A 42,352-nucleotide genomic window follows, 5' to 3' on the forward strand; every position below is an offset into this window, starting at 1 on the left:
TTTGGTCGGCATACATGCACCTCTAGCTACATGTTATGCCCGAACACAAAATTTCTGACAGTCTCAGACGATGTGTCATGCGACACAACCCCAGCGAATGTACGACCACCCTTGCAAACAAATGCCTGCTACCAAGGGAACGCCCCAGCCAAAGACACACGAATCATCAACACCCATACACGACGCATGGCCCGCTATCTGCATGACTGCCAGCAGATACCCTCGCAGGGTCCCTTGCCACACGCCCACTCTCGGCAGGTGTGGAAGGTCCCTCGCACGACTGGTCCTGACACTGCCGTCACGCCAGCCCCAGGCACAACCGCCTGAGAGCCACCGTTGAATCCACGGTTATTCGCTCAGTCTTCTTTCAGGCTCCCGGCCAGGTTCGGGCGTCTCACCTCACGTTGAACAAGGTTCATAGACATGGTTGACCCGTCGATCCGCATAGGAGGTCTGTTTTCCAATACCGGCGTTACTGCTGCCGGTGAGTGTTCAACAATGCGCGGCGCACAGTTTGCAATCCATCAGATCAACGCGGCAGGAGGCGTGAATGGCCGTCCTCTGGAACTGATTACCCGTAACCCGGATTCAACGCCTACGTTGTTTGCCATGCACGTTGAATCGCTGATTCGTGAAGAGAACCTGCGGTTTTTCTTCGGTTGCTACACCTCGGCGGCGCGCAAGGCAGTATTGCCCGTCGTCGAACGCTACAACGCGTTGCTGCTCTATCCGGTTTACTACGAGGGCTTCGAGTATTCGCGCAACATCATTTACACCGGTGCCACGCCGAACCATAACGCCGTGCCACTGGGCAGCTATATGTTCGATCACTTCGGCAGTCGCGTGCTGATGATCGGCTCCGAGTACGTCTACCCGTACGAAACCAATCGGCTGATGAGCGACCTGCTCTACGAGCGCGGTGGCAGCAAGCTGGGCGAGTACTACTTGCCATTGAAAAACGCCAGGCCAGAGGACTTCGCCAGGCTCATGGTCAAGGCCCGGGAGCTGAAACCGTCGTTCATCTTTTCCACGGTGGTCGGTGACACCATGGCGCACCTGTACCAAGCGTACGCCGATGCCGGTTTCGACCCTGCGGTCATGCCGATTGCCAGTGTGACCACCAGTGAAACCGATATTCAGCAGATGGGCGTTCATCTGGGCACAGGGCACATTTCTGCAGCCACTTACTTCCAATCGATCGATACGCCGCTCAATCGCCAGTGCATCGCGCAATACCGGGATATGTTTGGCCAGCATCAAGTGACCGATCGCTGCTGGGAAGCCGCTTATTTTCAGGTCCATCTGCTGGCCAAGGCGATAGCCCGGGCGGGCAGCACGGAGGTGGAGGACGTCTTGCAGACCATGCGCGGTCTGGAATACGACGCGCCTCAGGGACGGGTCCGCATCGATGAGCACAATCACCATACCTACCTGTACTCGCGGATCGGCCGGGCCAATGGCGACGGGCAGTTCGACATCCTTTACGAAAGTCAGAAAGCGCTTAAGCCTGATCCTTATGCCGTTGCGCCTGACTTCAACGGCTGGTCCAGCCTGACCGGGAGGCGTCCATGACCCTGCGTGCCGCCAAGAAACGTTTGCGTAACGACAGCGCAGGCGGCATCAAGGACCTGCGCGACATCAGCGTGCTGGTGATGCACCCCGATGATGAAGACGGTCGCAACCTGATCGCCCAGTTGCAGCGTATTGGTTGCCAGGTACGCGTGCAGTGGCCGATCCCCGAACGGTTGCAGAGTGAGGCTGACGTGATCGTGCTGGCGGTGTCGCCGGAAAGCCTGTCGACCAATACGCCCTGGCTGCTGCACAGCTCGACGCCGCCGATCATTCCGGTGATCGCCTATGAAAACCCGATCATTGTCGAGGCGCTGGTGCAGCTCAATGCCTGTTCGGTTATTCCCTCGCCGGTCAGGTCTTTCGGCCTGTTGACGGCGCTGGCCATCACTCTTAGCCAGGCACGCAAAACACGGGAACGGGAAAAACACGTCAAGCGCCTGGAAGGGCGCATGGCGGTGATGCGTACCGTGCAGCAGGCAAAAATCATCCTGATGGAAACCAAGGGTATGTCTGAAATAGACGCTTACAACGCGCTGCGGGATCAGGCGATGGCCAAGCGTGAGCCCGTGGAGAAAATCGCCGAGGCGCTGGTCAAGGCCCACGAACTGTTTCAACAAGCCTGTTCCTGACAGGCTGCAGACTCGCTTCGAGTGTCGGGCCTCATCGGTCTGATCCTCTTCTGCGCGGACGCTTGCCATACGCCCTGAACCGGCAGGTATGGAACACCGCGTGGCGACCGGCATGGACAACGGCGTCCTCCGGATCGAGCCCATGCCTGCGCATCCTGCGCAGGCGGCTCCAGTCAGTGCCTGCCCGATCCCGGGCGGCCCTTACCGTTATCTGGAGAACACCATGTCCGTAAAACGCCCCGACAAAGCCGACTTTCTGATTGCCGCCCAGGATCACGGGTACGACCTGTCAGACAGCCAGATGGCATCGTTCCTGAGCCTTGCTGACGAAACCCTGGGCTCCTACGAAGCCATTGATGAGCTGTACGCCGCTCACGTTGCGCAGCCCACGCCGCTGCGCGAGCACAGCAAACCGACAGAGGCCGAAAACCTGCATGGCGCCTGGTACGTGAAGACGCACATAGCCGGTGCGGCGAGCGGCCCGTTGGCGGGTAGAACGGTGGTCATCAAGGACAACGTATCAGTGGCCGGCGTACCGATGGCCAACGGCTCGCTGAGCCTTGATGGTTACGTGCCGTCCGAAGATGCCACGGTGGTCAAACGCTTGTTGGCCGCAGGCGCGACGGTGGTCGGCAAATCAGTCTGTGAAGACTTGTGTTTCTCCGGAGCCAGTTTTACCTCGGCTACCGGTGCGGTAAAAAACCCGTGGGACCTGACTCGCAACGCAGGCGGCTCCTCCAGCGGCAGCGCCGTGCTGGTCGCCTTGCAGGAAGTGGACATGGCCATCGGCGGCGACCAGGGCGGGTCGATCCGCATGCCGTCGGCCTGGAGCGGCATCGTCGGGCACAAGCCGACCTACAGCCTTGTGCCTTATACCGGGGCTTTTCCGATCGAGCGGACCATCGACCATGTCGGTCCGATGGCCAATAACGTGCGCGACTGCGCGGTGATGCTCGACGTAATCGCCGGGGCCGACGGGCTTGATTCAAGGCAGAAAAAACCGCCGGCGGTCAGTTGTGTCGCGACCCTCGATCAGGGCGTTGCCGGCTTGAAAATCGGCCTGCTGCGCGAAGGTTTTGCGATTCCCGGCATGTCCGAACCGCAGGTAGACGCCCTGGTTCGCGCCGCAGTGGCACAGCTGGAAAGCCTTGGTGAGACGGTCGGAGAGGCAAGCGCTCCGTGGCACCGCGGTGTGGCGCTGGACATGTGGAATGTCATCGCCACCGATGGTGCGGCGTATCAGATGCTGCAAGGCAACGGCTATGGCATGAATGTCGACGGCTATTACGACCCCGACATCATGAGCTACTTCGGTGCCAGGCGTCGTGAGCATGCCAACGCATTGTCCAGCAGCGTGCGTGCCGTGGCACTTACCGGGCATTACAGCCTGAAAAACCTGCACGGTGCCTACTACGCCAAGGCGCGGATGCTGGTGCCGGAACTCACCCGTCAATACGACGAAGCATTCAAGAATTTTGATGTGCTGGTGTTGCCGACCATGCCCTTTGTAGCTACCACGCTGACCGCCGCCGATGCGCCGATTGAAGAGTACGTGCACAGCGCCCTGAACATGCTCGCCAATACCGCGCCGTTCGACCTGACCGGCCACCCGGCCACGTCAATCCCGGCAGGCCTGGCCGAGGGCCTGCCGGTCGCCATGATGATTGTCGCGCCGCGCTTCAAGGATGCCTTGGCGTTGCGTGTCGCGCAGGCTTATGAAACCGCCCGCGGAGCGTTTCCCAGGCCGCCTGGTGTTTGAGTTCAGAGACTGATCGAGTGGCATACTCGCTCCATGCGAGCGGGTGTGCCCCTTCATTCCTCAAGGCTTCCATACCTCCACATCCTGCGTATCCCCCGCCTTGGGCAGCAGGCCCGCTGCCAAGAAGGCATCGGCGATATGCTGTTGTTCGTCCAGTTGATCGTGCGTGACTGGCTGGATCTCATAAGTCCGATGGCTGTTGGCGATTTCGACCGTTTCGATATCCAGATTGCCCCATAAAGGGCTCAGCACCTGGGCGGCTTCGCGCGGGTTGGCTTTGAGCCAGATGCCAGCGCTGTGCAACTGCTCGTAAACCACGCTGAGCACTTGCGGATGAGCCTTGGCGTAACCAGTGCCGGTCAGGTAATAGCGTTTGTAGCTGGACAGCCCCTTGCCGTCAGCCAGGGTGCGCGTTGGCAGTTGCCGTTGTGCGCTGGTCAGGAAGGGTTCCCAGGTGACCCAGGCGTCCACCTTGTTGTTTTCGAAGGCCGCCCGGCCGTCGGCGGGCGACAGGTAGGCGGGCTGAATATCCGAAAATGCCAGACCGGCCTTTTTCAACGCAGCAATCAGCAGGTAGTGAGAGCCCGCTGCCTTGGTGATAGCGACTTTTTTGCCTTTCAGATCCGATAACTGCTGCACGGGCGAGTTTTTGTGGACGATGATTGCCTGCGCGGAAGGCGAGGCCGCTTCCTGGGCAAAGTAGGTCAGCCTGGCCTGCGCTGCCTGGGCAAAGATTGGTACGGTGTCTGCCACATCCGCGCTGATATCGACGTTGCCGACGTTCAGCGCCTCCAGCAGCGGCAGACCACTCGGAAACTCATGCCAGGTGACGGTGACGTCCTGTGGCGCAAGGGCTTTTTCCAGCGTGCCGCGTGTTTTCAGCAGGGTGATCAGCGTGGAAGACTTCTGGTAACCGATCCGCAACGTTTGCTGTGCTTCGACGGGGAGGGCGATGCATAACACCAACGCCCCGAGCAGACCTGCCAGCAGCGGAGGGCGGTATCCAGGTTGTGTGTTTTTTATCGGTTTGGGCATGGCACGCTCGGTATTTGAGGGTGACGCTGAGTTTCAGGAGTTGTATTTCCACGCAGCGTAATGGGTGTGATCTGTGTCAGTAGCCGCGCTGGCGATCAGCCTGATTCTGCAAGGCCTGCCCATTGAGAAAACGCTCAAGGTTGGCCAGAAAGCTGTCGGCTATTTCGTTACGGCTGTTGCTGGAGATCGCCGAGGTGTGCGGTGACAGGCGCACGCGAGGGTGTGAGTACAGTGGATGCCCGTCCGGCAGGGGCTCGGGTTCGGTGACGTCCAGCGAGGCCAGGCCGATGTTTCCATTATCCAGCGCATTGAGCAGCGCTTCATGGTCAAGCAAGCCGCCACGGGCGATGTTGATCAAGTGCAGGCCGGGTTTGGCACTGTTCAGCACCTCGGCGTTGACGATGTGCCGCGTGGCCGGTGTCAACGGCGCGGCCAGTACCAGATTGTCTGCGCGCGCGAACAGGTCGTGAATGTCGCGTGCAGCCTCGACACCGTCAACCTCGAACGGAGCCGGACTTTGCCGCAATGCGATCACGTTGATACCCAGCGCCTGGGTCTTGCTTGCCAGGCTGCGACCGATGGCACCAAAGCCGAGAATCCCGAGCGTGGTGCCCTTGAGCGGCGTCAGGGCGGTGAAGTTCCATTGCGAGTCATGCACCCAGATATCCGGCAGATGCTTGGCTGCGGCAAAAATGGCGGCCAGCGAGAACTCGGCGATGTTTTCTGCCGCGCTGCCCCGCGAGGTGCTCACCGGCGGCCCGTTGAACAGCCAGCCTGGGTAGAAGTCGATACCCGAAGACACCACCTAAATCCACTTCAGGCCATAGGGCCAGCCCGGAGGCGGCGAGGCCGGGGCTTCATAACCACGCACGTTGATAGGGCGCGCCAGCAGAATGCTGACCTCGCCGGGCAAGTCGCTCGGCACTCCGGCAGGTACGCCGATGAGCCTGGCTTCAGGGTGGGTCACTGCAAGCCGCTCGCGAATCACCTGATTGAAATCATCATCCAGCTGGCTGGCAATCACGAGTCGAGTCATGCCACCGCCTCGTCAGATTGATGGGCGACAGCCTTCGCATGACGATTGACAGGCACCTCAAGGCCGAGGTTTTCACGTAGCGTATTGCCGCTGTATTCGGTGCGAAACAGTCCGCGTTGTTGCAGCACCGGCACCACCCATTCTGTGAAGTACTGCAGGCCGTCCGGCAGGACGCTATTGATGATGAAACCGTCGGCTGCGCCTGCTTCGAACCACGTTTGTATCGCGTCGGCGACGTGTTGCGGTGTGCCGACAAAGTCACGGCGGGGCAGGGAGAAGCGCAGGGCGACTTCACGCAGGCTCAGGCCTTCGTCTTTGGCCAGTTGCTTGACCCGGTCCGAACCGCCTTTCTGGCTGTTGGAGCCCAGATCGCCCAGTTCCGGGAAGGGTTCGTCCAGTGGATACTGGCTGAAATCGTGATCATTGAAGGGGCGGCCAAGGGCGACAATGGCGTCTTCGATCGTCACCAACTCCACGGCCTGGCGATAGCGGCTCTCCACCTCAGCCTCATCGCGCCCGACAATCGGGCGAATGCCCGGCAGAATCGACAGTGCGTGAGGGGCGCGACCAAAGCCGCCAGCCCTTTGTTTCAGGTCCTGATAATAGACGCGCGCTTCATCGAAACTCTCGGCGTGGACGAAGATCGCGTCGGAGTTTTGAGCGGCGAAGTTACGCCCGGCCTCGGAGGTGCCTGCCTGAAAAATCACCGGCTGACCCTGCTTCGACCGGGCGATGTTGAGCGGGCCTTTCACCGAGAAGAATTCGCCCTTGTGGTTCAGCGCGTGCAGTTTGCCAGGCGTGAAAAATTCGCCTTTCTGCTTGTCGTAGGCGAAGGCGTCGTTCCCAGGAATCCCACAGACCCTTGACCACCTCGATGTGCTCTTTGGCGATGCGGTAGCGTACGGCGTGCGGTGGGTGTTCGCCCTTGCTGAAGTTGTCAGCGGTGCCACTGAGCCAGGAAGTCACCACATTCCAGCCAGCCCGACCGCCACTGATGTGGTCCAGCGAAGCAAACTGGCGAGCTACCTGAAAGGGTTCGGTGTAGCTGACCGTCACCGTTGCCACCAGACCGATATGCCGGGTGGTGGCTGCGAGTGCGGAGAGAATGGTCAACGGTTCGAAACGATTCAGGTAATGCGGACTGGATTTTTCGTGAATGTGCAGGCTGTCGGCGATGAACACAAAATCGAAGCGCGCCGCTTCGGCCAACTGGGTCTGCTGCTGATAAAAGCCGAAATTCACACTGGCGTTGGCCAGTGCGTGCGGATGGCGCCATTCGCCCCAGCCATGGCCGACCCCGTGGACCATTGCGCCAAGTTTAAGGTGTCGTTGTCTGCTCATGGTTTTGCTCCGGACGGTTCAGAAAGGTGGATGCACCTCCGCCTGGAGAAAGGGGTCGGTATAGGATGACGATATGCCTATAAAAACCCGCAGTGAAATTCTATTTTGTTATATGTTAATTATTAAATTAAATAATTATTCAGTATTTAAATATGCATAAATTGAATTTTGCTCGCTGTTTCAGGAGTCAGCCTCGAGGGTTGGCAGCCAATCGCCAAGCAACGGCAGTTTCGTCAGCATGTTCTGCAGCGCCAGAGCATCCCACGGCAGGTGCTCGGCAATGCCAAGGCCGACCACGTCCACGGCGCTGGCTACGTCTGTCAGCAAGCTCCGATCGTCACCTTAGGGGTAACTGCATGCATAAGGTTGTGCGCTATCGTAAAGGACGATATCGCCAGCGCCTTGCCGAGACTCCCTGTCTTGCTGCAATCGCCGGTGATGTAGAGGAAGACTGGATGCGGGTGAAGGTAACGCTACTCTGATCCCTGACATTCAGTCTGCCGTCAAACGGCGCTTCGTTCAAAGACTTGCTGGTGACCAGACCATACGTCGGTTATCAGACGTTGATCCAGAGCAAGACCCCTGTTCCGGCAGTGTTTCAAGGTGGTGAAAATAGTTTATATACCTGTGATCCAGCCGTTATATCCCTACGTATGCAGCGCTCTGCTTACCCAAGCCTTCTAGAACAGGAGTTCCATGGACCCGCGCCTTGCTGGGCTTTCTTTCTTACTCACCTTGGGATGGACGGGGGCCGTGATTCTCGTCATCTGGTTTTATGCTTGATGACGCAACGGTTTTCAGCAGGGGAAGGACGTTGTGTACGAAGCGGTCCTTGCCGGTGATCGGTAGGGCCAAGAAGTGTGTGCGTTGATAGTGGCTAAATAGTGGTCTGGCAGCGCTAAAGCTAATCTGACTGAAGCCGATGTTTATGTAACGGCTCATTGCCGAGTGACTTCGATAGTTCCACCTGGCTCTGACGGCCTTGAAGTTTGTGCTATGGAAGGCATTGAGAAAGACGATTAACCGGCTTTATCGGCAGGCACCATAGTCAGTCCGCTCCTCATGTTTGAAGCGTTTGACCGGGCCCGCACAGACCGGCGCTTTATAACAATACTTCCATAGATGCTGACTCGCAGAGTATTTTACATGTCGACCACAATTGAAAGCACTCCCAGGGACCGGGCCGAGCTAGAGATGGACCTGCACTCGCTGATGGCGGCCATTGACCGTTCGCAGGCGATGATCGAGTTTGATCTTGAAGGCAATATTCTGCGGGCCAATACCAATTTTCTGGATTGCGTCGGGTATCGCCTGGACGAAGTCCAGGGTCGGCATCACCGCATGTTCTGCACCCCGGAACACGCTTCCAGCGTTGAGTATGCGACGTTTTGGGAAAAACTGGGCAAAGGTGCCTTTGACGAAGGGCAGTACAAGCGCCTGGGCAAGAACGGTCGCGAGATCTGGTTGCAGGCAACCTACAACCCGGTTTTCGACGAACAGGGCAACCCGTTCAAGGTCGTAAAATTCGCCACCGACGTCACGCAGCAACGCAAGACCAACGCCGAGTACGAAGGTAAGGTCGCAGCGATCGATCGTTCGCAGAGCATCATCGAGTTCGACCTGAACGGCCGCGTGCTCAACGCCAACGAAAACTTCCTCAAGGTACTGGGCTATCGTCTGGATGAGATACAGGGCCAGCATCACCGCATGTTCTGTGAAGACGACTACCTGAACAGCCCGGCCTATCGCGCCTTCTGGGCCAAGCTGGAGCGTGGCGAGTACGACTCCGGCGAGTACAAGCGCATCGGCAAGAACGGTCGCGAACTATGGATCAGCGCCACTTACAACCCGATTTTTGACCCTGATGGTCGTCCTTACAAAGTAGTGAAGTTCGCCAACGACGTCACCGAGAGCCGCGTCCGTCAGGCCGAGTCCGCCGGCAAGGTGACGGCGATCGAGCGTTCTCAGGCGGTTATCGAATTCGATCTGACCGGCAAGGTGCTGCATGCCAACCGCAACTTCCTTGCGGTATTCGGCTACGACCTTGAGGAAATTGTCGGCGAACACCACCGGATGTTCTGCTCTGAGGAGTTTGTCAGCAGTCTGGAGTATCGCGAGCTCTGGGAAAAACTGGGGCGTGGCGAATACGACGCCAATGAGTACAAACGCAAGCGTAAGGATGGCAAGGAAATCTGGATTCAGGCGACCTACAACCCGATCTTCGACGCGCAGGGCAAACCTTACAAGATCGTCAAGTTCGCGCTCGACGTGACAGTTGCCAAGGAAACCAGCGTCGAGCACCACGGCAAGGTGAATGCAATCGACCGCGCCCAGGCCGTCATCGAGTTTGACATGGCTGGCAACATTATTACGGCCAACGCCAACTTCCTCAAAGCGCTGGGCTATGGCCTGCAGGAGATCAAGGGCCAGCATCACCGTATTTTCTGTGATGAGGAATATGTGCGTGGCACTGAATACCGGGAGTTCTGGCACGGGCTGGGGCAGGGCGAGTTCTATTCCGGACGCTTCATGCGCGTCAGCAAGTACGGGCAGAAAATCTGGATTCAGGCGACGTACAGCCCGATTTTAGACCATGACGGGCTGCCGTTCAAAGTGGTGAAATTCGCCACTGACATTACCCGTCAGGTCGAGATGGAGCAGGCGATAGAAGCCAAGACCCGCGCCATGGGCGAGTCGGTTAAAGCATTGATGAACGCCATTCCCTACGTGGCACAAAGCACCGAGACGGCCACCGATCTGGCCAGAATGACGCGTGAGCAGGCCAGTACCGGTTCGCAGACTCTGGTCAAGGCGTCCGATGCGATGGGCATGATCGCCAAGTCGGCCGAGGGCATTCAGGACATCATCCAGGTGATCAGCGAGATCGCCAGTCAGACCAACATGCTGGCCTTCAACGCCGCTATCGAGGCGGCCAGGGCTGGCGAGCACGGCCTGGGCTTCTCGGTGGTGGCCGATGAAGTGCGCAAGCTGGCCGAGAAGTCCTCGCGTGCGACCAAGGAAATCAACAAGCTGATCCTCGAAACAGTCAGCCGGATCGAGTCGGGCAACGAGATTTCGCGCAGTGCCGGCGAAGCCTTCGAACACATCGTGGAAGGCGTGATGCAGACCACTCAGGCAATCGACGGGATCAACACGGCGACAGAGAAGCAACGTCTGTCGGCGCAGGAAGTCGAGACACTGATCGTGGAGCTGCATAAAGCCAACCTGACCGGCTACACCGAAACTCTGAACAAGGTATCCATCGGACAACCTGCATGAGCGGCCTGAATGCCTACGGCGTCGTGCAGATCAATGGCGTTTATCTGGCGGTGGTTGCCGAAGCGCTGATGGAGGCCGTGCACTGGCCTGCCGACCTGTACCCCCATCCGCTGACTCGCGGTGCGTTGCGCGGGGTGTTTACCTTGCGCGGCAAACCGGTGCCTTTGGTGGACCTGCGGGGCCAGTGGCGGAGGGCGGCGATACATCGTTGCCCACGCCGCTGGTCGCTATTCTCAAGTACGGCGGTGGCTACCTGGGGCTGGCGATTGATGCGGTATGCGACATTCTCAAGGCCCGCGACTCTCAATTCAGCCCGCTGGGCCCTGGCGGCACCAGCGTCGGGTTGCTGCCATCACTGCTGATGGGCGCAGAAGAATCGCGGATGATCTACAAGCTCGACCTGGGTTTTCTGAGTAGCTTGCCAGGCGTACTGTTTGCTGCTGATCCGAGCGCGCAGGTGCTCAAGGAAGAAGCGCTCGCGGCCAAGAATCGTTTGCTGCATTACCTGGTGTTCGAGTGTGACGGTCGCAACTTCTGTATCGATGCGAGCGTCGTGACCGAACTGGTGGATAATCCTGAAATTTCGGCGTCGGACTTTGCCAGTGACTGCTGCTTTGGCGTTACGTCGGTGCGTGGCACCAAGGTCCCGGCGCTCAATCTGTCCGAAGTCCTTGGTCTGGACCATAAACGCCAGACCTCCAAGCCGCAGTTGTTGCTATTGACGGCTCCGGACGGTCGGGTATGCGGGTTTGGTTACGACCGCATGGTCGCCATCCAGCGTCAGGACCCGGGCAGCCTTCTGGCGGCACCGGGTTACGGCCTGCCGCATCCTGAACTGCTGGCCGGGGTCATGAACCTGGAGGAGGGGCAACAGGCATTGTTGCTGGATCATCCAATGCTGTTGCAGCGCCCGGAAGTCAAAAGCTACACCCAGGTTTACCAGCACGACGTCAAACCTGCACAAGCCTCGCACGATGTGACCAAGGCGATGTTGCGCCATGCCTGTCTGCTGTTTGACGCACCGACCCGCTTCGTCGCGCCGTTGAGTCAGATCGTCGAGATCATGAGCGTGCCGCAACAGCTGATCGGTTTGTCGCAACCGGCGACGCACCTGCTAGGGCAATTCAATCTGCGTGGCGAGCAAGTGCCGCTGATCTGCCTGAGCAGCCTGCTGGGCGAGGGGGCGCAAACCCCGTGTGAAGCGTCCCGTGTCCTGATCGTGCGTGGCGAGCGCCTGTGCTTCGGTTTTGCCGTGAGCCGGGTCGATGCGATCGACGCGTTCAATCAGTTCGACCCGGCCATGCTCGAGCAGGGCTGGCAGGCCAATACCGGCAAGGGGATCTCGGTCAATGACCGAGTGCGCTCGCTGGTCAGCGTCGGCAGTCAGGAACGCAGTTGGCGCGCAACCCTGCTCGATTTGCAGGGGCTGGCCAGGCAACTGGAGTGCAATGTCGCCGAACGAGTGGCAGCGCGCTAATCAATCGGAACCGAATGCTTCGCGCGTGGCCTTATTTTGAGTGTCCACGAGCGGAGAGAATGACCATGACTGACCAGAAAGACGAGAAAAAGCCGGAACCGGCAAACGATGTGCCTGCGCACTCGACGCCAGAAGAAAAGGAACGCCTGAAGGACTTCAACAAGGGTGGTATTCCGCCGGGGGCCTGTTGATCAGTCTACAGGACAATGCACATGACGCCCGGTCTGTTTTAGATCGGGCGTTATGGTTTCAAAGGCCTGTTCGGGCTCTGTATTGACTCACGCGTCGCGCAGCAGGTCGTTGGCGTTGAGTAGTTCATAGGCGATCTGCGGGCGTGCCTCAAGTGCACTGCGGATTGCGCTTGCAACCGACTTGCGCGTCTTGCGGCACAGGCCGGTCTTTTTCTGCACGACAATGCTGATGCCGCGCATGGTGCGTACTTCGTTGAAGCCCGGTGCGATTTCGACGCGCACACCCAGTTGCTCGAAAATCCTGCGCTGCATGTGCTCCAGATCCTTCAGGCTTTCGACACGGCTCAGGCGCTCAAGCAGCGTGTTTTCCGCATCACGGGTCAGCTTGAGGATGCGCAGTCGGCGTCTTCCGCATCCAGCCGTTCGCGCTCGCAGTCGCAAGCGCCGGGCGGGCAGGGGTTACGGATTTTGACAGGAGCATTCATGGGTGCAGCATAGCGATTGACGGGGGCGTCTGACCATCCCCCGGAACTGCTGCGCGCAATTGCGGCGATGCGGCAACAGTTCCCTGGTTTCAGATCAGTTCGGCCACTTCATCTCGCCCTTGATGACCTTGGCACTCAGTTCCAGCGAACTCGGTTCGGCCAGTTGTGGCCAGGCATTCTGCATGGCATCGATCAGGCCCTTGGAATCCTTGGCTTTGGCCGCTTGTTGTTCAAAGGACTTCAGATAGTCGGCGGTGAACGTCACAGCCTTGGTGCCCGCTGGAATCTCGCCCAGATAATGGCCCGGAATTACCGTGACCGGTTTCAGCGCCTCAATGCCCTTGAGGGTCGCGAGCCAGTCCTGACGCGATTTCGGGCTTTGGGTATCAGCAATCCAGACATGAATGCCGCTGGACACCACGACGCCGCCGACCACCGCCTTGAGCGATGGAATCCATACGTAGCTGCGCTCGGGGGCCGGGCCGTTCAGGCCTTTGATCTGTAATGGCTGACCCTCAAGGGTAAGATGGTCACCCTTGAGCACCTCTGGCAGGACCAGTCTGGCCGGAGCATTGTCCTTGAGAATCGGTCCCCAGTAGGCAAGCTTGCCCTGCATCGACGCCTTGATCGCTTTCACGGTAGGAGCGCTGGCAACGATCTTCGCATCGGGGAAAGCAGCTTTGATGACGTCCAGCCCGAAGTAGTAATCCGGGTCGCTGTGGCTGATGTACACGGTAGTGAGTTTCTTGCCGCTGGCCTTGATCTTCTCTACCAGCGCCTGAGCATCGTTACGCTGAAACTGCGCATCGATCAGCACCGCATCATGCTTGCCGGTGATCAGTTCGGATGACACCGGGAAGATGGCTTTTTCGGCCGGATTGTAGACCTCGATCGCCAGTGGATCAGCGGCCTGTGCTGCAAGCGGGAATAGCACCGCGAACGATAGAGCAAGCAGGGAATTGCGTAGCATGGGGTACGACCTTTTTATAGAGCAGGACTGAGGTCGTTATCTTATGTTGCTTAAAATGAAACAAAAGCCCCAATATTGGCAACTATTGATTGCTTATATCGGATGAATCATGGATCGGATCATGGCGGCGCGGGTGTTCATGGCCATCAACGAACGCGGCAGCCTCATTGCTGCCGCTGAGGCGCTGGACATGTCACGGGCGATGGTGACCCGTTATCTGGCGCAGATGGAAACCTGGGCGGGAGCGCGCTTGCTGCACCGCACCACGCGCAAGCTGGGGCTCACTGCGCCCGGACAGGTGACGTTGCTGCGTTGCAAGCGGCTTGTCGAGCTGGCTGACGCAGTGCCGCTGGCAGCCGATACGCAAGTCGATGAGCCGCGTGGCATGCTGCGTATTGCCTGTTCGCAGTCACTGGCACTGGCGGTTCTGGCCCCAGCGGTGACGGCTTACCTGCAACGCTACCCCGGCACCTCGGTGGATCTGCTGATTGGCAACGAGGCCGTGGACCTGATCAGCGAGCGCATCGATCTGGCAATCCGCATCACCAATCAGCTGGACCCCAATGTGATTGCCCGTCCATTGGGGCATTGCGATTCGGTTGTCTGTGCCTCTCCAGCCTACCTCGCCATGCACGGCACTCCCTCCAGTCCGCAAGAACTGGCTGCACACAACTGCCTGACCTATTCGTACTTCGGCAAGAGCCTGTGGGAGTTCACCCGGCAGCAGTTGCCGCTCAGCGTTCCGGTGGGCGGCAACCTCAGCGCCAACGATTCAGTGGTGTTGCTGGAGGCCGCAGTGGCTGGCGCGGGGATCACCTTGCAACCGGTGCATTCGGCAGCGCCGCTGATTGCAAGTGGCAAGCTGATCGCGGTGCTGCCCGACCACCAGCCAAGGGCGCTGGGCATCCACGCGATCTACACCTCGCGGCATCACAAGTCGGCCACCTTGCGCACCATGCTGGATTTTCTGACTGAATGGTTTGAGAGGAGCGGCGCAGAGCCTTGAGGTTGGATCACCTGCTGCGCAAAGGACGCAGAGCGTCCAGAACGGCATGCCCACGCGGAGCATGGGCACGATAGGGGACACACAGACACCTATCGTTTCTCACGCTCCGAGTGTGCAGTATCAGGTCTTGAACTTGCGCACCAGGCCGTCGAGTTCGCTGGACAGTAGTTCCAGACTTCTGGAATCCGCACGGGCGGAGTCCGAGAGGTCGGCGATCAACTGGGCGTCGCCATGGATCTGGCTGATGTGACGGTTGATGTCTTCGGCCACCTGATGCTGCTCTTCGGCGGCGGTTGCAATCTGGGTGTTCATGTCGCGAATCACATCAACTGACTCACGGATCTGCCCGAAGCGGCTGCGTGCCTGCCCGATCTTGGTCACCGATTGCTGCGACACGTCGAGGCTGGCGTGCATCTGTTGCGCCACCGAAGCGGTGCGTTTGGCCAGATTGCCCAGCAGGTTGTCGATTTCGGCGGTCGAGTCCGAGGTACGTTTGGCCAGCGCGCGGACTTCGTCGGCTACCACGGCAAAGCCGCGACCCTGCTCGCCTGCGCGAGCTGCTTCGATGGCCGCGTTGAGGGCCAGCAGGTTGGTCTGCTCGGCAATCGAACGGATGGTATTGAGGATCGACTGAATGCCTGCGCTGTCCTTTTCCAGTTGCGTCATGTCTTTGGCCGAGCGGGTGAGTTCCTCGCTGAGCTGGTCGACACTGCGCACCGCATCGTCGATCTGTCGCTGACCTTCACGCGCCTGCTGCTGACCGCTGTCGGCCGAATCGGCGGCCTGGCTGCAGGAGCGAGCGACTTCGTTGGAGGTGGCGACCATTTCATGGAAGGCCGTGGAGACCATGTCCACCGCCTCGCGCTGACGTCCAGCGGCTTCGGCCATGTCGTTGGAGACACGGGTGGAGCTGTGTGAGGCTTCAAGAATCTTCCCGGCAGCCTGGCCGATGTGCTGGATCAGGTTGCGAATCGCGGTAAGGAACTTGTTGAACCAGCCTGCCAGTTGCGAAGTTTCATCCTTGCCGCGCACGGCGAGGTTCTGGGTCAGGTCGCCTTCGCCGCCAGCAATGCCTTCCAGGCCGCTCGACACGCTGTGGATCGGACGCACGATGACGCTGGCAAAACTGGCCCCGACAATCGCAAAGACCACCGCCAGCACCACCGCGATGATGCCGATCAACCAGGTCAGGCGGGTGGCCGAGGCCATCACTTCGTCCTGTTTGATCAGGCCGATGAAGTTCCAGCCCAGTTGCTCGGACGAGTACACATTGGCCATGTAACGCTCGCCGTTGAGTGTCACCTCGACCAGACCACTGGCGGTTTTCGCCAAATCGCTGAAGCCGTCGCCCAGTTCTCCCAGTTTCTTGAAGTTATGCTCGGGCTGTTTGGGATCGACCAGCACGGTGCCGTTCTTTTCCATCAGCATCAGGTAGCCGCTTTCGCCGAGCTTGATCTGCTTGACGATGTTGGTCAGTTGCTTGAGCGATACGTCGATATTGACCACGCCACCAGGGTTGCCCAGTTTATTGGGAATCGCCCGGATGGTACTGACCAGTACCGCGTCGTCGTTGGCCCAGTAATAGGCATCGCTGCGCACGGTTTTGCCAGCATTGGCCATTGCGGTCTTGTACCACGGGCGAACACGTGGGTCGTAGTTGCTCATTTTCGGGTCTTCCGGCGTCATGATGTAGCTGCCGTTGATCAACCCGTAAGAGACGTAGGAGTAGGCCGGGTGAGCCTTGGCGATATTGGCGAACAGCTCGGTCGCCTGCCTGTCATTCTCGGACTGCGGGGGAGGCGTTGCGCCCATGTAGTTGCGGAAATCATCGCTCGCCCCGGCGATCAGCGGGTGCGCCGCGATGTAATTGACGTTCTGCGTAATGCCGTCGAAAAACAGTTGCATGGCATTGTCGACCTGGCGAATCTCGCGTGCGCTGCTGTCCACGAAATCACTGGTCGCCTTGTCGCGCAGGTTCACGACCACGATGGCGGCGACGACTAATATGGGCAAGCACGCAATGACTGCGAACGCCCACGTCAATTTCTGTTTGATATTCATTTGAGCTCCGGGGGGCGTGTTACTGCCGCAAGTGTCGGGTGCTGCATGGATGCAGTCTGCGACCCGAGGCATTGAGCTGAGGGTCGCTCTTATGGTCTACCAAGAGGTCAACGACTTTTTGCCAGCATTCTTTAGGCGGCTTGGCGGTAACAGACACTTGTTGTCGTTCATGAGCACGAAACGGCCTTTATTCACTGAAGCAGTAACCCGTTGTTCATGAGAGGCGCCCTCCAAACTCGGTCATGGCATCCAGCATCGCTTCCTTGAAGTAAGCCAGTGAAGCCCGATCGAAGAGAATCTGAAAACAGGGTTCGCTCTGCGCGCCAACATTGATCACGATCACATTGATTCGCGCTGCCGAGGTCTGCGCCACCGAGCCGACTGCGAATGCTGACGGACGCAGGTCCACGCCGCACAATTTAGCCATCACCTCGGGGATGCACGGGCCGCTCAGTTGCAGCCACGCATGGCTGTCTTCGCGAGGCAGCAGGTAGTTGGCGTTATGGTCCAGTTCCCAACGGGCTTCCTCATCGGCTATGCGCTGGCCTTTATCAAGCGGGCTGCCGAGCAGCAGGTATTCGGTCTGCGAAAGACGTGCAACATGGCTGCCGTCGGCCTGAGTAACCGCGCGGTTCGGCGTGTCGGGCAGACTGAAACCACGTGCTGTCAGGTATTCGGCGCTTTGCGTACCGCGAAACCCCACGCGCGGCAGATCGGTCAGGTCTTGCAGTGTGCACAGTGAGGGCGCGCCAGCTCTGACCGGGCGGTCCTGGATAAGGCTATTCATGGTTCAGAGCTCCTGGCGCTGGTTTTCAGGATCGAAGAAGGGCATTTTCACGACGGTCGCCTGAACCACAACACCGTCTTCGACGCGAATCGGGATCTGCTGGCCGGGTGTGCTTTGGTCGAACGCGGCATAAGCCATGCCGATAATCATGCCGAGGGTTGACGAGTATTCGCAGGAGGTCACGTTGCCACTGATGTCCGGACCTTTGAGCACCAGATGACCTTCAAGCGGCAGCGGACTGGCCTTGGGCAGGGTGAAGCCCACCAGCTTGCGTTTCTGTGGCTGGGCTTCGAGGATATCCACTGAGCGGCGGCCGACGAAGAACGGCTTGCTCCGGCTGACCGCCCAGCCCATGTCGATTTCGGCTGGATGGGTCATGCCATCGGTGTCCTGGCTGATGATGACGTGGCCTTTTTCCAGACGTAACAAACGTTGCGTTTCGATGCCGAACGGACGCATATCAAACGCCTTGCCAGCCTCGGTCAGCGCGTCCCACAGTGTCAGGGCATGCCGGGCCGGAACGTGGATTTCGTAGCCCAGTTCGCCGACGAAACCGACTCGCAACAGCCGCGCCTTGATGCCGGCAACAGTGCCCAGGCGCACGCCCAGATAGGGGAAACCTGCGGCGGACAGATCAAGGTCGGTACACACTTGCTCCAGTACCTTGCGTGAATCCGGGCCCGCCACGTTGACCGCAGCAATGGCCGCTGTGACGTTGGTGATGTCCACATTCAGACGCCACTGGGCATTCCACTTGAGCATCTGTTGGTAGATGCGATCCACACCGCTGGTGGTGGCGGTGACGTAGAAGTGCTGGTCGGCAAAGCGTGCACAAACGCCGTCGTCAATGACCACGCCTTGCTCGTTGGTCATCAGCGCATAGCGTGAACGCCCGACCGGCTGCTTGAGGAACGCAAAGGTGTACATGCGGTTGAGCAGCTCGGCGGCATCGGGTCCGCGCACGTCCAGGCCACCGAGTGTCGACACATCGATAATCCCGACCTTGTTGCGCACATGCAGTGCTTCTTGCTGCATGCAGGTATCGCGTTGCGATGGCTTGCCATAGAACGCTGGACGCTGCCAGATCCCGGCCGGCATCATCTTCGCGCCTGCCTGCACATGCCGTTGGTGCATGGGCGTCTGGCGGTAGGGGTCGAAGGCCCGTCCCGCGACGTGCGCCAGTTTCTCTGCCTCGAAGGGCGGCCGGGCAGTGGTCACACCGGTTTCGCTGATGCTGCGCTGGGTAGACGCGGCCACCAGTCGTGCGGTTGGCAACGCTGAGTGACGACCCTGCGACGGCCCCATCCCGACAGTGGAATAACGCTTTACCAACTGAATGTCGCGATAGCCAATGCGGGTGGCATTGACGATATCGCGCACCTGCAAGTCTTCGTCGAAATCGACAAAATCCTTGCCTTCGGGATGCGGAAAAATCGGCCAGGCAAAGTTGACCTGCGCTTCGCTGCGCAGTGCGGCCGGTTTGTCGGTCGATTCCAGGCCTAGCGCCGAGAGCACCCCGGCGGCGGCATTCGCCGCATCGGTCAGAACGTTATCCAGCGCGTGATAACCGTTGACCGAACCGGCGATGCCCAGGTTCTGCGGCAGGCTGCTGATCGCGAACTCGGCCTGCCGATCGTCATAGGCCAGCTTGCCGCCCGCCTGACACAGCAACTGGTAGGCCGGCATGTAGCCGCCGGACATGCACAGCAGGTCGCACTCGACACTCAAACCCTTGTTGGCCACCTGACCCTGGCCGGTGATCTTGCGCAGCTCGGCCCCGCTTACGTGACGCATGCCTTTCTCGTGCAGCGCTTCATACACGGTGGTGCTCATGTGGCAGACGATGCCGCGTTGCTCCAGCGCAACCTGCAATCCCCGATCCGACGGATTGGCGCGCATGTCGGCGACCGCGACCACTTCGACACCCTGATCGTGCAAATCCAGTGCAGCGAGGTAACCGTCATCATTGCCGGTCAGCACCACCGCGCGCTTGCCGGGCTTGACTGCGTACAGCCTGATCAGACGCTGCGCGGCGCTGGTCAGCATCACACCGGGCAAATCATTGTTGCGAAAAATAACCGGCTGGTCGAACGAGCCACTGCACACCAGGCATTGCGTAGCGCGCACCTTGTACAGACGCTTGCCCTGAATCACTGGCAGATAGTTGTCGGTAAACCAGGCATTGCAAGTGGCCTGTGTGAGGACCTGAATATTGGCGTGCGCCTGCACGGCGTCGACCAGTTCGCGCCGCAGTTGCCCGGCACGCTGACCGTCGATATCGAAGCGCGCGTAAGTCAGCGAACCTCCGAGTATCGGCTGCTGTTCGATCAACAGCACCCTGGCTCCGGCGTTTGCTGCGGTCAGAGCCGCCTGTAACCCGGCAGGTCCTGCACCGATTACCGCCAGATCTGCGAACAGGTACGCCTTGTCGTAGTATTCAGGCTGAAAGTCCAGATCCAGCACGCCGAGGCCCGCTTTCTTGCGAATGATCGGCTCCCAGACTTTCCACATGCCTTTGGGCTTGTAGAACGAGCGGTAGTAGAAACCCACCGGCATGAACTTCGAGAACTTGCCCAGCCAGGCGTCCCTGTCGTGGTCCAGCGAGCCGCTGAAATTCTGTCCGGTTGCCTGCAAGCCATCCTGCAAGACAAAAGTGTCGGCCAGCACGTTAGGCTCGTGTGGCAACTGGATCAGGCTGTTGGCGTCCTGTCCGGCCATGCTCAGCGGTCCGCGCGGGCGATGGTATTTGAACGAGCGCGAGAGCAGAAAGCGACCATTGGCCAGCAGTGCGCTGGCAATGCTGTCGCCTTGCAGGCCCTGATACGTTTTGCCATCGAAGCTGAAGGTGAGCGGCTGGTTGCGATCGATCAGCAGGCCCATGGGCTCGGGCAAGCGGGCTGGGGTGGTCATCCTGCGATCTCCTTGGATGGGAGGGAAGCGAAGTCGATACGTGCGGTAAATATTTCCCGCGGGTCGAAGGTGCGAATGATCTCGTCGCTGCCGGTATGACGTTCGGCCAGAAACCAGTAGCTGGACGGGTTATGCATCCACCACTCGCGCACCACGCCCAGGGTGTCCTCACTGTTGAACACGTAATCGGCCCATTGCGCATCGCTGCAGGTTTGCGGGTCAGGCATGTGCTTGAATTCGCCGCCGTAGGTGAATTCGCTGATGTTGCGCGGCCCGTTGAGCGGGCAGGTCATGATTTTCATGTGTCGCTCTCCGTCAGTGGCTGGCCGCTGTCGCGCCCATTTCGTTGACTTGCTGGAAGGTCGAGAAGCGTTCCATCGCGAATGGCCTGATCAACTCAGGCACCTTGCCGCCACTGGCCACCAGTTCGGCCATGGTCTTGCCGCAGATCGGCGTCGCCTTGAAGCCCCAGGTGCCCCAGCCTGCGTCCAGGTAATAATTCTTGACCGGCGAAAGCCCCATGATCGGGCTGTAATCCGGGGTCATGTCGGTGATTCCGGCCCACTGGCGCATCAGTTTGGCGTTGGCCAGAAACGGAAACATCTCGATGGCGTGGGCCAGCAGGCTTTCCTTGAGGTCCAGCGTCGAGCGCGTGTTGAACAGTGGATACGGGTCCGAGCCGCCGCCAAACACCACCTCGCCACGGCTGGTCTGCTGGACATAGCAGTGCAGGGCGGACGAACTCACCAACGGGTCGAGGAACGGCTTGAAGGGTTGAGTAACCATCGCTTGCAGCGGGAAGGTCTGGATCGGTGAGCGAATTCCGGCCTTTTTCATCATCTGCGAACTCATGCCCGCGACTGCCTGCACGGCGCAACCGCACTGGATGGTGCCGCGATTGGTTTTCACTGCGGTGATGGCGCCGTTCTCGATCACCAGTTCCTGCACCTCGGTCAGTTGATGGATCTCGACGCCGCGCTTGGCCGCCTGTTTGGCATAGCCCCAGGCCACCGCGTCATGACGTGCGGTGCCGCCGTCGATATGCCACAGGCCCGCGAGCACGGGCAGATGGCCGGGGTCCAGATTGAGGCTCGGCACCAGTTCGCGGATCTGCTGGCGGTCGATCATTTCGGTGCGGCCACCGAAATGCTTGTTGACCTCGGCGCGCTGACGGAACGAGCGCACGGTGGCGTCGGTATGCGCGAGGGTCAGCTGGCCGCGCTCGGAATACATGATGTTGAAGTCGAATTCGTTGGACAGGCCCTGAAACATTTTTACCGACTCGGCATAGAACTTCACGCCTTCACTGGTCAGGTAGTTGGAGCGGATAACCGCCGTGTTGCGCGCGGTGTTGCCGCCGCCCAGATAGCCTTTTTCCAGCACGGCTATATTGGTGATGCCGTGGTATTTCGACAGGTAGTAAGCGGTCGCCAGCCCATGACCACCGCCGCCGATGATCACCACGTCGTAGGAAGGCTTGAGTTCCTTGGGCGCAGGCAGATCCACCTCGACCGGATACTCCGGGCTGAGCCCGTATTTCAATAGGTTGAAAGGCATACGGCCTCCGATTGGCTGCGCTGTGCGAGGGCTTGCTGCCTGGCAGCAGTCACTGTGTTTTTCATCAGAAAAGCGATGGTCATCGGCCCGACGCCACCGGGTACCGGCGTGATGGCAGAAGCCACGCTCAGGGCGCTGTCGAAATCGACATCGCCCACCAGGCGGCTGCGGCCTTGATCCTCGATGCGGTTGATGCCGACATCGATCACCATTGCGCCGGGCTTGAGCCAACTGGCGTCGATCATGCGCGGGCGACCCACTGCTGCGACGACGATGTCTGCCAGCTGGCACAAGGCCTTGGCGTCGGTACTGCGCGAATGCACCACTGTCACCGAGCAATGCGCTTGCAACAGCAGGGCGGCCATCGGTTTGCCGACGATATTGGAGCGACCGATAACCACCGCATGTTTGCCGCTCAGATCGCCGCAGGTCTCTTCAAGCAAGTGCATGCAGCCGCTGGGCGTGCAGGGCGTCAGTACGCTGCGTCCCTGGCTGAGGCCGCCCACGTTTTCACTGTGAAAGCCATCGACGTCCTTGCCCGGATCAATGGCCTGCAAGGCGCGGGCTTCTTCCATGTGCGACGGCAGTGGCAGTTGCAGCAGGATGCCGTTTACCGAGTCGTCGGCGTTCAGTTCGGCAATCAGCGCCAGCACCTGTGCCTGGCTGCTCTTGGCAGGCAGGCGGTGCTCCAGCGAACGAATGCCTGCTTCCTCGGCGCGCAGGATCTTGTTGCGCACATACACCTCACTGGCCGGGTCGTTACCGACCAGAATGACCGCCAGTGCCGGTTCGATGCCGTCGGCCTTCAAGATTTTCACTTCGGTGCTGACCTGTTCCAGAACACGAGCGGCGGCTGCCTTGCCATCGATGATGCGCGCGCTCATCGGAAGATCACCGTTCGGTCAGTGTTGAGAAACACCCGATGCTCAAGGTGGTATTTGACTGCCCGAGACAGCGCGATGGTTTCGTTGTTACGGCCTGCTGCGACCAGGTCTTCAGGCAGGTAGACGTGATCGACACGCTGCACTTCCTGCTCGATGATCGGGCCTTCGTCCAGGTCGCTGGTGACGTAATGCGCAGTGGCACCGATCAATTTCACGCCGCGCTCATAAGCCTGGTGATACGGCTTGGCGCCCTTGAAACCTGGCAGAAACGAGTGATGAATGTTGATTGCCCGCCCCGCCAGTTGCTTGCACAGGTCGTCGGAGAGAATCTGCATGTAGCGCGCCAGCACCACCAGTTCGGTATCGGTTTCGTCGACCACCTTCATCAGCGCAGCTTCCTGCGCAGCCTTGGTTTCTTTACTCACAGGCAGGTAAATGAAACGAATGCCTTCCCGCTCGGCCATCGGCCGCAAGTCCAAGTGGTTGGACACAATGGCGGTGATGGTCATGTCCATTTCCCCCTTGTGGTAGCGGTACAGCAGGTCTGTCAGGCAGTGATCGAACTTGCTGACCATCAACAAAACGCGCATCGGACGACGCGTGTCATGCAGTTCCCACTGCATGGCGAAGTCTTTGGCCACCACATCGAAACCGGTTTTCAACTGCTGGATGTCGCCGTCGTGACCGTCGTTGAAGCGAAACACTGCGCGCATGAAAAAGGTGCCGCTGTACTCGTCGTCGAACTGGGCCATTTCACCGATGTAGCAGCCGTTGCCAGCCAGGCAGGAAGCCACTGCCGCGACAATGCCGGAGGTCGCCGGGCAGCTGATCTTCAGGATGAAATGGTTCTTCTCGTGTTGCATGGCTTGTCCTCTGGAATAGGGCGGCAGCTCGGCAAAGGGGGCAAAAGTCAGATACAGAGGTTTTTGAGTGGCGAATAAAATTCTCTACAGGAATTTAATATTCTTGAAGGCTGTTTTATAGGCGAAAGGAAAAGCAGCGTCCAGGGGTTTCTGGAAACTTTGTTTATTAAAGGGAATATGGGGGGCTGGCGTGGTGGGGAGCGGGTGCCTTTTTTTCAGTTACCCTGAGGCAGAAAACGCCCAAGGCAGGCGTTTTCAGGAAGCAGTAAGGGTCAGTCGTGATGCGCCTCACCGACAAACGTTAATGAGGTAAACAAGCCACGCTCGGCGATATCGACATTATCCTTGACCGGCTGCGTGACCTCGGCAGCGATGATATTCAGCCCTTCGTTGCGCACGATCACGCTGGCCAGGCCCTGGGCGTCGGTTTCGGCGCTGACGACATCCGGTGCGCTGCGGTAATCGCCGATCAGCTTGATACCGGCGGCGGGTTTGCCGTCGATCAGTACGCGTACCGGTAAGGGTTTGCCAACCCCGACCTTCAATGGATCAGCCTGTGGCACGATCACAAAATTCAGTTTGCTGAACGAGGGCAGGTGCGCGTCTTCTGCGTAGATTGCCACGCTGTATTTGAAGGTATGAATCGAGTCGGTGCCATTGGGCACTTTGCTACGGCCTTCGTTGATCCACTTTTTCTCGGCGTTGCGTGTCCACATGCCGTTGTCCAGCGCCACCGTCATCACGGCGGGCGGCTTGAGCGGCACCAGTCGCGCGTGATCCTCAAGGCGTTGTACCGTCACCGGGATCATTTTGCCCTGCTGGTCATACGCCCATGCGCCGCTGACTTTTTGCGCTTTGAACGCGTTGTCTTCCGCGCCATGACCGTAGACCACCTCGATATTGCCGCGCCGCTGTTCGGTCCACAGGCCGTGTGCGTTCACTTGACTGGCGAACAATGCGCCGAGCAGGCCCAGGGCCACGAAAGGTTTTGTTGACAGCATGGTGCATCCTTATTGTTGTGAGGCGAGGGTTACAGGAGTCAAAGGCCGAGTGTCAGGCTGACCGTAAAGTTACGCGGTTCGCCGGGCGCGACCCAGTAATTGCTGTAGGAGCGCTCGTAGTATTTTTCATCGAAAATGTTGTTGAGGTTCAAGCCCACTGTCACGTTCTCGCTGGCTTTATAGTGAGCCAGCAGGTCGACGGTCTGGTAGGCCGGCAGCTCGAAGTCGGTGCCGGACTGGCCGGAACGATCGCCGACGTAGGTATATGCCGCGCCCACGTCCGAACCGCGCAATACGCCTTCCTGAAATTCATAGACGCTCAACAGGCTGCCACTGTGTTTGGCGACCCCGAGGATGCGACTGCCTGCCGGGATGGTCCGGTCGCCCTTGGTGACTTCGGCATCAATGTAGGCGAATGCTCCGATGATCCGCACCGTGTCAGTGATTTGTCCGGTGAATTGCATGTCGAAACCCTGGCTGCGGGCCTTGCCCACGGCGCGATTTGTGTCGGTGCCCGGGTCCAGGGCCAGAACGTTTTCCTTTTCTATGTGGAAGGCGGCGAGGGTGGTACTCAGGCGGTTGTCGAACAGTTCGCTCTTGATCCCGGCCTCATAACCGATGCCTTCTTCCGGGTCGAAGGTTTTGCCGGCGGCGTCCAGGCCATTGTTCGGCTTGAACGAGGTGGACGCGTTGGCGAACAGCCCAACCTGCGGTGTGAGCTGATAAAGCAGCCCGGCGCGCTGGGTGAAAGCGTCGTGACGCTGACCGGAGGTGGCATTGGTGGTGAAGTCATCGACCTGCTGATCGAAGTGCTCGTAGCGCGCGCCGATCATCCCGCGCAGCTTGTCGGTAAAGACAATCTGGTCCTGCAGGTTCAGCGCACGGCTTTCAATGTGCTCGTAGAAATCAGTGCCGGAACGCGCGCCATTGGGTTTCGGCTGGCCGTACACCGGGTTATAGATGTCGATGGCGTATGGGCTGCCTGCAATGGTAGTCACCCGCTCGTTCTTACGGTAATTCTCGTATTCGGTGCCGATCAGCACTTCGTGCTCCAGACCGACCGCGTCGAAATGGCCGCGCAATTCCAGTTGGGTGATGCTGTCGTGCCAGTTGTTGTCGCGTTCGCGGTAACGACGGTTGACGGTACGACCGTCGGCATTCAGGGGGCGTGCCTCGCTGGCAAAACCTGACATTTCGCCTTGCTTGTAGTGGCTGGCCAGACGCAGCGACCACACATCACTGAGTTGATGGTAGAGGGCAAACTGAACCATGTTGTTGTCGTTATCGATGTCGTCGTCCGGTTCGCCGAGGAAGGTCGAGCGGGACACGCCACTCCATTTATTGTTGGGGGCGACCACACCCCGGTCGAAAGTCGATGTCTGCCGCACGAATTCGGTTTCCACCAACAGACTGGTGTCGGGGTTCAACTGCCAACTGAATGAGGGGGCGACGAAGACCCGCTTGCTTTCGACATGGTCACGAAAGCTGTTGTTGTCTTCGACGGCCAGATTGACGCGAGACAGCAGCCTGCCTTCCTCATCCAGCGGTGTGTTGACATCCAGTGCGGTGCGATAGCGATCCCAGCTACCCGCACTGGTTTGCAGGGTGGTGAATGCTTCAAGCTGGGGTTTTTTAGTGACAATGTTGACCGTCCCGCCAGGGTCGCCACGGCCATACAGACTGGCAGCGGGGCCTTTGAGCACTTCGATACGCTCGATGTTGGCGGCATCCGGCGTGGCAGGGTAGCCGCGGTTGGCGCTGAAGCCGTCCTTGTAGAATTCGGAGGTGGTGAAGCCGCGGATGCTGTATTCGTAGAGCGTCAGGCCTCCGAAGTTGTTTTGCTTCGACACGCCCCCGGCAAACTCAAGCGCGCGCTCGACACTGTTACTGCCCAGGTCCTTGAGCACCGAAGCGGGCACTACGCTGATCGACTGCGGAATGTCCTGGATGGCGGTATCGGTTTTGGTGGCGGTGGCCGAACGGGTAGCGCGATAGCCCTGAACCGGGCTGGTGGCTGTCTCGTACTGATAGTCGGAGGTTAGGTTGACGCTTTCCAGTTCAATGGTTTGCGGATGTTCCTCCGCATAGCCGGTATTGCCAAAAACCCCGATTGCCAAGCCTGCCAGAGACGCGATTCTACGAGACGACATGTGAGACTTCCTGATGATAATGGATACAATATAACATCTCCGTTGAGAATTATTTCTGTTTGTTTTTGGCGGGATGTGACAGTTGTACCCATCAGCAGGAGCCTGACGCGTGAAGGTAGGGTTTGAGATATGGGGAAGATTCGGTCATTGAAACCGAGTCCATTTCCATGGACGGAAATGGACTCGAGGAAAGTTTATTCAGCGCACATGTAGCGTTCTATCTGCTCAGGCGAGCAACTCTGTCCCCAGTTGAAACGCCACCCACAAGGCCAGTCCGGTCGCAAAGGTCAGCGCAATGTTCTCGAACCAGTTGTTGCGATATTCCTTGCTCAGCAGCGACTTCTGATTGGACATGATCAGCAGCCCCAGCGAGATGACCGGTAGCCCCACGATGTTCAGTGCGTTGACGCCCAGCGTCAGGGTCACGAAGTCCGGCATGCCGGGCAGCGACCAGATCAGCGGGGTGACCAGAATGAACAGCATGAACCATTTGTGCATCGGGTCGTTGTGGAACACTTTGCCGTAGCGTTCGCGACGCTTCGGGCGAATGTGCTGGAAGGCATCGGTGATCAGCATTGGGAAGGCGGTGGTTTTGCCGGAAATACTGGCAAACAGCGTGGCGAACACACCGATGAAGAATATGTACCAGCCCAGCGGGCCGAAGAATATCTCCAGCGCCTTGCCCAGATCAGCCAGAGTGTTCACCTGAATACCGTTGGGTCGCAAAATTTCGACGCCCACCACCCAGATGGCCAGGTTGATGATAATGCCGACGATCACGGCGAACAGCAGATCGTTGCGCTGAATACGTTTGTGCTCGGGGCCGGTCCAGCCTTTTTCACGCATCACGTAAGGGTGGACGAAGTTGGCGATGGAGCCGGCTACGGCACCGATCACCGAGACCGCCACCAGCAGCGCCCCATGCACGCCTTCATCGGGTGGAATGCTGAAACCGATAGTGCCCTTGATGATGCCGCTGACATCCGGATCGGACATGATCGCCAGGGTAAGAAACGCCAGTGTCATGATTGCCAGCAATACCTTCATGACGCCTTCGATCATCGTGTAGATATTGCGTCCCACCAGCAGCCATACGGCGATCACCACCGCAACCGAGCAGAGCAACGGCTGATTGATGTGCAGCAGCATGGCAAGCGCTTCACCGGCACCCTTGATCATGTAGGCGTTGATCAGATGGCCCATCAACAACGCGTAGCCCAGCATGAACCAGGCAAACAGCGGATGCAGTTGCGCATAGCCCTGCAGAATGGTCATGCCCTGGTTATTGCAGAGCTGGAAGCGGGCAATGATGTTGACGATCAGGAACCTGAGCAACAGCGAAATCGCCAGCACCCACATCATGGCGTAGCCATAACTGGCACCTGCCACCGACGATGTGATCAGATCACCCGCGCCCAGCCAGGACAGCACCGCGATGATGCCGGGGCCCAGCAGTTTGGCGAGTTTTTTGAGACGAGGTTCGCTGGCGGGTGTAGCTGTTTCTTTGAGAGACGGGGTATGAGGCATGCGTTGAATCTCCGTTTTTATTGTAATGAGATGTCATTCACTGCCAGCTAAGATAGGACGTCGTACAACATTGGTCGTGGTTGAAAATGTAACCAGGTGTGAACCGGGCAGCGCGTGTTAGATAATGTCCGACTTGTCACCACTGTGTTCTCAGGAGAGTCCATGAAGTTTCCGATACTCGCTGTTGCTCAGTTCTGCTCTGCAAGGGGAGATATCGAACAGAACCTCGCCGGACACCTCGCGTTCATGCAGCGCGCCGCTGATCTTGGGGCCAGTTACCTGCTGTTTCCCGAGCTCTCATTGACAGGCTACGAACCCGATCTGGCCCGAGCGCTGGCGTTGCATGCGGACGACGCCCGTCTTGAGCCGATTAAGGCGTTGGCCATGAAGCTGCGCCTGGTTACCACCATTGGCGTACCGCTCAAAGGAGCAAATGACAGCATCCTGATTGGTGCGCTGACCTTCACCGCTGACGGCGACGTCACTACCTATGCCAAGCAATACCTGCATCCCGGTGAGGACAAGGTGTTCAGTGCTGGAGACAAAGACTGCTATCTGCCCATTGATCAGCATCGGATCGGCCTGTGCGTGTGTGCCGACTTCACGCAGCCTGCGCATGTGCAGCGTATGGCAGCGTATGGCAGCGTATGGCAGCAGGTGGCGCCTGGGTGTATGCAGCGCGTGCTGATTTCGCCGGGTGGCTATGCGCAGGATGCAGAGCTGCTCGCGGGGCATGCCCGACGTCATAACCTACCGGTGCTGGTGGCCAATCACGGTGCACCGACTGGCGGCTGGGAGTCGGCAGGCCGCAGCGGCCTATGGGACGGGGCAGGGCGCTGGATAGGCGGGATGCAGGGCGCAGGAAGCGGGCTGGTCATTGTGACCTGCCAGCGCGAAGGCTGGCAGGTTCGGGTGGCGTAAACAGATTTAAGTGCTCACCGCGTGGTCTGGTTTGAGGTCAGGTTCATTATTCGAACGTGAAAGTGTCTCCGGTACGGCCACCAGCAACAGACAAAACGCCGCCGCCGCAACACCCGCGAGGGTCAGGAACGCAGCGCTGTAGCCCGCTGCATGTACCACGAAACCTGCCAGGCCGTTGCTCAGCGCCGCGCCCAGTCCGAACAGAGTGGACAGCGCCCCGAGGCTTACATTGAAACGTCCGCTGCCTTGAGTGAGGTCCTTGACCATCAATGGAAACAGCGCGCCGAACAGGCCGGCACCAATACCGTCGAGCATCTGCACCGCCACCAGCCAGTAGGGGTCGTCTGACAGGGTATAAAGCACACCACGAATCGGCAGAATCAGAAAGCCTGCCAGCAGCAGCGGCTTGCGACCCCAGTCATCCGCTTTCATACCCACCAGCAGCGCCGCAGGTACCATGACCAGTTGGGCTGCAACGATGCACGCCGAGGTCAGCGGCGTCGCCATCTGCATATTGATTTGCGAAAGCTTCTGAGTGACCAGTGGCAACATGGCTGCGTTGGCCAGATGGAACAGTGCGCAACAGATACCGAAAAGCAGCAGCGGCTTGTTGCTCAGTAACGTAGCAAGTCCGGAAGGCTGAGCTCCATGAGCGTTGTGGTTCGCATCAAAACCCCGGGCGACGTTGTGATCGATGGCATCCGCAGAAACGAAGCTGATCGCGATAACACTCGCCAGGGCCATCGCTGCCATCAGATAGAAGACCGCAATAGGCCCGAAGAGGTAGGCAAAGCCGCCCGCTAACAGGGCTGCGCAGGCATTACCGGCATGGTTGAATGTTTCATTGCGTCCGGTACGACGCGTAAAGGCTTTCGGCCCGGTTATGCCCAGAGAGATGGCCGCGATGGCCGGTGCGAACACCGAGGACGCGATGCTGCTCAGCGCCTGTGTCAGGGCGACGACCGAGAAGGACGAAGTGAAAGGCAGAATCAGGCAACTCAGGGTCACCAGCAGCGCCGCCACACCAATCATGGCGCGCTTGTAAGGCGTACGGTCGATAAGCGCGCCAGCAGGGGTTTGGGTCAGCAGCCCGGCAATACCTGCGATGGTCATCACCACGCCTATGCTGGCCGGGTCCCATTTATGCACGGCCAGTAGATAGATCGCCAGGTAAGGCCCCAGGCCGTCACGCACATCGGCGAGGAAGAAATTCAGGCTATCCAGTGAAAGGGTGTTGCGGCGATCTGCATGACTGGCCAAGAGCGGAATTCCGGTAATTCGTCAGACTCCAGGTAGCCGAGTCTCGGGTAATACTGACCGGGGCCGTTTTAAAGAAGTTTCCGCACCGAAGATGAAATTTTCGGTTTCACACGTTCTTTTTCTGCAGGCTTTTCATTCGCTGTGTGGCACGTTGCACGGCGGCCATCTTTTCCGGACGTTTCATGCGTTTCCACTTGCGGATATCGTCCTTGGTACGCCCGCAGCTCACGCACAGATCGCCGCTGAGCTGGCACACGGAAATGCACGGGTTTTCGATGTCCTTGGCCATATCAACTCCGCCTGGCGTATTTGCGCTTGATACGCTGCTGCCAGTCGCCACCGTTCTCGCGCAGGCACTGCTCTTCGCAGTCGACATGCACATGAGCCGCTGCATTCGACAGGCTAACCTGTGCATCGTCAAGTGCCTCTACCGTGAGACCGATCATCCGCTCCATCAGCCCGCGCGCCAGCGCAGTGTTCTTGTCGGCCAGCGTGTCGAACACCCATACCACCTGCAAGCTGGCAGGGAAGGCTGCGTAATCAACTTCGTGAGTCAGCCAGCAGAAACCGGGCATTTCCGTTTTGGCCGTTTCACAGGCATGCGTCAGCGCTGTAACAAGCTGGCGCTCAGTGCGGGCCTGCTCGCGTTTGCTTGAGGGCATCTGGTGTGCTCGGGCAGTAAAAGTGATAGCTGCGTACGATACCTGAATTGTCGGCAGCTTCGCAGTACCGAGCAATCATGATTTTTTTGGATACCGTGCTGACAGGTAACTTAACCAGTTCGAATGCGGCACGCAAAAAAATCGATGTTTGTATTTAAACTTTTTTTGACGATCATTCCTCCATCATCTTCAGATAAAGATGATGGTTTTGGCGAGTATGCTCATGTAGTCTTTTACTTGATGCATGAATGCTTACGATTCTGACGCGGTTAATAAGTGGCTTTCAAAATCACAAGACTCAGTTAGTAAAGGGTTTTCTTCGTTTTAATAGGGGTTTTTACTATGGTGCTTGACACTTATATGCAGATTGAGGGTATTCCGGGCGAATCTCTTGATGCGGTATTTAAAGATTGGATCGAGCTTTCTGATTTCGATGTTGGTGCCAGCCAGTCAGCGTCAGCGACTGCAACAAGTGCCGGCGGTGCAAGCAGTGGTCGAGCCAGTATGAGCGATTTTTTCTTTCGTAAGGCTGTGGGCAAGTCTACACCTAAGCTTCATGAGGCCTGCTGTAGTGGAAAGCATTTTAAAGAGGTTGCTATTGCTGTAAATCGTGCGGGGTCGGAAAAAATAAAATACCTAGAGATTAAACTTGAAGAGGTTATACTTTCGTCGGTATCTCTCAATGGTAATGGTTCGGTAGAAAATGGTTTTCCAACCGAAACTATACGCCTTAATTATGGGCGAATAAAAATGCTTTATACTCAGCAAAAGCGCTCCGACGGTCAAGGTGGCGGGCAAGTTGTTGGCGGATGGGATGGTATAAAAAATAAGGTTTACGCTTAATTTTGGCAAGGGACGGGCGTCGCATGTCTGGAAATACCAATAATCCTAATATCGCATACTGCAGTTTTTCTTTAAGTGGTGAGCCTGTAAGCAATTTGCGTTGCGGGCAAGCTACCTATGAAGCTTTCTCGGGTATGGGCGTCCCTTTTGTCAACAGTCCGAAGTATCAGTCTGTGGGGGGAAAGGGTGCAATTCCAGTTGGTCGATATTTTATTGTTGATCGGCAAGGTGGGGGTAGTCTTGGTTGGATTAAAGAGCCTATACAGGACTTTTTAGCTGGTCCAGATAGGGGGGAGTGGTTTGGTCTTTACAGAGATGATGGAGAGGTTGATGATCAGACAACCATTGAAAACATAAGACGAGGCGCGTTTAGGCTTCATCCCGTTGGGCCGCGTGGTATAAGCCAAGGCTGTATCACTCTTAACTCTCAGATTGGATTCGATGAGTTTGAAAATTTTCTTCGCAGTCAGCATGGCGAAATTCTTCCGGGGACGAATCTGAAGTACTATGGCGTAATAGATGTGTCTGCTTTTAGCGAATAGTGAAGATATCTCAATGAAAAAAATAATGAAGCTCATCACAAAGAGCACGCTAATTTTAGTGTTGGCTGCGCTGCTCACTAAATGGCTTGTCGCGCTAGGCCTGATGGGCTGGCTGCTTCAAACTGAAACAGGCCTCGATATGTATGTTTCGGCTGCAAGTGCTTTGGGTATAATCGGCGGAGAAAATGGAGAGTTCATGCTTCTTGTCATAATGGTATTGGTGATGTTGGTGCCGTCAACATTTATTGTACGGGGTGCGGCTAAAACTCTTTGTCGATTCAGATCAGTAAGGTGATAAACGCAGAGCATGGGAATTGGAGGTTTACCAGAACCCTGTCGTGACTGAAGATATCTTGTAGGATGCCTTGCGGCTGCAAGGCGGGCGCCGTTCCAAAAATAACAACAAGGAGACGCACCATGGATTTCTCACCCCTAACCACCACCGCAGACCAAAGCCGTAGAGGCTTCCTGAAACAATCACTGGCTGTTTCGGCCACGGTTGCCGCCATTGGCGCATTGCCGCGTCTTTCCAGCGCTCAGCCGTTGACCCAGCGCTACCCCGACCCATTGGTCAGTGTTCTGGATGACAGCTTTACCCAAATACGAATATTCAATGCCAGCGTCGAGAAGCTGGCCAGCGGCATGCGCTGGGCCGAACGGCCGGTGTGGATTGGAGACGGTCGCTACTTGCTGGTCAGCGATATCGCCAACAATCGGATCATGCGCTGGGACGAGGTAACGGGTCAGCTGTCGGTGTACCGCGAGCATTCGAACTTTTCCAATGGCATGTGCCGCGATCGCCAGGGCAGGCTGCTGGTCTGTGAGGGGTCGAGCACCACCACCGAGGGACGGCGGGTGACGCGTACCGAATACAACGGGCGTATTACCGTGCTGGCCGACAGTTTCGAGGGCAAGCCTTTCAATTCGCCCAACGACATCGCCTGCAAACGCGATGGGTCTATCTGGTTCACCGATCCTACCTTCCAGGCCGAAAGCAACTATGAAGGTCAAAAGGTCAAGCAGGAGCAACCCTTCGGCGTCTATCGCATAGACCCGTCGAACGGCAAGGTCTTCAGGGTTATCGATGATCTGGCAGGTCCAAATGGTTTGTGCTTCTCGCCGGACGAGAAAACCTTGTATGTGGTCGAAGGGCGCGCCAAACCCCACGGCCTCATCTGGGCGATAGCGGTCAACGAAGATGGAACGCTGGGCGAGCGGCGTAAACACATCGAAGGTCTGGACTACGCGGCCATCGACGGCATCAAATGCGACGAAAGCGGCAATCTGTGGTGTGGCTGGGGCTGTAACGGTGATCCCAAGGCCGATATGGAGAAACTCGACGGCGTGCGAGTGTTCAACCCTCAAGGCAATGCCATCGGCCATATCAGCTTGCCGGAGCGCTGCGCCAATGTCTGCTTTGGTGGGCGAGAGGGCAATTGGCTGTTCATGGCCAGCAGCCATTCGCTTTATTCGGTGTTCGTGAATACACGAGGTGCCACGTTTGCCTGAAGGGTCATGAGCCCATTGACGGTGTGCAATGTGCGCACGCTGTCAATCGGGTCGAACCCCTGTGAACATGCCGGGTCTGTTCCTGTAATTACTCTCAGGGATAGTTATTTATGTCGGCGCAACGCGGCCTTGTTCTACTTGCACGAGGCGGTTATGCCGCCCGTGGTGTTGTTTATCTGATTATTGGTTTGTTCGCGGTACTGGCGGCGCAGGGATCTTCACAGCCCGCCGACAGCCACAGCAGTCTTGAAGCCTTGTTGAGCCAGCCGTTCGGCAGCGTGCTGGTCGGGGTGGTAATTGTCGGTCTACTGGCGTTCGCCGCATGGCGTGTGCTGCAGGCCACGCGTGATGTGGACCATCATGGCCGCGAACTCAAGGGGCTGGTGATTCGTGGCGGTCTTCTGGTGGGCGGCTTTACTTATGGGGCATTGGCGTTTTTCGCGCTGGGCCTGCTGGTAAGCGGGCTCAAGAGTTCCGGTGGCTCATCGGGTGGTGGTCAGGCCAAGGACCTGTTGGCAACGCTTCTGTCCTGGGATCACTCCAACCTGCTGGTCTACGTCGTGGCACTGGTGCCACTGGCGCTGGGCATTGTGCATATCATCAAGGGCTACAAGGCGTCCTTCGAGAAGTATTTCGAGGCTGATGAAGACGTCATGAAATATGTGCGTCCGGTGTCGCGCTTCGGGCTGATCGCCCGCGGCGTGGCGTTTATCGAAATTGCAGTGTTGCTGGCCGTAAGCGGTTCCAGCTATCAGGCCATGCACCCGCCGGGCATGAAGGATGCGCTCAACGGTTTGCAGGATCTGCCGGCCGGTGGTCTGGTGCTACTGATCGTGGCGCTGGGTCTGATCGCGTTTTCGGTGTACAGCTTCGCCCAGGCCGCATGGCGCAGGATCAACATGGATGTGCCTGATGCACCGGAGGCGGTAGCGCGTCATTTCCGCTGATCTCCATTCGGGTAGTTAGAGGGCTGCGTGATCTTTCAGGTCAGGCGGCCCTTTTTTCGATAAAAATAATGTGAACCATGCCTCAAGTCGCCTTCCGCCTGGCCGACATTCTCTCTTGAGTTCCGATCATTTTCCGGACTGACGTTCTCTACGCAGGCCCGGATCAGATTCGGCGCAATAAAAATAAAAGAGGATAGCCATGACCATTCTTCAGCGAGTGATCGGTGGGTTTGCCGTGCTGGTTGTGCTGCTGCTCGCCATGGCAGGTATCAGCTACCAAAGCACCCATTCCATAAGCGACCGGATCAGCATCATTACCGGGCAGTCGGCACCCTTGAGCAGGGCGGCGAGCGAGCTTTATGTACATGTGTTGCGCGCCAATCAGGCACTGCTCGGGATTCTGGTCAGCAATGACCCCAAGCAGATTGACGATGGCAAGCAGCCCTTCAACGACAGCATGGCCCGGTTCAATCAGTTGCTGGACAGCACGCCTGCCTACATCGGCGATCGCGCTGAACTACGCGACAACCTGAATCAGCAGCGTCAGTTGAGCGCTGCTTATGCCGAACAGGCGCAGACTCTGATTGCCAGTCACCGACAGCACGTTTTGCAGTCACTCCAGAGCCGGGTATTGCAGGGCTACAGCAGCAGCCAGGGCGCCCAACTGACCGGTTATCTTCGTGATTACATTGCCCGCGAGCGCAGTGCAGGGGCTGCGGATAACGTGTCCGCAGGTGAAAAGCTGTTGCTGGAAGTCGGCAAATCCTACGAGGGGCTGGCTGCCCACGCGGCGACGCCGGATATCCAGACCTTGCAGCGTGTGCTCAACCTGCAGGATGAGGTAATCAGTACTCGGGCGCGCGAACTCACGGCAGTAGATCCACGCGGCGGTCGTATCGCTGGTGTGATGGTCAACCGCCTGCTCAACGACCTCACCGGCAGTGACGGCGTTTATCAGGCCTACAGGCAGGAGGCGGCGCTCGCCGAGCAGGTTGGTAAACAGCGCCAGGCGGCGGAAACCCGGCTTCAGGCAACACTGGACAAGATCGGCGAGTTCGGTAATCAGTCACTGGCGGTGGCCAACGAGGCCAAGGCGGGTGCGGATTCGACCATCGCCACCAGCCTCAGCCTGCTGCTGATCGCTTGCCTGCTGGCGGTAGTTGCAGCGGCAGTCATCGGTACCTGGGTCGCGTTCAGCCTTCGGCGTCCATTGGCGGCGTTTCGCGAGGTGCTCAAGACCCTCACCAGCGGCGACATGCGGGTGCGTTTCGATGTCAGCCGTCGCGACGAGTTCGGCGAGCTGGGCGGTTACCTCAATGAGTTCACCCAGTCGTTGCAACAGACGTTTCGGCAGTTGATCGGCTCTGCCGACACCCTGGCGTTGACTGCCAGTCAGAACGCCCAGATCAGTGAGCAGACCACCCGCGTGGTCGACGAGCAGAAAGACCGTCTCAATTCTGCCGCGTCGGCCATGAATGAAATGGAAAGCACCGTGGAAGAAGTGGCCCGTCGTGCTCAGGACACGCGTGGCGCGGTGGACAGCACCAGCGAACTGACCAACAAGGTGCAGAAGCGCGTGGCTGAAACCATCGTCAACATTCGTCAGCAGGCTGAACAGGTCAACAAGGCGTCTGCGGTCACCGACGAGCTGCAGAAGTACGGGCAAAACATTGACGGTATTGTCGATGCCATTCGTACCATTGCCGAGCAGACCAACCTGCTGGCGCTCAACGCGGCCATCGAAGCGGCACGCGCTGGCGAGCAGGGCAGGGGCTTTGCGGTGGTGGCCGATGAAGTACGCTCGCTGGCCAGTCGCACCCAGACCTCGACCAGCGAGATTCAGGAAATTATCGGCCAGATGCAGAGCAAGATCCACTCGGCTGTGCAGGTGATGAACGAAAGCCAGATCCAGTCCAATCACTGCGTGACGCTGGCTTCCGGTGCCGACCAGTTGCTGGTGGAAATGGGCGAGGCGGTGGACACGATTCGCGACATGAATATCCAGATCGCAGCTGCCACCGAGCAGCAAAGCGCAACGGTGCAGGAAACCAGTCGCATGGTCACGCACATCAACGATTCTGCCCAGCAGGCCGCCGACGGTGCCGAACAGTCTGCGAGCAGCAGTCAGGACCTGTCGAAAATGGCCAGGGATCAGCGCGAGCTGCTCCATCATTTCAGCGTTTGATGCCCGGGAGTCAGAACATGAAACAGTGGTTATCGATTTCCCTGAGTGCAAGCCTGCTGGTCGCGGGCCTGGCACAGGCGGCCACGCCATTGATCGGCGTGGGTATGGCCAAGTACAACGACAATTTTCAGACCATTCTGCGCCACGGGGTGGAAAAGCAGGTGGCGCTGCTGGATGCCGACATCTTCATGGAGAACGGTCAGGACGACGTCGAGCTGCAGATGCGTCAATTCCGCAATCTGGTTAATTCGAAAGTCGACGCTATCGTTGTCGCGATGGTGAACGGCAAAAGCGCAGCGGAAATGATGCGCCTGGCCAATGAGGCCAAGGTTCCGCTGGTATTCGTCAACCGCAATCCGGAACCTGCCAAGTGGCCTGCGCTGACGGCATTTGTCGGCTCTGACGAACTGGAGTCCGGCACTTTGCAGATGGAAGAGCTGGCCCGTCGTGCCGGTTACAAGGGTAACGTGGTGATTCTGGTGGGTGATCCGAGTAACAAGTCGTCGGTCATGCGCACCGAGGACGTGGAAAAAGTGGTCGCCAAGTACCCGAACATGAAGGTCGTGCAGAAGAAAATCGGCAACTGGGAGCGCAGTCAGGCCGCGACAATCGTGATTGACTGGGTCAAGCAGGGTGTGGACTTCTCTATCGTCGCGGCTAACAACGACGAAATGGCGATCGGTGCGATCATGGGGCTGGAGAAGGCCGGAAAGAATGCCAGGGATTATCTGGTGGGCGGCATCGACGGCACCCCGGACGGTTTGAAGCTGATGGCCGAGGGCAAGATGGCCGTCAGCGTGTTTCAGGATGCGGTCGGCCAGGCCAACGGCGCAGTAGATGCCGCGCTGAGCATGGCGCGTGGCGAAACACTGGCATCTCCGGTCATTTGGGTACCGTTCAAACTCATCACCCCGGAGAATCGCCAGCAGTTCGAATAGGGCCGCGGTGTGGACTGACTGTCTTTCCAGTGAACCGCACGCGGAGCGCTCAGCGTTGTTTCAATTAGCCCGGAAGCTCCATGCTTTCCGGGCACAAGCCCACTCTACGGCATCTCAGGGCTTGTCTATAACGCGCTATAACCGGATATCCTGCGGCCCGCGAATCTGTGCTTCGATGCGTGTGCCGGTCAGGCGCTCTTCGTTGGAGAAACCATCGTAGCTGGCCAGGTCGCCGAAGCTGATGCCAGTGAGTTTTTCGATCTGCAGGACGCTGCGCTGCCAGGTTCTGAGTGGACCGAATACGATCTCCAGCTTACCCAGCTCGCTGCTCTGGTCGATCATGTAGGCACTGGCCGAAGGTTTGCCGTCGTCGCCAAGAAACGCCACGACCTTCCAGAATGCCGAAGGGATCTTGAGGTTGCGGTAGCTGCGGTCGTCTTCGCGCAGCACCGGCCCGCTGAAAACGGTTACCCGGGATTTCCAGCGTCGCGTGTTCTCAAGGATGTAGTCCTCAAGTTCCAGCCATGTCTTCTGATTGAAGGCGGCCATCTGCGGTGAGCAGTTGGTGAAGTGAAAGGTATCGCTGTTGGCCGTTTCGGCTTCCTTGCCCCAATTAGGGTCCTGACGCCTGACCAGATGACCGCGATCCAGCAGATTGTCGGCGTACAGGCTTTCGCCGATCTGCGCCTCGGCAGGCAGCCTGCCATCAAAAGACCACGAATCCTTGCCACGCTTGACCTCGACGCTGCTGGCACCGTCGATATTGACACCGACATACAGAGCAAGACGCCGACTGCGCGACATGGTGATTGAAAAGTGGGTGTAATCGAGGCGATTTCCGGCGTTGTCCAGCGGATAGACATCCGGTGCCAGCTCCGCGTCGGTCGAGGGCCATGGCACGACGAAGTCACCGAGAAAATTCTCGACATACCCCTTACGTTTCTGCAATTCGCTCGCCGGTGTGGTGCGTGGCGATGCAAGAGGTTGCGGTGCAAGCAATTCGGCCGAAGGGAGCAGTGGCTTGAGGTCGGCGAGGCGTGGTCGGTAGGTGAGATCGATAGCGGGCTTTTTGTCAGACACTTGGTTGGCTCCTGCGGTGGGCGTGAGTTCATTACAGTTCACCATAGCCGCGTTACAGGTCGACGTCAGGCCGGGTAATCGATCGTTCGCGGGCACTCATACAGTAAAAAACTGTAAACGGGTTCAAGTTACGGGTAACAGGCGTCGATAAGCTCTGAATAAGAGCACTCCGCAGTTCATGTTATTTCACTGATCGCAGGGGACATCAGGATGTCGATAAAGCTACGTCTATTGTTGTTGATTGGCACCAGCGTGCTGACGGCTCTGATCATCAGCCTGGTCAACTATGTGGGCAATACCCGCACGGAGACGGCGATGATCGACAGCGAGGTCAGCATGACCGCGCTCAGCAATCATCTGGAAGCCGACATGATGCACGATGCGCTGCGTGCCGATGTGCTGTCGGCGATGCTGGTCGGCCTGGGCAAAAGCAACAGCACGCGTGAAGAGGTGCAGAAATCCCTTGATGAGCATGCTGCACATTTTCGAGCTGTGCTGAACGATAACCTCAAACTTCCCATCACCGAAGCGATCAAGGCGGAGCTGAACAGGATCAAGCCCAGCCTCGATACCTATATTGCCAGTGGCGAGCGTATTGTCGGTCTGGCTCTGGATAATCCGGAACGAGCGCAACAGGAACTGGGCACGTTCACCAGCGCCTTCACGCAACTGGAAGTGCAGATGTCCAGTCTCAGCGACCTGATCGAGGGGAATTTCAAGGCAAGCGGCGAAGGTGCCCGTCAGGCAATCCGCAGCGCCAACATCGCTCTGGTTGTGGTGCTGGTGGCCAGTATCCTGCTGCTTCTGGTTCAGGGCCGCTGGGTAACCCGCAGCATCATGATTCCTCTTGCCTCTGCCAGCCGCATTGCCGACAGCATTGCTCACGGCAATCTCAGTGAACCTATCAACGAGCCCCGTGGCCGTGACGAGGCCAGCATGCTGATTCGCAGTCTGGCGGTCATGCAGCGCGACCTGCGGGGGATGATCGAAGTGGTGCGCAGTAACGCGCATGGCGTCAGCGGTATGAGCCGCCAGCTCAGCAGTGGCTGCCATGAAGTGGCCGACAGCAGTCGGCAGCAGAGCTCGGCAGCGGGCACCATGTCGGCAGCGACCAGCGAGATGACGGCGAGCATCGAAGAAATCACCCGGCATGCCGGGCACGCGCTGGAAATGGCAAATCAGGCTGAAACACTGGCGAAAAATGGTGGCCGGGTGATTCATCAGGTGGTCAGTGACATGGACAGCATTGCCCGCTCGGCGCAGCTGTCGGCGCAGGTTATCCGTACGCTGGACAAGGACTCGGAAGGAATTTTCAATATTATTCAGGTGATCAAGGGCATTGCCGATCAGACCAACCTGCTGGCGCTTAACGCAGCCATTGAAGCTGCACGCGCTGGCGAGCAGGGTCGAGGTTTTGCCGTAGTCGCCGACGAAGTTCGCAATCTGGCGGGGCGCACCAGCACCTCGACCCAGGAAATCACCGCGATGGTCGCTCGTATTCAGCAAAGTACCCGCGAGGCGGTGACCAGCATGGAAGCAGGCGTTGCCCAGGTCGACAAGGGCATGGCCGTCACCGCTGAAGTGCAACGCTCGATCAGCGAGATACTGGAGGCCACGTTGAGCACCACACAACTGGTCAACGACATCACTCGCACCATTGGTGAACAGAGCCTGGCCAGTAACGAAATCGCTCACCAAGTGGAGATGATTGCCAGTATGTCCGAGGGCAATAGCCGGGTCATCGGGCAGACCGCCAGCACTACCGATGAACTTTCGGCAATGGCCGGACAGCTTTCGCAATCGGTGGATCGTTTCCGTCTTTGATATCAAATAGCCCCGACCTGCAGTACTCTCCGGCGCATTCGACCCCCGGTCGAGTCGCGCAGGGGTCATCACAGGCCTGTATTGGCCGGTTCAGCCATTGAATCTTCGGCACCGACAAGCGTTAATTTTCGTGGATGAATCATTTTTCACCCCAGGAGCAGCGACATGCAGACGTTAAAGGCCTTATACGAGTCAGTCGAAAAGCAGTTTTTCGACACACTGACCAAAAAGCTCTCGAGCCTTTTTCTGCTGGTCCTGGTCAGCGCGCTGCTGTACTGGGTGGCTCTGAACATCCGCTCTGACATCATGCTGCAACTCCACGGCACGCAACTGGATGCGGCCGAACTGGGCAAAATTCAGGGCCAACTGGATGTCCTCAGCAACGCAATCCTGCTGAGCACCCTGTTTACGCTGGTCATGGTCAGTTTCATGGTCTGGTACTTCCGCCATTTGATTGTGCGTCCAGTGATGTTCATGACTCACGCACTCGAAGAAATCGCCAACGGCGAAGGCGACCTGTCCCGTGACTTGCCATTATTGACCCATGACGAAATTCGAGTGCTGGCCAGTACCTGCAATCGTTTTCTGGCCAAGCAGCGCGAGGTTATCAGCAGTATTCAGGCGCTGACGGTGCAGATCGCAGTCGAATCGGCACGCTCGCTGAAAAACATCAGTGATTCCAGCGACAGCGCGACCGATCAGGCGCGTTTCGCCAGAGAGGTGATGGACCAGAGCAATATGGCGGTGGGCAGCATTGAGGACGTCTCGCAGCAGACGCAGGGCATTTCCACTACCACTGCGCAGAACCTGAGCATGGCGCGTGACTCTTATGCCGAATTGCTGGAGGTGACTGGAAACATTAGCCAGATATCCAGCAGTCTCAATGAATTCGGCGGGCTGGTATCCGGCTTGAATGAGCGTTCTTCAAGCATCAAGTCGATTGTCGGGCTCATCCAGCAGATATCCTCGCAGACCAACCTGCTCGCGCTCAATGCGGCCATCGAAGCGGCGCGGGCCGGTGAAAGCGGTCGAGGGTTTGCTGTGGTGGCGGATGAGGTGTGAACCGCCCCGGGTTTCTCGGAGACCCTTTTGTTTGAGTCATGCCACCTGGGCAGACTCGG

30 protein-coding genes and 10 pseudogenes are annotated in these 42,352 nt (G+C 58.2%); 19 read left to right on the forward strand and 21 right to left on the reverse strand.

Going from position 1 to position 42,352, the window contains the following annotated elements; all coding sequences use genetic code 11:
• The first annotated feature begins 423 nt into the window (after positions 1-423).
• From AO277_RS16495 to AO277_RS16505, 3 genes are all read left to right on the forward strand, one after another.
• Entirely contained in the window at positions 424-1,572 is a 1,149-nt protein-coding gene (locus AO277_RS16495; RefSeq protein WP_044318763.1) for a transporter substrate-binding domain-containing protein, read from the forward strand.
• Positions 1,569-2,201, forward strand: a complete 633-nt coding sequence (locus tag AO277_RS16500; RefSeq protein ID WP_005746856.1) for an ANTAR domain-containing response regulator — start codon at positions 1,569-1,571, stop codon at positions 2,199-2,201. The genes AO277_RS16495 and AO277_RS16500 overlap by 4 nt, the downstream gene beginning before the upstream one ends.
• Before the next feature lie 88 nt (positions 2,202-2,289).
• Positions 2,290-3,960: an amidase gene (locus AO277_RS16505; protein ID WP_180273453.1), complete on the forward strand. Its 1,671-nt coding sequence runs from the start codon at positions 2,290-2,292 to the stop codon at positions 3,958-3,960.
• Between the two features lie 60 nt (positions 3,961-4,020).
• On the opposite strand, the gene AO277_RS16510 is transcribed toward AO277_RS16505, so the two are convergent.
• The 4 genes and pseudogenes from AO277_RS16510 to AO277_RS28580 all read right to left on the reverse strand — a co-directional run.
• On the reverse strand, positions 4,021-4,995 hold the full coding sequence (locus AO277_RS16510; protein WP_044318764.1) for an aliphatic sulfonate ABC transporter substrate-binding protein: 975 nt from the start codon (positions 4,993-4,995) through the stop codon (positions 4,021-4,023).
• A gap of 76 nt (positions 4,996-5,071) precedes the next feature.
• A pseudogene (locus AO277_RS16515) lies at positions 5,072-6,031 on the reverse strand (D-isomer specific 2-hydroxyacid dehydrogenase family protein).
• A pseudogene (locus AO277_RS29760) lies at positions 6,028-7,372 on the reverse strand (LLM class flavin-dependent oxidoreductase). The pseudogenes AO277_RS16515 and AO277_RS29760 overlap by 4 nt, the downstream one beginning before the upstream one ends.
• A gap of 180 nt (positions 7,373-7,552) precedes the next feature.
• Positions 7,553-7,699 (reverse strand): annotated as a pseudogene (locus tag AO277_RS28580) (arginase family protein); the annotation flags it as partial.
• Between the two features lie 885 nt (positions 7,700-8,584).
• Here AO277_RS28580 and AO277_RS16530 point away from each other — a divergent pair.
• From AO277_RS16530 to AO277_RS29220, 4 genes and pseudogenes are all read left to right on the forward strand, one after another.
• Positions 8,585-10,024, forward strand: a pseudogene (locus tag AO277_RS16530) (PAS domain-containing protein); the annotation flags it as partial.
• Between the two features lie 159 nt (positions 10,025-10,183).
• Positions 10,184-10,651, forward strand: a pseudogene (locus AO277_RS29765) (methyl-accepting chemotaxis protein); the annotation flags it as partial.
• Positions 10,648-12,128 (forward strand): annotated as a pseudogene (locus AO277_RS16535) (chemotaxis protein CheW). The pseudogenes AO277_RS29765 and AO277_RS16535, both read left to right, overlap by 4 nt.
• Before the next feature lie 65 nt (positions 12,129-12,193).
• A complete protein-coding gene (locus AO277_RS29220; protein ID WP_080164905.1) occupies positions 12,194-12,319 on the forward strand; it encodes a hypothetical protein in 126 nt (41 codons plus the stop codon).
• A gap of 87 nt (positions 12,320-12,406) precedes the next feature.
• Here the strand turns inward: AO277_RS29220 and AO277_RS16545 are convergent.
• A pseudogene (locus AO277_RS16545) lies at positions 12,407-12,804 on the reverse strand (hypothetical protein).
• A 94-nt stretch (positions 12,805-12,898) separates the two neighbouring features.
• Positions 12,899-13,774: an MBL fold metallo-hydrolase gene (locus AO277_RS16550; RefSeq protein ID WP_005779744.1), complete on the reverse strand. Its 876-nt coding sequence runs from the start codon at positions 13,772-13,774 to the stop codon at positions 12,899-12,901.
• A 109-nt stretch (positions 13,775-13,883) separates the two neighbouring features.
• Between AO277_RS16550 and AO277_RS16555 the strand changes: the two genes are divergently transcribed.
• A complete protein-coding gene (locus tag AO277_RS16555) occupies positions 13,884-14,780 on the forward strand; it encodes a LysR family transcriptional regulator (RefSeq protein ID WP_044318765.1) in 897 nt (298 codons plus the stop codon).
• A gap of 120 nt (positions 14,781-14,900) precedes the next feature.
• On the opposite strand, the gene AO277_RS29770 is transcribed toward AO277_RS16555, so the two are convergent.
• The 11 genes and pseudogenes from AO277_RS29770 to AO277_RS16605 all read right to left on the reverse strand — a co-directional run bounded on the left by AO277_RS29770 (position 14,901) and on the right by AO277_RS16605 (position 28,520).
• Entirely contained in the window at positions 14,901-15,668 is a 768-nt protein-coding gene (locus tag AO277_RS29770) for a methyl-accepting chemotaxis protein (RefSeq protein WP_371411887.1), read from the reverse strand.
• Positions 15,669-15,758: 90 nt separating this feature from the next.
• Positions 15,759-16,913 (reverse strand): annotated as a pseudogene (locus tag AO277_RS29775) (HAMP domain-containing protein); the annotation flags it as partial.
• Between the two features lie 142 nt (positions 16,914-17,055).
• Positions 17,056-17,628, reverse strand: a complete 573-nt coding sequence (locus AO277_RS16565) for a sarcosine oxidase subunit gamma (protein ID WP_002553900.1) — start codon at positions 17,626-17,628, stop codon at positions 17,056-17,058.
• 3 nt (positions 17,629-17,631) lie between these two features.
• Positions 17,632-20,538 carry a 2Fe-2S iron-sulfur cluster-binding protein gene (locus tag AO277_RS16570; protein WP_044318767.1) on the reverse strand — a complete coding sequence of 969 codons (2,907 nt, stop codon included), beginning with the start codon at positions 20,536-20,538 and terminating at the stop codon, positions 17,632-17,634.
• Positions 20,535-20,840 carry a sarcosine oxidase subunit delta gene (locus tag AO277_RS16575; protein WP_004658056.1) on the reverse strand — a complete coding sequence of 102 codons (306 nt, stop codon included), beginning with the start codon at positions 20,838-20,840 and terminating at the stop codon, positions 20,535-20,537. Before AO277_RS16575 ends, AO277_RS16570 begins: the two co-directional genes overlap by 4 nt.
• Before the next feature lie 13 nt (positions 20,841-20,853).
• Positions 20,854-22,095 carry an FAD-dependent oxidoreductase gene (locus tag AO277_RS16580; protein ID WP_044318768.1) on the reverse strand — a complete coding sequence of 414 codons (1,242 nt, stop codon included), beginning with the start codon at positions 22,093-22,095 and terminating at the stop codon, positions 20,854-20,856.
• Positions 22,077-22,979, reverse strand: a complete 903-nt coding sequence (folD, locus tag AO277_RS16585) for a bifunctional methylenetetrahydrofolate dehydrogenase/methenyltetrahydrofolate cyclohydrolase FolD (RefSeq protein WP_044318769.1) — start codon at positions 22,977-22,979, stop codon at positions 22,077-22,079. Before folD ends, AO277_RS16580 begins: the two co-directional genes overlap by 19 nt.
• On the reverse strand, positions 22,976-23,842 hold the full coding sequence (gene purU / locus AO277_RS16590) for a formyltetrahydrofolate deformylase (protein ID WP_044318770.1): 867 nt from the start codon (positions 23,840-23,842) through the stop codon (positions 22,976-22,978). Before purU ends, folD begins: the two co-directional genes overlap by 4 nt.
• A 272-nt stretch (positions 23,843-24,114) precedes the next feature.
• The gene (locus AO277_RS16595) at positions 24,115-24,843 is read right to left on the reverse strand and encodes a DUF4198 domain-containing protein (RefSeq protein WP_002553894.1); all 729 of its coding nucleotides are present in this window, start codon (positions 24,841-24,843) and stop codon (positions 24,115-24,117) included.
• Between the two features lie 38 nt (positions 24,844-24,881).
• The gene (locus AO277_RS16600; protein WP_044318771.1) at positions 24,882-26,993 is read right to left on the reverse strand and encodes a TonB-dependent siderophore receptor; all 2,112 of its coding nucleotides are present in this window, start codon (positions 26,991-26,993) and stop codon (positions 24,882-24,884) included.
• Between the two features lie 225 nt (positions 26,994-27,218).
• Positions 27,219-28,520, reverse strand: a complete 1,302-nt coding sequence (locus AO277_RS16605) for an Nramp family divalent metal transporter (protein ID WP_044318772.1) — start codon at positions 28,518-28,520, stop codon at positions 27,219-27,221.
• A gap of 162 nt (positions 28,521-28,682) precedes the next feature.
• Between AO277_RS16605 and AO277_RS16610 the strand changes: the two genes are divergently transcribed.
• Entirely contained in the window at positions 28,683-29,441 is a 759-nt protein-coding gene (locus AO277_RS16610) for a carbon-nitrogen hydrolase family protein (RefSeq protein ID WP_044318773.1), read from the forward strand.
• 6 nt (positions 29,442-29,447) lie between these two features.
• Here the strand turns inward: AO277_RS16610 and AO277_RS16615 are convergent, their stop codons facing one another.
• From AO277_RS16615 to AO277_RS16625, 3 genes are all read right to left on the reverse strand, one after another.
• Entirely contained in the window at positions 29,448-30,701 is a 1,254-nt protein-coding gene (locus AO277_RS16615; protein WP_044318774.1) for an MFS transporter, read from the reverse strand.
• Positions 30,702-30,807: 106 nt separating this feature from the next.
• Positions 30,808-30,990 carry a DUF1289 domain-containing protein gene (locus AO277_RS16620; RefSeq protein ID WP_004665593.1) on the reverse strand — a complete coding sequence of 61 codons (183 nt, stop codon included), beginning with the start codon at positions 30,988-30,990 and terminating at the stop codon, positions 30,808-30,810.
• Between the two features lies 1 nt (position 30,991).
• Entirely contained in the window at positions 30,992-31,363 is a 372-nt protein-coding gene (locus tag AO277_RS16625; RefSeq protein ID WP_002553888.1) for a hypothetical protein, read from the reverse strand.
• Positions 31,364-31,705: 342 nt separating this feature from the next.
• Here AO277_RS16625 and AO277_RS16630 point away from each other — a divergent pair, with 342 nt between their 5' ends.
• The 8 genes and pseudogenes from AO277_RS16630 (at position 31,706) to AO277_RS16660 (ending at position 38,327) form a co-directional block, all read left to right on the forward strand.
• Complete coding sequence (locus tag AO277_RS16630) at positions 31,706-32,206, forward strand: Hcp family type VI secretion system effector (protein ID WP_099259079.1); 501 nt, start codon at positions 31,706-31,708, stop codon at positions 32,204-32,206.
• Positions 32,207-32,229: 23 nt separating this feature from the next.
• Positions 32,230-32,748 (forward strand): DUF2778 domain-containing protein, encoded by a 519-nt coding sequence (locus tag AO277_RS16635; protein ID WP_080899354.1) that lies wholly within the window; start codon positions 32,230-32,232, stop codon positions 32,746-32,748.
• Between the two features lie 25 nt (positions 32,749-32,773).
• A complete protein-coding gene (locus AO277_RS16640; RefSeq protein ID WP_016981348.1) occupies positions 32,774-33,043 on the forward strand; it encodes a hypothetical protein in 270 nt (89 codons plus the stop codon).
• Positions 33,044-33,165: 122 nt separating this feature from the next.
• Complete coding sequence (locus AO277_RS16645; protein ID WP_044319846.1) at positions 33,166-34,257, forward strand: SMP-30/gluconolactonase/LRE family protein; 1,092 nt, start codon at positions 33,166-33,168, stop codon at positions 34,255-34,257.
• A 110-nt stretch (positions 34,258-34,367) separates the two neighbouring features.
• The gene (locus tag AO277_RS16650) at positions 34,368-35,204 is read left to right on the forward strand and encodes a DUF1206 domain-containing protein (protein ID WP_005732959.1); all 837 of its coding nucleotides are present in this window, start codon (positions 34,368-34,370) and stop codon (positions 35,202-35,204) included.
• A gap of 907 nt (positions 35,205-36,111) precedes the next feature.
• Positions 36,112-36,534: pseudogene (locus AO277_RS29905) on the forward strand (HAMP domain-containing protein); the annotation flags it as partial.
• A 96-nt stretch (positions 36,535-36,630) separates the two neighbouring features.
• Positions 36,631-37,389 carry a methyl-accepting chemotaxis protein gene (locus AO277_RS29910; RefSeq protein WP_414702790.1) on the forward strand — a complete coding sequence of 253 codons (759 nt, stop codon included), beginning with the start codon at positions 36,631-36,633 and terminating at the stop codon, positions 37,387-37,389.
• A 17-nt stretch (positions 37,390-37,406) separates the two neighbouring features.
• Positions 37,407-38,327 carry a substrate-binding domain-containing protein gene (locus AO277_RS16660; RefSeq protein ID WP_005732958.1) on the forward strand — a complete coding sequence of 307 codons (921 nt, stop codon included), beginning with the start codon at positions 37,407-37,409 and terminating at the stop codon, positions 38,325-38,327.
• Positions 38,328-38,462: 135 nt separating this feature from the next.
• Here the strand turns inward: AO277_RS16660 and AO277_RS16665 are convergent, their stop codons facing one another.
• Positions 38,463-39,407: a DNA/RNA non-specific endonuclease gene (locus tag AO277_RS16665; protein ID WP_044319848.1), complete on the reverse strand. Its 945-nt coding sequence runs from the start codon at positions 39,405-39,407 to the stop codon at positions 38,463-38,465.
• A gap of 210 nt (positions 39,408-39,617) precedes the next feature.
• Here AO277_RS16665 and AO277_RS16670 point away from each other — a divergent pair, with 210 nt between their 5' ends.
• Together AO277_RS16670 and AO277_RS29455 are read left to right on the forward strand one after the other, a co-directional pair.
• Positions 39,618-41,231, forward strand: a complete 1,614-nt coding sequence (locus AO277_RS16670; protein ID WP_044319849.1) for a methyl-accepting chemotaxis protein — start codon at positions 39,618-39,620, stop codon at positions 41,229-41,231.
• 165 nt (positions 41,232-41,396) lie between these two features.
• Positions 41,397-42,290, forward strand: a pseudogene (locus AO277_RS29455) (methyl-accepting chemotaxis protein); the annotation flags it as partial.
• Between the last annotated feature and the right edge of the window lie 62 nt (positions 42,291-42,352).

Origin of the sequence: Pseudomonas amygdali, assembly GCF_002699855.1 — a bacterium.
GTDB classification, from domain to species: Bacteria; Pseudomonadota; Gammaproteobacteria; order Pseudomonadales; family Pseudomonadaceae; genus Aquipseudomonas; species Aquipseudomonas amygdali.

Bases quoted from the DNA above. Each gene is read 5' to 3' on its own strand.
- AO277_RS16495 (WP_044318763.1), top strand. From the start codon at position 424: ATGGTTGACCCGTCGATCCGCATAGGAGGTCTGTTTTCCAATACCGGC.
- AO277_RS16500 (WP_005746856.1), top strand. From the start codon at position 1,569: ATGACCCTGCGTGCCGCCAAGAAACGTTTGCGTAACGACAGCGCAGGC.
- AO277_RS16505 (WP_180273453.1), top strand. From the start codon at position 2,290: ATGGAACACCGCGTGGCGACCGGCATGGACAACGGCGTCCTCCGGATC.
- AO277_RS16510 (WP_044318764.1), bottom strand. From the start codon at position 4,995: ATGCCCAAACCGATAAAAAACACACAACCTGGATACCGCCCTCCGCTG.
- AO277_RS29220 (WP_080164905.1), top strand. From the start codon at position 12,194: ATGACTGACCAGAAAGACGAGAAAAAGCCGGAACCGGCAAACGATGTG.
- AO277_RS16550 (WP_005779744.1), bottom strand. From the start codon at position 13,774: ATGCTACGCAATTCCCTGCTTGCTCTATCGTTCGCGGTGCTATTCCCG.
- AO277_RS16555 (WP_044318765.1), top strand. From the start codon at position 13,884: ATGGATCGGATCATGGCGGCGCGGGTGTTCATGGCCATCAACGAACGC.
- AO277_RS29770 (WP_371411887.1), bottom strand. From the start codon at position 15,668: ATGGCCGAAGCCGCTGGACGTCAGCGCGAGGCGGTGGACATGGTCTCC.
- AO277_RS16565 (WP_002553900.1), bottom strand. From the start codon at position 17,628: ATGAATAGCCTTATCCAGGACCGCCCGGTCAGAGCTGGCGCGCCCTCA.
- AO277_RS16570 (WP_044318767.1), bottom strand. From the start codon at position 20,538: ATGACCACCCCAGCCCGCTTGCCCGAGCCCATGGGCCTGCTGATCGAT.
- AO277_RS16575 (WP_004658056.1), bottom strand. From the start codon at position 20,840: ATGAAAATCATGACCTGCCCGCTCAACGGGCCGCGCAACATCAGCGAA.
- AO277_RS16580 (WP_044318768.1), bottom strand. From the start codon at position 22,095: ATGCCTTTCAACCTATTGAAATACGGGCTCAGCCCGGAGTATCCGGTC.
- folD (WP_044318769.1), bottom strand. From the start codon at position 22,979: ATGAGCGCGCGCATCATCGATGGCAAGGCAGCCGCCGCTCGTGTTCTG.
- purU (WP_044318770.1), bottom strand. From the start codon at position 23,842: ATGCAACACGAGAAGAACCATTTCATCCTGAAGATCAGCTGCCCGGCG.
- AO277_RS16595 (WP_002553894.1), bottom strand. From the start codon at position 24,843: ATGCTGTCAACAAAACCTTTCGTGGCCCTGGGCCTGCTCGGCGCATTG.
- AO277_RS16600 (WP_044318771.1), bottom strand. From the start codon at position 26,993: ATGTCGTCTCGTAGAATCGCGTCTCTGGCAGGCTTGGCAATCGGGGTT.
- AO277_RS16605 (WP_044318772.1), bottom strand. From the start codon at position 28,520: ATGCCTCATACCCCGTCTCTCAAAGAAACAGCTACACCCGCCAGCGAA.
- AO277_RS16610 (WP_044318773.1), top strand. From the start codon at position 28,683: ATGAAGTTTCCGATACTCGCTGTTGCTCAGTTCTGCTCTGCAAGGGGA.
- AO277_RS16620 (WP_004665593.1), bottom strand. From the start codon at position 30,990: ATGGCCAAGGACATCGAAAACCCGTGCATTTCCGTGTGCCAGCTCAGC.
- AO277_RS16625 (WP_002553888.1), bottom strand. From the start codon at position 31,363: ATGCCCTCAAGCAAACGCGAGCAGGCCCGCACTGAGCGCCAGCTTGTT.
- AO277_RS16630 (WP_099259079.1), top strand. From the start codon at position 31,706: ATGGTGCTTGACACTTATATGCAGATTGAGGGTATTCCGGGCGAATCT.
- AO277_RS16635 (WP_080899354.1), top strand. From the start codon at position 32,230: ATGTCTGGAAATACCAATAATCCTAATATCGCATACTGCAGTTTTTCT.
- AO277_RS16640 (WP_016981348.1), top strand. From the start codon at position 32,774: ATGAAGCTCATCACAAAGAGCACGCTAATTTTAGTGTTGGCTGCGCTG.
- AO277_RS16645 (WP_044319846.1), top strand. From the start codon at position 33,166: ATGGATTTCTCACCCCTAACCACCACCGCAGACCAAAGCCGTAGAGGC.
- AO277_RS16650 (WP_005732959.1), top strand. From the start codon at position 34,368: ATGTCGGCGCAACGCGGCCTTGTTCTACTTGCACGAGGCGGTTATGCC.
- AO277_RS16660 (WP_005732958.1), top strand. From the start codon at position 37,407: ATGAAACAGTGGTTATCGATTTCCCTGAGTGCAAGCCTGCTGGTCGCG.
- AO277_RS16670 (WP_044319849.1), top strand. From the start codon at position 39,618: ATGTCGATAAAGCTACGTCTATTGTTGTTGATTGGCACCAGCGTGCTG.